Source organism: Pseudomonas flexibilis (assembly GCF_000806415.1).
GTDB classification, from domain to species: Bacteria; Pseudomonadota; Gammaproteobacteria; order Pseudomonadales; family Pseudomonadaceae; genus Serpens; species Serpens flexibilis.
Genome location: NZ_JTAK01000004.1, coordinates 342,889 through 397,997, shown reverse-complemented (window position 1 = coordinate 397,997; position 55,109 = coordinate 342,889). Strand labels below are relative to the sequence as shown.

The window sequence follows — 55,109 nt, the reverse complement described above, 5'->3', positions numbered from 1 at the left end:
GTGCCGTTGCCGTTGGGGTTGGCGTTGATCAGCGCGATGGCCTCATCGAGGCTGGCGGCCTGCATCACGCAGAGCACCGGGCCGAAAATTTCCTCGCGGTAGATGTCCATCGTGGCGGTGACCCCGGAGAAGATCGTCGGCGCAATGAAATTGCCCTGCGGGTAGCCGGCGACCTGCGGCTGGCGGCCATCGAGCACCAGTTCGGCGCCTTCGCCGATGCCGCGCTCGATCAGCGCGCCGATGCGCTCCAGCGCCGCGCGGGACACCACCGGGCCGACGTCGGTGCCGCCCTCGACACCGGCATTCACCTTCAGGGTCCTGGCCTTGGCCACCAGCTCCGGCAACCAGCCCTGCGCCTCGCCGACCAGGATCACCACCGACAGCGCCATGCAGCGCTGGCCGGCCGCGCCGAAGGCCGCGCCGACCAGGTTGTTGAGCGTCTGCTCCTTGTGCGCATCGGGCAGCACGATGCCGTGGTTCTTCGCGCCCATCATGCACTGCACGCGCTTGCCGGCCTGGCTGGCGCGGTTGTAGACGTGGGTGCCGACCCTGGTCGAGCCGACGAACGAGACGGCCTTGATATCCGGGTGATCGCAGATCAGGTTCACCGCGTCGGCGCCGCCGTGGATGACGTTGAGCACGCCCGGCGGCACGCCGGCCTCCAGGGCCAGCTCGGCGAGGCGCATGGTGACCATCGGGTCCTGCTCGGACGGCTTGAGCACGAAGGTGTTGCCGGTGGCGATGGCCATCGGAAACATCCACAGCGGAATCATCGCCGGGAAGTTGAACGGCGTGATGCCGGCGCACACGCCGAGCGGCTGCTGCAGGGTGTAGGTATCCACGCCGCCGGCCACGTTGTTGGCCAGCTCGCCCAGCTGCAGATTGCCGATGCCGGCAGCATGCTCGACCACCTCCAGGCCGCGGAACACATCGCCCTCGGCATCCGGCAGGGTCTTGCCCTGCTCGGCGGTGAGGATCGCCGCCAGCTCCCGCATGTGCTCGCGGATCAGTTGCTGGTACTTGAGGAAGATCCGTGCCCGCGCGCCGATCGGCGTCTTGCGCCAGGTCTTGAAGGCTTCCTTGGCGCTGGCGACCGCCGCGTTCATCTCCGCCTCGGTGGCGAACGGCACCCGCGCCAGCACTTCCTGCGTGGCCGGATTGACGACATCGCGCCAGTGGCTGGTGGACGACTCGACCAGCTTGCCGCCGATCAGGAGTTTGACGGTTGGAATGACACTGGGCTGGGGCATGGGCTGTCCGTCCTGAAGATTTTGTTATGGGATGGGTGTGAGCCTTTGACTTGATCCTAGGGTGCAGAATTGCCGACATCAATGTGGGTTGGCGCATAGGGGGTGTGCGGAAATGCACGATGGGCGATAGAGCGATGCCTCTGGTGGGGGGATCGCAGCTCAACCGCACGTCGCCCTTTACCCGTACATGAAGACACGCATAAGGTGGCGATCTCATGGCAGATCGTGGCACCCAAGGGATGGTTTCTACCGCTGCAGCCTTCCAATGCTCTGCCTCCCTATCCAAGCTGCGGGCTGAAGCCTGGCAGTCAGCTTTTTCGGAGTGTTTAGGTGAGCAGTACCGAGGCCTATTACAACCGCCACGCCCAGCAATTCGTCGACGACACGCTGCACGTCGACATGCGCAGCCTTTACGTGCCCTTCCTTGCCGGGTTGCCGGTTAATGCCCGTATTCTCGATGCTGGTTGCGGCTCCGGCCGCGATGCCCGGGCGTTTCAGAAGCAGGGCTATCAGGTCAGCGCCTTCGATGCCAGCGAACAATTGGCCAGCCGTGCCAGCCAACTGCTGGGCTTCACCGTTCCGGTAAAGCGCTTCGATGAGGTTGAGGAGATCGAACGCTATGACGGCATCTGGGCCTGCGCCAGCTTGCTGCACGTGCCCGAACGCCAATTGCCAGAGGCCTTTGCGCGCCTGTGGCGGGCGCTCAAGCCTGGCGGATTGCTGTATTGCAGCTTCAAATGGGGGCAGGGCGAACGCCAACACCATGGCCGCCACTTCACCGATGCGGATGAAACACGCATTGGCGTCTGGACCCGGACGCTTCCCAGCCTGAGTCGCACGACCTGTTGGCTGACTCCGGACCAGCGGCCGGGCCGGGATGAACAGTGGCTGAACGTCCTGCTGCATAAGGCCGCCAGCAAACTGGTGACCGGCGGCGACGACAATCCCTTCCTGCCGTACCTGTGCGCCGCCATTCACCAAGCGCACCGGGTCGACATGGCGGTGGCCTTCATCAAGACCACCGGCCTGCGTCTGTTATTGCCCGACCTGCTGGAATCGCTGCAGCGCAACGAGGCGGCGCTGCCTTCCGCGCAGGTGCGCATCCTGACTAGCGATTATCTGGACGTCACCGACCCGGAGGCCTTGCGCCTACTAATGCTGCTGGCCGAGCAGGGCGCGCAGGTGCGCATCTACCAGAGCGCTGGCAGCAGTTTTCATCTCAAGGCCTACCTGTTCAGCGGGCTGGACTGGGGGCGCGCGTTTATTGGCTCCAGCAATATCAGCCGGCAGGCGCTGCAGCAGGGACTGGAGTGGAACTATCGAATCAATTACCCCGGTGACGATGGCTATCTGGAGGCCTGCCGGCGTTTCGATGAACTGTTCGAACACCCGCGTTGCATCACGCTGAGCGATGCGTGGATCGACGCCTATGAGCGGCGGCGCATCAAGCCTGTGCAGCAGATCGAGCCGGGCAGCACCGAACATGAACCCCCGCCGGTGCCTAGCAAGGTGCAGCAGGAAGCGCTGCACGCGCTACGCGCTACCCGTGAGCAAGGCTATATGCGTGGGCTGGTGGTGTTGGCTACGGGCTTAGGTAAAACCTGGCTGGCCGCCTTCGACGTCAAGCAAATGGGCGCGCGTCGCGTGCTGTTCGTTGCCCACCGCGAGGAAATCCTCAATCAGGCGGCGGCGACCTTCACGCGCATTCAGCCCTCGGCGCGGGTCGGCTTCTATCGCGGCCAGCAGCGCGACAGTCAGGTCGACGTCCTGTGCGCGTCGGTGCAAACGCTCGGCAAGCTCGAGCACTTGGAGCGCTTCAGGCCTCAACACTTCGATTACATCGTGGTCGACGAATTTCACCACGCCTCGGCGCCGACCTATCACCGCCTGCTGCAGCATTTCGTACCTGCATTCCTGCTTGGCCTGACCGCGACGCCAGATCGCACCGACAACGCCAATATTCTTGCGCTGTGCGATGACAACCTGGTCTACGAAAGCGATCTGTTTAGCGGCGTGAGCGAGAGGCTGCTGGTGCCGTTCCACTACTACGGCATCTTCGACAGTGACGTGGATTACCAGGGCATTCCGTGGCGCAACGGCCGCTTCGATCCCGAGCTTTTGGCCAACAAACTGGCCACCCTCGGCCGCGCCCGGCATGCACTGAGCCAGTGGCGCTTGCATGCGCAAGCGCGCACCTTGGCGTTTTGCGTCTCCACCCGGCACGCCGATTACATGGCCGAGCATTTCCGCAAAGAAGGCATCCGTGCGGCGGCGGTGTACGCGGACTCGCATTTGTCGCGGGGCGAAGCGCTGGAGCAATTACGCGCTGGGGAGTTGCAGGTGCTGTTCTCCGTCGACCTGTTCAACGAAGGCGTCGACTTGCCGGTGATTGATACGGTGATGATGCTGCGTCCCACCGAATCGAAAATCCTCTTTCTGCAACAACTCGGGCGCGGTCTGCGCAAGGCTGAGGGCAAGGACAAACTGGTGGTGCTGGATTTCGTCGCCAACCACCAGAGCTTCCTGCACAAGCCAATGGCGTTGATGAACCAGAGCATGAACCGCCGCCAATTGGCCGAGTTCGCCCGTCAGGCGGAACAGGGTCGACTGGAGTTGCCGGAAGGCTGCTTCGTGAACTACGACCTGCGCTTTATCGATTTCCTCAAGTCGCTGGACAGCGATAGCCTGCAAACCGACTACCGCAGCCTGCGCGATACCTTGGGCCGGCGGCCCAGCCTGACGGAGTTCTATCGTTCGGGCGCCAGCCTACAAGACATGCGCCGCCAGTTTGGACATTGGTTCGCCCTGGTGGCCGCCGAGGAAAGCGAACTGTCGGAAGCAGAGCGCACGATCATCGGCAAGCATGGTGACTTCCTGCGCGAGCTGGAAACCACCGCCATGACCAAGAGCTACAAGATGGTCTTGCTGGAGGCATTTCTGGAACTGGATGGCTGGCGCGAGGCGGTCAGCCTGAAGCGGCTGGCCGAACGTTCCTGGCAGGTGCTGCAGCGCCGTCGCCCGTTGCTCGGCGATCTGCCCGACGACTATCAAGGCATGAGTGGGGCGCCCGGCGATTGGTTGGCCTATTGGAAAAAGAATCCAATCAGCGCCTGGAGCGGTGGCCGCTATTTCAGCGTTGAAGAGGGACTGTTTATCGGCAATGTCCCGGTCGAGGAGGCGGCGATAGCGCCGCTGAGTGAGCTGGTACAAGAACTGGTGGATTATCGCCTGACTACCTATGCGGCCCGCGCCAGCCTGCCGAGCGCCACTGTGCATCCATTGTCGAGCCGCCCGGAACAGGTGGAGCTGGCCTATTTCCCCAGCCTGCAAATCGCCTGCGGCCACTTCCGTACTAGCCGTGCCGATTACGAGGAATACCGCTCGATCGGCAGGGCCTACGGCAACCTGGACCCCTCCCGCCACTTCCTAGCCCGCGCCGCCGGGAATTCCATGAACGGCGGCAAGCAACCGATCAAGGATGGGGATTACCTGCTGCTGGAAGTCATTAGTAGCGAAAGCGCCGGCAAGATCACAGGCGACGTCATGGCCATCGAGCGCCAAGACGAAACCGGCGATAACCAATATCTGCTACGTAAGGTCCTCAAGGACCCCAGCGGCCAATACCGCCTGCGCGCCCATAATCCCGACTACGCCGACATTCTGGTCAGCGATGAACTGCAAGAGCAGTTCCGCACCTTCGCTCGCCTCAAAGCCGTTATCGACCCGTTAGAGATGCAGGTTGGCCAATGCTTTATGCGCGAGGAAATCCCGGCGCTGTTTGGTTCCGAGTTCAATGCTGGAAGCTGGAACAGCGGGCATGTGGTGATTCCGGAGTGCAATGCCCATGTGCTGTTGGTGACGCTGAATAAACAAGGCAAGGCCGATGACCTGCGCTACCAAGACCATTGGATTGACGAGCGACATTTCCATTGGCAAACGCAGAACCAGACGGCGCCGGGCAACAAACGCGGCCAGGAAATCATCAACCACGCAGCGTTGGGCATTGCTCTGCACCTCTTTGTGCGTGAAAACAGGCTAGAGAACGGCAAGGCCGCTCCCTTCCGCTATTACGGGCAGGTGAACTATCAGAGCCACAGCGGGAGTAAGCCGATGAGTGTGCGGTTCGAGCTGCAGCAATAGGTATAAGGTCTACCGCAAGCGCGTGGCGCGCCCATTGGGGCGCAGATTCCAAAAACGAAAAAGGCCCACCCGAAGGTGAGCCTTTTTTGATTTTGATGGTGCCGGCACCAGGAATCGAACCCGGGACCTACTGATTACAAGTCAGTTGCTCTACCAGCTGAGCTATACCGGCGAAAACGTCGGGCATTATACCGACCGGGGCGCGGGAGTAAACCGCTGTGCTGTCGATGGGGTCACGGCCGGCGGGCCTTATGCACAAAGCGAATGAAATCCACACGCTGTGAGATGGAATTTGTGAAGCGTTCGGCCGATTTCGCAACTTATTGTTTTTGCTGGTTATTTTCGGACTGTTCAGAAATGGATCAGTGCGGGCAAAGGCCCGCGCGGCGGGCTTTTGCGGGGCTTACCCCAAACTCGCTCACAGAGTTATCCACAGATTCTGTGGGCATCGTTGCGCTCGGCGAGGAGGAGCAGGTTGCGGGGCGTGAGCCGGTGTTCGCAGAACTGGCCCAGTCGCACTTGGTAGCCCTGTTCCTCCAGAAACAGGGCCCGGTCGAGAACCAGCCAGAGCTCCATTGGGCGGCGGAACAGGTTGCGTAGCAGCTCCAGGTTGCGCACTTCGGCCAGGCGCTGCCAGCCGGCGCTCTCCAGTGCGGCCCAGTCCTGTTTGCCCGGCTTGGGCAGTTGCTTGAGCTCGGCGAGGTCGTGGCAGTACTGGGCGAAGGGCTTGTCCAGCCAGTGGCTCGGGAGCGACGGGGTGGGCAAGTATTCGTCGCGGCCGCGCAGTTGGCGCTGCAGCAGGTCGAAGGCCAGTCGGCGCGCCATGGACTGATCGCGCTGGCGACGTACCCGGGCGCCGGCGGTGGCGGTTTCGCACAGGGGCAGGGCCAGGTCATCGCGGCTGAGCCGCAGCTCGGAATCGCGGGCCGCTGCCGACAGCGGCTGGTATTCGCCGGTGCCGATGCGGTTGTAGCAGCAGGGCGCCACGGCCAGGTGCGCGCAGCCGCGCTGGCTGGCCAGTTGCAGCAGGCGCACATGCAGGTCGCCGCAGGCATGCAGGGCCACCGGGCTGTGTTCGGGCGCTAGCTGCTGGACGGCGTCGGCGGCGAGCACGTCCTGTTGGAGATGTCGGGCCTGCAGCTGCTGGCGCTGGCTGAGCGCGGCGCCGGCTTCCACCAGCGAGGGATCGTATTCCAGGCACGTGAGGCGGGCGCCGTCCTGGGCCAGCAGACGGCCGAGATGGCCCTTGCCGGAGCACCAGTCCAGCCAGTGCCTGGGGCGTTCGGCGAACTGCAGGGTGTCGGCGAAGGCGCGGATCTGCTGCCATTTGCGACCTGGCACATCGACACTCAGGCGTGCGGGCGGCTCCGTGCCGACGCGGCGTGGCAAGTCGTCGATTCGGCCGAGTTCCCAGGCGGTGGCGGCCAGCTCCGGAAATGGGGCTGGGGCGGGCAGGCGCTCCGGGTGGGACTGGTCGGCGTCGGCTTGCTCCAGCGTGCGTGCGCGCAGCCAGGCGGCCAGACGGGGATGCTCCGCTTCCCAAGGCAGGTGCAGGTGGGTAAAGGGCTTGGGGCGCCAGAGCGCCTGGTGGGCGATCAGGAAATCGTCCAGGGCCTGGAAGCGGGCGAGCAGATCGGGACCGGTGAGCATGATGGATTTGGAAAGGCGCGCCCCTCGGGCGAGGGGCGTGCGAAAGGGTCAGCGTCCCTGGCAGGCGTCCACGCGCAGCCAGCGTTCCAGCAGCTTGAATCCCTGCACCAGCACGAAGGCGATGATCAGGTAGATCACCCCGGCGGCGAAGAAGAACTCCACCGGCAGGTAGGTGCGCGCGATGATGGTGCGCGCCGCACCGGTGAGTTCCACCAGGGTGATGGTGCTGGCCAGGGCGCTGGCCTTGAGCATCAGGATCACTTCATTGCTGTAGGCCGGCAGGCCGATGCGGATGGCGCGCGGCAGGGTGACGTGTAGCAGGGTCTGCGTGCGCGACATGCCCAGGGCCCGCGCCGCCTCCACTTCGCCGGGCGGCACCGCCTGGATGGCGCCGCGAATGATTTCGGCGATATAGGCGGCGGTGTGCAGCGTCATGGTGATGATGGCGCACCAGTACGGGTCACGCAGGTACGGCCACAGCGCGCTCTGGCGCACCACATCGAACTGCGCCATGCCGTAATAGACGAGGAACAGCTGCACCAGCAGCGGAGTGCCGCGGAAGAAGAAGATGTAGGCGTAGGGCAGGGCGCGCAGGTAGAGGTTCTGCGAGGCACGGGCGATGCCCATCGGCAGGGCCAGGATCAGCCCGAGCAGCACGGAAATGGCTACCAGCTGCAGGGTCAGCACCGCGCCGTCGAGCAGGCGCGGCAGGTATTGAATGATCACATCCCAGTTCATGCCGCGCTCCTCACGAAGCCGCGGCTGGCGCGCCGCTCAAGGAAATGCAGGCCGATCATCGCGACGACGGTCAGGCCGAGGTAGATCAGCGCCGCCACCATGTAGAAGGTGAACGGCTCCTTGCTGGCGGTCACGGCGATCTGCGAGCGGCGCATCAGCTCTTCCAGACCGATCACCGAGACCAGCGCGGTGTCCTTCATGAGGATCATGAACAGGTTGCCGAGGCCGGGCAGGGCGATGCGCCACATCTGCGGCAGGATCAGCCGCCAGAAGATGCGCGGAGCCGACAGGCCCAGCGCCAGGCCGGCTTCACGGTGACCCTTGGGTATGGCCAGGATGGCGCCCCGGAAGACCTCGGTGGCGTAGGCGCCGAAGCACAGCCCCAGGGCAATGGTGCCGGCGGCGAAGGCGGAAAGCTCCAGGCTTTCCATGCCCAGCAGGTCGGCCAGACTGCGCATCAGGCCCACCGTGCCGAAATAGATCAGCAGCACCCAGAGCAGCTCGGGCACGCCGCGCACCAGGGTGGAGTAGGTGCCGCCCAGCCATTGCAGGGGCTTGAGGGGCGAGGTCTTGGCCAGCGCACCGAGCAGGCCGAGGACCAGGCCCAGCGCCAGGGAGGCCAGGGCGAGCTGGATGGTCATCAGCGTGCCGGCCAGCAGCGCGGGGCCGAATCCGTGGAGGTCGAAGATCATGAGGAAAAGCTAGCGTGAGGCCGGCGCGCCCTAAGGCGCGCCGGGGGTCGATCAATAGATGCTGAACGGGAAGTACTTGGCGTTGATCTTTTCGTAAGTACCGTCCGCGACGATTTCCTTCAGCGCGGTGTTCAGGCGCTCGCGCAGCGGGTCGCCCTTGCGCACGGCAATGCCGATCTTGTCGTTGTCGAACACCGGGTCGCCCTTGAACTCGAAGTCCTTGCCGGCGTCGCTCTTGAGCCATTCCCACTGCACGAAGGTGTCGGCGAGGATGCCGTCCAGGCGGCCGGAGGCCAGGTCCAGGTAGGCGTTCTCCTGGGTGTCGTAGAGCTTCACGTCGACCACCTTGGCCAGGTTGTCCTCCAGCCAGGTGCCGGCTATGGTGGCGCGCTGTGCACCGATCACCTTGCCCTTGAGGCTGTTCTGGTCGGTCTTGAAGTCCACCGACTTGGGCGCCACGAACTGCAGCTTGTTGGTGTAGTAGGGCTCGGTGAAGTCGACGGCGCGCTTGCGCTCTTCGGTGATGGACATGGAGGCGATCAGGAAGTCGAACTTGCGGGCGTTCAGCGCCGGGATGATGCCGTCCCAGTCGGAGGTGACGACTTCGCATTCGACCTTCATCTTGGCGCACAGCGCCTGGCCGATTTCGATGTCGAAGCCGACCACCTGGCCGCTGGCGTCGATCAGGTTGAAGGGAGGGTAGGCGCCTTCGGTGCCGAGCTTGAGCTTCTCTGCCGCGACGGCCTGGCTGCCGATGGCCAGGGTGGCGGCGGCGGCCAGCAGGAACTTCTTGTAGGTCTGCATGCGGTGTTGCTCCGTGTTAGCGATGGCTGGACATGAATTGTTTACAGCGCGCCGATTGCGGGTTGTCAAACACCTGCTCGGGCGACCCCTGTTCCTCGACCAGACCCTGGTGCAGGAAGACCACTTCACTGGACACCTGGCGGGCGAAGTTCAATTCATGGGTCACCAGTAGCATGGTGCGTCCCTCATCGGCGAGCGCACGGATCACGTTAAGCACTTCTTGTACCATCTCCGGGTCCAGCGCCGAGGTGGGCTCGTCGAAGAGGATCACCTTGGGCTGCATCGCCAGGGTGCGGGCGATGGCGGCGCGCTGCTGCTGGCCGCCGGACAGCTGGTTCGGATAGGCGTGGCGCTTGTCGGCGATGCCGACCTTGGCCAGCAGGGCCTCGGCCACGTCGATCGCCTCGGCCTTGCTCTGCCCCAGTACGCGGCGCGGGGCCTCGATGATGTTGTCCAGCACGCTCATGTGTGGCCAGAGGTTGAAGTTCTGGAACACGAAGCCGACCTGGCTGCGCAAGCGGTTGATCTGCCGGCTGTCCGCCGCGACCAGTTCGCCAGCCTTGCCGGGCTTGAGCTTGAGCTGTTCGCCGGCGACGAGGATTTCCCCTTCGTTGGGGTTTTCCAGAAGGTTGATGCAGCGCAGGAAGGTGGACTTGCCCGAGCCAGACGAGCCGAGGATGGAGATCACGTCACCGTCACGGGCGGTGAGGGAAATGCCCTTGAGCACCTCCAGGTCGCCGTAACGCTTGTGCAGGTTGCGGATTTCCAGTGCAGGCGTGGCCTGAACCATACGTTGTCCTCTTGTATGACTCCGCTGCAGACGGCGACGGGGGACGTTGCCTGCAAGCTAGCACAGGGGCGAGAGGCGGCCAACACGGCCAACCGCCGGAGCTCGCCTGGCCCTGCGAGCCGTGCGGATGAAGAATCGTGCAGCTCCCGGAAACGGGGCTCGAAAACGCGGCATTCTACGGGATGTCGTCGAGCCGTTCCACGTTGTGCGATGTCGTGCCGGCGCCTTGTTGCGATGCCAGAAACGACAAACCCCTGAAGTCTTGCGACATCAGGGGTCTGGAATATGGTGCCCAGGGACGGAATCGAACCGCCGACACGGGGATTTTCAATCCCCTGCTCTACCAACTGAGCTACCTGGGCGAATCAGGGCGTGAAGAGAAAGGCACCTGAATAAGTGGTGCCCAGGGACGGAATCGAACCGCCGACACGGGGATTTTCAATCCCCTGCTCTACCAACTGAGCTACCTGGGCAACAACGGGCGGCATTAAACCGGTTTTACCGCCGGCGAGTCAACCGCACGCGACGGAAAAATCAGTTTTTTTAAGCACTTGCCGGCTTAGGGGCTCGGCGGCACGTAACCTTCGGCCTGGGCGTAATCCTCGCCGGCGAGGAATTTGTCCATCTCGGCCTGGATGAACTTGCGGTCATCGGCGTTCATCATGTTCAGCCGGCGCTCGTTGATCAGCATGGTCTGGTGCTTCTGCCATTCTTCCCAGGCTTTCCTGGACACGTTGTTGAAGATGTCCTCGCCCTTGGCGCCGGGATACGGCGGGCGATCCAGGCCGGGCAGGTCCTCGTTGTACTTGCGGCAGTGCACGGTACGGGTCATGGCAGTTCTCCAATCGAATCTTCAGCGACGCGCCTGAGCAGCTTCTTCACCGGGGCGGCCAGGCCCAGGCGCGGCGGGGCGGTCAGGTTATACCAGAGCCAGTCGCCCTCGGCCACGACGCTCACCCTGGGGCTGGCCGGCACCAGCCAGGGCTCGATGCTCAGCTGGAAGTGGCTGAAGGTGTGGGTGAAGGCCGGCAGCGCGCGGGGTTCGCCCAGCTGCAGGCCGTGGCGTTCGGCCAGCGCGTGCAGGTCGGGCAGCGCGTCCATTTCCGGCAGGCTCCACAGACCGCCCCACAGCCCGGTGGACGGGCGTCGGTAGAGCAGCACGTTGCCCTGTGTGTCGGTGAGCAGCGGCATCAGCGTGCGCTTTTGCGGCAGCGCCTTGCGTGGCTTGGGTTCGGGGTAGGCGGTTTCGCGGCCCAGCAGGTGTGCGCGACAGCCGTTGCGCAACGGGCAGATCAGGCAACTGGGCTTGCTGCGCGTGCACAGGGTGGCGCCCAGGTCCATCATCGCCTGGGTGTAATGGTTGCAGCGCTCGTGCGGCATCAGGCGTTCGGCGGCGGCCCACAGCTGGCGGGCCACCTGAGGGTCGCCGGGGTAGCCGTCCTGCGCCAGGTAGCGGGCCAGCACGCGCTTGACGTTGCCGTCGAGGATCGGTGCACGCAGGCCCATGCTCAGGCTGGCGATGGCGCCGGCGGTGGAGCGGCCGATGCCGGGCAGCTCGCAGAGCTGCTCCACGTCGCGGGGAAACTCGCCGCCATGCCGCGCCACGACGATCTGCGCCGCCTTGTGCAGGTTGCGCGCGCGGCTGTAGTAGCCGAGCCCGGTCCACAGGTGCAGTACCTCGTCCTCGGGCGCGGCCGCCAGGGCCTGCACGGTCGGCAGGGCCGACATGAAGCGGTCGAAGTAGCCGAGCACGGTGGCGACCTGGGTCTGCTGCAGCATGATCTCCGAGACCCACACCCGGTACGGGGTGATGCCCTGTTGCCAGGGCAGGTCCTTGCGGCCGTGCTGGTCATACCACGCCAGCACGGCCGGACCGAACTGCGGATCGGTCATCGCTTGAACAGGCCCTTGAGGGCGTCCTTGAGTTCCGGGCTGACCTTGTCGCCAAGCTTCTCGTCGAGCTTCTCGGTGAGCTTCTCGCCGGCCAGCTTGGCGGTGATCTTGCCCAGGCCGTCCTGGTCGATGCGGCAGGTCTTGGCGCCCAGCTCCAGCGGGCCACGGCAGCGCAGCGGCCATTCCAGGCCAACGTAGCGCTCGTTGACCTGGCAGGCCGGGTCGGGCATGGCGCGCTTGTCGCCTTCGATGATGATGCCGATCAGGTAGTCCAGGCCGAGCACGCGCAGGTCCAGGGTGCCGTTGCCGTTGACCGTCAGGCCGGGAACGCTGGCCTTGAAGTCCGGATTGCGCGCCACGCCGTTGGTGATCTGCAGGCTGCCGCGCAGTGCCTCGAAGGGCGTGTCCTTGGTGGAGGTGCGGGTCAGCGACTTGCGGTTGAGGGTGGCCACCGCGCGGCACAGGTAATGCTCCAGATCGGCGCCGACCAGCAGGCCGTCGCTGAGCAGGAAGTTGGCCTTGCCGTTCAGGTTGTCCACCCAGGTCTTCTGGCTGTTGCCTCGGGTGGTCAGCGTAGCCGTCAGGTCGAGCAGGCCCTGCACCGGGGATTCCTGCTTTTCCAGCTTGACGAATTTCTCGATCGGCAGCTTGCCGAGCTGCGCTTCGATGCTCAGCTGCGGCAGCGCCTGCCGCACGTCGACCTTGCCGTTGGCCTCGAAGCGCGCGTCGTAGACGTTGCCGCGCAGGGTCTGCAGGGCGAGCAGGCCCTCGCGGCTCTGGGCGTTCAGGTCCAGGTTGGTGAAGGGGTGGTCATCGAACAGCAGCTCGTCGAAGCCGACCGTGGCCTGCACATCCAGCAGGCGCAGGGCGTCCATCGGCAGCACCGGGGCGTCGCTCCAGGCATGCCGTGTCGGGGCGGCCGGCAGCGGCGAGTCGCCGGCCGAGGCGGCCTGGGCGGTTTCCTGTACTTCGCTCTGGCGCGCGGCGCTGGCGCCGTCGGTGGCCTTGGGCGGCAGGTAGCGGCTGATATCCAGGCGGTCGCCCTTGAGCTGCAGGCGCAGGGCCTGACGGGCGAAGTCCTCCACGGCGATTCGGCCGGTGAGGATGGTGTCGTCCACCTTCAGCGTGAGCTCTTCCAGCGCGAAGCTGGTCGGCGAGCCATTCAGGCGGGTGGCCATCTCCACACGGGACAGCGCGTTGGCGTCGGCCGTGGTCGGCAGCTCGCGGCCCAGGCCGGCGAGGAAGTCGCGCAGGTTGAAGCTGGCCACCGACAGGCCGCCGCTGATGCGCGGTTCGCGGTCCAGCTCGCGCACCTTGATGTCGCCCAGGCCGCGCAGCTGGTTGGCGGAGAATTTCAGTCCGGTCCATTCGGCGATCTGCGCATCCAGGTCGGCGAGCAGCTCGCCCTGGGCGCTGAAGTTCAGGGTCTTGCCGGCCAGGGGCTCGCCGGAGGCTTCACCGCTGAGGCGGAATTTCTCGAACTGGTAGCGCTTCTGGCCCAGGTCGAAGCGCAGCTCGCCGAGGATCTCGCTGCGCGCGCGCATCAGCGGCTGGTTGCTGCCGAAGAAGGCGGTGAGCTTCACCGGAATGGCGCTGCCTTCGCGGATGGCGCCGGTTTCCAGCTGGATGCTCTCGGCGCTGAACTGCTGGCCGGACTGGGCATCCTGGTAGGTGATGCGGGCGTCATTGACGGTGAGGCTGTCGATGTCCAGCTTGATGGGCATGCCGGAACGGGCGCCGGTGCTGTCCGCCTCGTTGCCGCGGGGCTCGGCGGCGGGTTCGGTCGCCGGTGCGCCGGCGGGCTTGCCGATGTTTTCCCAGTTGCCGCGTCCTTGTTCGTCGCGGCGCAGGATCAGCGCCAGGCCGTCGATGCGGATGTCGCTCATCTGCACTTCGCGGCGCAGCAACGGCAGCACGCGCACCGACAGGCCGAGCATGCGCAGGTCGGCAAACGGCTGCTCGGGCGTGGCGGCGCTGGCCAGGCTGGTCTGGTGCAGTTCCAGGCCGAGCCAGGGGAACAGGCTCCAGCCGATTTCCCCGTTGATGGCCAGCTCAAGATTGGCCTTGTCGCGGGCCAGCTGGCGAATCTCTTCCTTGTAGTCGTTGGGGTCGAAGAAGTGCGTGAGCGCGAACCCCAGGCCGATGACAAGCAGCAAGAGTCCGAGCAGTACCAGGCCCAGGATTTTGCCGAACGCTTTCATGGACAGTCCCTAAATGGCGGTTGGTCTGAATGGCGAAGGAGTATACGCATTTGCCGGCCCGGCAGCAGTCGGGACGCTGCTCTCGATGCTGTCGGGCTTCGGGGTCCGCGCCAGGCAATAGACATCCACCCGCGCCGCTCCGGCGGTGACCAGCAAGCGGGCCAGTGCCTCGCAGGTGGCGCCGGTGGTCAGTACGTCGTCCACCAGCGCCAGGTGGCGGCCGCGCACATCGGCCCTGGACGCAAGCTCGAAGGCGTGGCGCAGGTTGCGCCGGCGGGCGCGGGCGTCCAGCGTCTGCTGGGCATCGGTTTCGCGGGGGCGCAGCAGCCAGTGCTCCTGCACCGGCAGGCGCAGGGGGGTAGCCAGCCAGCGGGCCAGCAGGGCCGCCTGGTTGAACCCGCGCTGCCGCTGGCGCCTGCGGGCCAGCGGCACTGGCAGCAAGAGTTCGGGGCGGGGCAGGCCCTCCAGGTAGGCGTGGCGCAGGTGGCGGGCGAGCAGTTCGCCCAACAGCCGGCCGAGCGGCCAGCGGGCCTGGTGCTTGAAGCGGGTGATCAGGCTGTCGATGGGGAACGCGTAGCGCCAGGGGGTCTCGACCCGGCTGAAGCTCGGCGCCTGCTTCAGGCATTCGCCACACAGCAGGTTGGCATCGCTCAGGGGCAGTGCGCAGATCCGGCAGGCCGCCGACAGCCACGGCAGCTCGCGTTCGCAGGGGATGCACAGCGCCTGCGGGCCGTCGGCGCGCTCGTCGCACAGCAGGCAGGATTGCTTGCTGGTCAGCCAGTTGTAAACCAGTTTTCTTGAGTTCGGTTGACAGCTCATGGCGCCTTCCCTAGCGTATGCCGCACCGTGTCGCGCCAACTCTAGCAGGCGCCATAACCACAAAAGGGAAGCCCCGATGAGTGCCACCGTCCGTCACGACTGGACCCTCGACGAAGTGCGCGCGCTGTTCGCGCAGCCGTTCAATGACCTGCTGTTCCAGGCGCAGCAGGTGCATCGCCAGCACTTCGATGCCAACCGGGTGCAGGTCTCGACCCTGCTGTCCATCAAGACCGGCGCCTGCCCGGAAGACTGCAAGTACTGCCCGCAGTCCGGTCACTACAACACCGGTCTGGACAAGGAAAAGCTGATGGAGGTGCAGAAGGTGCTGGAGGCGGCGGCCGAGGCCAAGGCCATCGGCTCGACGCGCTTCTGCATGGGTGCCGCCTGGAAGCACCCTTCGGCCAAGGACATGCCGTACGTGCTGAAGATGGTCGAGGGCGTGAAGGCCATGGGGCTGGAAACCTGCATGACCCTCGGCCGGCTCGATCAGGAGCAGACCCGGGCGCTGGCCGCCGCCGGCCTGGACTACTACAACCACAACCTGGATACCTCGCCGGAGTTCTACGGCAACATCATCACCACCCGCACCTATGCCGAGCGCCTGCAGACCCTGGCGTATGTGCGCGAGGCGGGGATGAAGATCTGCTCGGGCGGCATCCTCGGCATGGGCGAGTCGCTGGACGACCGCGCCGGCCTGCTGATCCAGCTGGCCAATCTGCCGGAGCATCCGGAAAGCGTGCCGATCAACATGCTGGTCAAGGTCCAGGGCACGCCGCTGGCCGAAGAGCAGGACGTCGATCCCTTCGACTTCATCCGCATGCTGGCCGTGGCGCGCATCATGATGCCCAGATCCCACGTGCGCCTGTCCGCCGGTCGTGAGCAGATGAACGAGCAAATGCAGGCCCTGGCCTTCCTGGCCGGCGCCAACTCGATCTTTTACGGCGAGAAGCTGCTGACCACCGCCAATCCTCAGGCCGACAAGGACATGCAGCTGTTCCAGCGCCTGGGCATCCAGCCGGAGGCCCGCGAGGAGCACGCCGACGAAGTGCACCAGGCAGCCATCGAGCAGGCGCTGGTCGAGCAGCGCGATTCCAGGCTGTTCTACAACGCGGCCGTTTGATGATTGGTGGTCCGGGCGTGCGGGGTGGCCAACGCGGGGCGTTGACCACCATACACAGGCCCAACGCTTCGGTTTTCGGGGTTGCCCATGAGTTTCGATCTCGCTTCGCGTCTTGCCTCCCGCCGTGCCGAGGATCTGTATCGCCTTCGCCCGCTGCTCGACAGCCCACAAGGCCCTGAGGTGGTGGTGGACGGTCAGCGCCTGCTGGCCTTCTGTTCCAACGACTATCTGGGGCTGGCCAGCCACCCCGAAGTGATCCGCGCGCTGCGCGAAGGCGCGGAGCGCTGGGGCGTGGGTGGCGGCGCTTCGCACCTGGTGATCGGCCACAGCGCGCCTCACCACCAACTGGAGGAGGCGCTGGCCGCGTTCACCCGCCGGCCGCGCGCGCTGCTGTTTTCCACCGGCTACATGGCCAACCTGGCGGTGGTGACGGCGCTGATCGGGCGCGGCGACACGGTGCTGCAGGATCGCCTTAACCACGCCTCGCTGCTGGATGCCGGGCTGCTCAGCGGGGCGCGCTTCTCCCGCTACCTGCACAACGACACGGCCAGCCTGGCCGCGCGCCTGGACAAGGCCGAGGGCGACACCCTGGTGATCAGCGACGGCGTGTTCAGCATGGAGGGCGACCTCGCCGACCTGCCGGGCCTGAGCGCCGCCGCGCGGGCCCGCGGCGCCTGGCTGATGGTCGATGATGCCCATGGCTTCGGCGTGCTCGGCGCCGGGGGCGGGGGTTGCGTGGAGCACTTCGCGCTGGGCCTGGAGGAGGTGCCGGTGCTGGTCGGTACGCTGGGCAAGGCCTTCGGCACCGCTGGCGCATTCGTGGCCGGCAGCGAGGAACTGATCGAGACGCTGATCCAGTTCGCCCGGCCCTATATCTACACCACCAGCCAGCCCCCGGCCGTGGCTTGCGCGACCCTGAAAAGCCTGCAGCTGCTGCGGGATGAAGGCTGGCGCCGTCAGCACCTGCGCAACCTGATCGTCCGGTTCAGACGTGGAGCGCAGGAACTGGGATTGACCCTGATGGACAGCCCGACACCGATCCAGCCGCTGCTGGTCGGCGACAGCGGGCGGGCCATGCGCCTGTCGGCGCGGCTGCGGGAGCGGGGGCTGCTGGTCGGCGCCATCCGTCCGCCGACGGTGCCGGCCGGCACGGCGCGGCTGCGCATCACCCTGACGGCGGCGCACGACGAGGCACAGGTGGATCGCCTGCTGGACGGGCTGGCGCTGGCCTGGCGGGAGCTGGGCGATGACTGAACGACTGGTGCTGCTGCCCGGTTGGTCCTATCCCGCCGCAGTGCTGCAGCCGTTGGCCCAGGCGCTGCACGGCGATGCGCTGCGCGTGGAGCTGGCCGAACTGCCTGTGCTGGACGATCCGCAGGGTTGGCTGGACGAGCTGGATGCGCGCCTGCCCGGCGACTGCTGGCTCGGTGGCTGGTCGCTGGGCGGCATGCTGGCTACTGCGCTGACGGCGCGGCGCGCAAAGGCCTGTCGTGGTCTGATCACCCTGGCCAGCAATGCCTGCTTCGTGCAGCGCGACGACTGGCCGGCCGCCATGCCGGCGGCACAGTTCGCCGATTTCCGCGAAGGCGTGGTTGCTGCGCCGGCCGCTACGCTCAAACGCTTCGATCTGCTTGCGGTGCGCGATGCCGACGAGCCCCGTGCGCTGGTCCGCCGCCTGGCGGTTCGCGCCGAGGCGCCGGCCGGCCTGCTGGCCGGACTGGATTGCCTGGCCTCGCTCGATCTTCGACCCGCGTTGGGTGAATGGCGGGGGCCACGCTTGCATCTGTTCGGCGACCGCGACGCCCTGGTCCCCGTGCAGGCGGCGCAGGCGCTGCGCGAGCAGTATCCCGACTTGTCCGTCGCACAACTGGACGCCAGTCATGCTCTGCCGCTCAGCCATGCCGATCAGGCGGCGGCGGCGATCCTCTCCTTTATAAAGGAAGCCTCCCGATGAACGCGCAGCATACGTTGCCCGACAAGGGCCTGGTCGCGGCCTCCTTCTCCCGCGCGGCCAGCAGCTATGACGCGGTGGCCGGGTTGCAGCGCCAGGTCGGCCGGCAGTTGCTGGACGTGCTGCCAGCCAGCCTGGCGCCGGAGCGCTGGCTCGACGTGGGTTGCGGCACCGGGCACTTCGCCCGTCAGTTGGCCGCGCGCTATTCGCAGGCCGACGGACTGGCGCTGGACATTGCCGAGGGCATGTTGCGCCACGCCCGGCCGCTGGGGGGCGCGCGGCATTTCCTGGCCGGCGATGCCGAGGCGCTGCCCCTGCGTGACGCCAGCTGCGAGCTGATCTTCTCCAGCCTGGCGCTGCAGTGGTGCGCGGACCTGTCGGCGGTGCTCGGTGAGGCGCGGCGTGTGCTGCGCCCGGGTGGTGTGTTGGCCTTCTCCAGTCTCGTCGAAGGCACGCTGGGCGAACTGCGCGAGAGCTGGCGGCAGGTGGATGAGCGGGTGCATGTCAATCGCTTCCGACATTTTGCGGACTACCAGGTGCTGTGCGCCGCCAGTGGCCTGCGTGTGGTGCACCTGGAGCAGCGCCCGTTGGTGCTGCATTTCGCCGATCTGTTCGCGCTGACCCACGAACTCAAGGCGCTCGGCGCGCAGAACCTCAATCAGGGCCGGTCGACGGGGCTCACGGGGCGGGCGCGTCTGCGCGCATTGGCCGAGGCCTACGAGCGCTTCCGTCAGCCGCAGGGACTGCCGGCCACCTACCAGGTGATTCATGCCGTGCTGGAGAAGTGCTGATGGGCCACGCCTTCTTCGTTACCGGCACCGACACCGACATCGGCAAGACCACGGTTGCTGCTGGCCTGCTGCACGTCGCGCGCCGGCAGGGCCTGAGCACGGCGGCCGCCAAGCCGCTGGCCTCCGGCTGCCAGGCGAGCGCGGAAGGGCTGCGCAACGCCGACGCCCTGGCACTGCAGGCCGAGTGCGATCCGCCGCTGCCCTATGCACTGATCAATCCCTACGCCTTCGAGCCGGCCATCGCGCCCCATGTGGCCGCGCGCGAGGCGGGCGTGGACCTGGACGTTACGCAGCTGGCCGCCGCCGTGCAGCGGGTGCTGGCGCACGGCGCCGACTTCACCCTGGTGGAAGGCGCCGGTGGCTGGCGCGTGCCGCTGTCCGGCGAGGTCTACTTGTCCGATCTCGCTGTGGCGCTGCGGCTGCCGGTGATTCTGGTGGTGGGAATGCGCCTGGGATGCCTCAATCACGCGCTGTTGACGGCCCAGGCCATTCGGGCGGATGGTCTGCATCTGGCAGGCTGGGTGGCCAATCAGGTCGACCCGCACATGCCGCGTCAGGCCGAAAATCTGCAGGACCTGCGGGCGCGCCTGGATGCCCCGTGCCTTGGATGGGTGCCGCACCTGGCGCCTGCCGACGCCGCGCAGGTGGCGCAACACCTGCGATTGGAGGGGTTGGTGGAGCGCTGAGCGCACATTGGTCCTTGTGGGAGCAGGCTTGACAAGCCAGGGAGCTAAACGTAAGTTTCAAACAACTGTTTGAGCGTGCGTGGTTGTGTCGCAGCTCGCCACCCCAAAGACCTACTGCAGAGGTTTACCGCAATGCCCGACTACAAGGCCCCCTTGCGTGATATCCGTTTCGTTCGCGACGAGCTGCTCGGCTACGAAGCCCACTACCAGAGCCTGCCCGGTTGCGAAGATGCGACCCCGGATATGGTCAACGCCATTCTCGAGGAAGGCGCCAAGTTCTGTGAGCAGGTCATCGCTCCGCTGAACCGCGTCGGTGACCAGGAAGGCTGCAAGTGGTCGCCCGAAGGCGTGACCACGCCCACCGGTTTCAAGGAAGCCTACCAGCAGTTCGTCGAAGGTGGCTGGCCGAGCCTGGCCCATGACGTCGAGCACGGCGGTCAGGGTCTGCCGGAATCCCTTGGCATGGCGGTCAGCGAAATGATCGGCGAGGCCAACTGGTCCTGGGGCATGTACCCGGGCCTGTCCCATGGCGCCATGAACACCCTGAGCGCCCATGGCACCCCCGAGCAGCAGCACACCTACCTGACCAAGCTGGTGTCCGGCCAGTGGACCGGCACCATGTGCCTGACCGAGCCGCATTGCGGCACCGACCTGGGCATCCTGCGCACCAAGGCCGAGCCCCAGGCCGACGGCACCTACAAGGTGACCGGCACCAAGATCTTCATCTCCGCAGGCGACCACGACATGGCCGAGAACATCGTCCACATCGTGCTGGCCCGCCTGCCCGATGCCCCCGCGGGCACCAAGGGTATCTCGCTGTTCATCGTGCCGAAGTTCCTGCCTAACGCCGAAGGCGAGGTGGGCGAACGCAACGCCGTGTCCTGTGGCTCGCTGGAGCACAAGATGGGCATCCACGGCAACGCCACCTGCGTGATGAACTTCGACGGCGCCACCGGCTTCCTGATCGGCCCGCCGAACAAGGGCCTGAACTGCATGTTCACCTTCATGAACACTGCGCGCCTGGGTACCGCCCTGCAGGGTATCGCCCACGCCGAGATCGGCTTCCAGGGCGGCATCGCCTATGCCCGCGAGCGTCTGCAGATGCGCGCGCTGACCGGTCCGAAGGCGCCGGAGAAGGCCGCCGACCCGATCATCGTGCATCCGGACGTGCGCCGCATGCTGCTGACCATGAAGGCGTTCGCCGAAGGCAACCGTGCGATGCTGTACTTCGCCGCCAAGCAGGTCGACATCGTGCAGCGCAGCCAGGACGAGGAGCAGCGCAAGGCCGCCGACTCCCTGCTGGCCTTCCTGACCCCGATCGCCAAGGCGTTCATGACCGAAACCGGTTTCGAAGCAGCCAACCATGGCGTGCAGATCTACGGTGGCCACGGCTTCATCGCCGAGCACGGCATGGAGCAGAACGTGCGCGACAGCCGGATCTCCTGCCTGTACGAAGGCACCACCGGTGTCCAGGCCCTCGACCTGCTGGGTCGCAAGGTGCTGATGACCCAGGGCGAAGCGCTGAAGGGCTTCACCAAGATCGTCCACAAGTTCTGCCAGGCCAACGAAGGCAACGACGCCATCAAGCACCTGGTCGGCCCGCTGGCGCAGATCAACAAGGAGTGGGGCGAGATCACCATGAAGGTCGGCATGGCTGCCATGAAGGATCGCGAGGAAGTCGGCGCCGCGTCGGTGGACTACGTCATGTACTCCGGCTACGCCTGCCTGGCTTACTTCTGGGCCGACATGGCTCGCGTGGCCGCCGAGAAGCTGGCCGCCGGCACCGACGAGGAAGGCTTCTACAAGGCGAAGCTGCAGACCGCGCGCTTCTACTTCGAGCGCATCCTGCCGCGTACCCGCGCGCTGGTGGCCACCATGCTGTCCGGGGCCAACAACCTGATGGAGATGGCTGACGAGGACTTCGCACTGGGCTACTGATCGCTCAGCGCGTGACCCTTGTGACTGAAGCCGCCGGGCCTGTGCCCGGCGGCTTTTTTCTGGCGCCGGAAAAAATGACAGACTGGCCACCAGTGAAAAAAAGCCATCATAATGGCAGCTATTTTTCTGGGTCTTTGCGAGGCCGTTTTGCCGAACTTCTCTGCCTATCGGGCAAGTCATTTCCTGCCATCCGTGCTGATCCTTCTGGCTGGCCTGGCGCTGGGCTTCTGGCTGGAGGGGGAGGGTTTTCTCACCGTTCTGCTGGAAGTCCTGCCCACGTTGCTGGCGGTGCTCGGCGGCGCGCTGTGCCTGTTCTACGGGCGTATGCGCCAGGCCATGCTGCTGGTGGTGGTCTATCTGGCCTATCTGGCGCTGAATGGGGAAGTCGAGCACTTTCGCGAGCACCGCGCGGTCAGCGACTACACCGAGGCCCAGCTGTCCTTCCACCTGACCAGCCTGCTGTTGCCGTTGCTCTATGGCCTGTATGGCGTGTGGTCCGAACGCGCGCAGCTGCTTCAGGACCTGGTCGCACGCAGTGCCGTGCTGCTGGCGCTGCTCGGCGTGGCCGGCGGCATGGCGTTGCGCTACCCCGATCCGCTGTTGCAGTGGCTGAGCCTGGTGCACTGGCCCGCGCTGCACGCCCAGTGGATGAAAATGGTGCAGTTGGCCTATCCGCTCTTCGCGCTGGCCTTTGTCGGTCTGCTCATCCAGTACCTGCGTCAACCGCGTGTGCTGCATGCGGCCCAGCTGGTGGGCGTGCTAGGCCTGTTCTGGATGGTGCCGGAGATCTATGTGCGGCCTTACGCACTGGCCGCCATGAGCAGCATGGTGCTGCTGGCGCTGGTGGTGGCGGTGGCCCACGAGGCCTACCAGATGGCCTTCCTGGACGAGCTCACCGGGCTGCCGGGCCGACGGGCGCTGAATGAGCGCCTGGGTCGGCTGGGCCGCAATTACGTGATCGCCATGACCGACGTCGATCACTTCAAGAAATTCAACGATACCTACGGCCATGACGTGGGTGACGACGTGCTGCGCATGGTGGCCAGCCAGCTGCGCAAGGTAACCGGCGGCGGTACCGCCTACCGGTACGGTGGCGAGGAGTTCACCGTGCTCTTTCCGGGCAAGAGCCTGGCGCACTGCCTGCCACACCTTGAGGTGCTGCGTCGCAACATCGAAAACTACCAGATGGCGCTGCGCGACAAGCAGAACCGCCCGGAGGATCCGGCAAAGGGCCGCCAGCAACGGGGCAGGGCAAGCAAGAGTCCGTTCGTCTCGGTCACCATCAGCATCGGCGTCGCCGAACGCGATACGGAGCGCCGCGAGCCGGAGGAGGTGATCAAGGCGGCGGACGAAGCGCTCTACAAGGCCAAGGGCGCCGGACGCAACTGTGTGGTCTCCTACGAACAGAAACCGGCGCGCGCCACGCGCGGTCGCAAGACGGCGGCGCGCTCGTGAGTGACTGGGATTGACTTGATGGTCACCAACTGACGCTACATGTCTTTAGAGTTGTTCGGCTAGACTCGCGTTTTCTTCGTTCCCGGCCTTTGCGGTCATCGTTGAATCGAGGTTTACATGGCTGATTACCAAGCGCCCCTGCGTGACATGCGTTTCGTCCTCAATGAGGTTTTCGACGTTGCCAACCTGTGGAGTGAACTGCCCGGCCTGGCCGAGGTGATCGATGGCGAGACCGCCATCGCCGTGCTGGAAGAAGCCGGCAAGGTGATCGCGGGCAGCATCGCGCCACTGAACCGCAGCGGTGACGAAGAAGGCTGCACCTGGAACGAAGGCGCCGTGAAGACGCCCGCCGGCTTCATCGACGCCTACAAAACCTATGCCGAGGGCGGCTGGGTCGGCGTGGGTGGCGATCCGGCGTTCGGCGGCATGGGGATGCCGAAGGTGATCGGCGCCCAGGTCGAGGAAATGGTCAACTCCGCCAACCTGTCCTTCGGCCTGTACCCGATGCTTACCGCCGGCGCCTGCCTGGCGCTCAATTCCCACGCCAGCGAAGAGCTGAAGCAGACCTACCTGCCGAACATGTACGCCGGCGTATGGGCGGGTTCCATGTGCCTGACCGAGCCGCACGCCGGCACCGACCTGGGCCTGATCCGCACCAAGGCCGAGCCGCAGGCCGACGGCAGCTACAAGGTCACCGGCACCAAGATATTCATCACCGGCGGCGAACACGACCTGACCGAGAACATCATCCACCTGGTGCTGGCCAAGCTGCCGGATGCGCCGGCCGGCTCCAAGGGCATCTCGCTGTTCCTGGTGCCCAAGGTGATGGTCAACGCCGATGGCAGCCTGGGTGCGCGCAACAGCGTCAGCTGCGGCTCCATCGAGCACAAGATGGGCATCAAGGCCTCGGCCACCTGCGTGATGAACTTCGATGGCGCCACCGGCTGGCTGGTAGGCGAGGTCAACAAGGGCCTGGCGGCGATGTTCACCATGATGAACTACGAGCGCCTGGGCGTCGGTATCCAGGGCCTGGCGCTGGGTGAGCGCTCCTACCAGAGCGCCGTGGAGTATGCCCGCGAGCGCCTGCAGAGCCGCGCGGCCACTGGCCCGGCGGCGCAGGACAAGGCCGCTGACCCGATCATCGTGCATCCGGACGTGCGCCGCATGCTGCTGACCATGAAGGCATTGAACGAAGGTGGCCGCGCCTTCTCCAGCTACGTGGCTGTGCAGCTGGACATCGCCAAGTACAGCGAAGACCCTACGGCTCGCAAGCGTGCCGAGGATTTGGTCGCGCTGCTGACACCGGTGGCCAAGGCGTTCCTCACCGACATGGGCCTGGAAACCACCGTGCATGGCCAGCAGATCTTCGGTGGCCATGGTTTCATCCGTGAATGGGGCCAGGAGCAGCTGGTGCGCGACTGCCGCATCACCCAGATCTACGAAGGCACCAACGGCATCCAGTCGCTCGATCTGGTGGGCCGCAAGGTGGTGGGCAACGGCGGCATCTTCTATGCGCTGTTCGCAGACGAGATCAAGGCATTCATCGCTGGGGCCGATGCCTCGCTGGGCGAGTTCACCGCGCCGCTGAAGGTCGCCGTCAATCAGCTCGATGAACTGACCGCCTGGGTGCTGGATCGCGCCAAGTCCAATCCCAACGAGATCGGCGCCGCGTCGGTTGAATACCTGCAGGCCTTCGGCTACGTCGCCTACGGCTACATGTGGGCGCTGATGGCCAAGGCCGCGCAGGGCAAGGAAGGCGAAGAGAGCTTCTACGCCAGCAAGCTGGGCACCGCGCGCTTCTTCTTCGCACGCCTGCTGCCGCGCGTGCAGTCGCTGAGCGCGGCGGTACGTGCCGGCAGCGAGCCACTCTTCCTGCTCGACGCCGAGCAGTTCTGAGCTGGCGGCAAAGGCTGAATGAAAATGCCCGTATCGTGAGATACGGGCATTTTTGTTTGCCCCCGTAGGTAACCGTGGGGCTCAGGGCTTGGCCAATCGCTCGGCCTGTGCGGGGTCGTCGATGAACCGATTGCGGGTGCCTTGCAGCATGGCGATGCGGTCATTGCGGATGCGTTCTGTCTGGTCGGCCGGATCTTCCCGGTGCCAGCGCTGCAGCACATCCAGCGCCAGCGGCAGAGGCAGATCGTACTCGGCATGCATGTGGAAGAGTGCGCGCGCCACATTGCCCTTGGCCGAGGCGGGCGGTTCGAGCAGCTTGAAGCCTGTGCGCAACCCGCATTCGCCGGGCGGTCCATCGCTGGTGACCTCGCCGAAGCGGTCATTGCGCCGCTGCTCCTCCAGCCGCGCCTCGTTCGGGTAGAGGTTGTGCAGGTCGGCGACCATGTTCAGGTAGCGTGGCGTCTGTACTGCACACTGGTTGGTGGTGGTGCAGCGCAGCGCCTGGCGGATCTCGCGGACGCCGTAGATCGCGCTGATGGCCAGGCCCTCGTTGCGGGCGAACGTCTGGCCGCAGAACAGGGTTTCGCCGCCACTGGCATAGAGCTCGGCCCAGAAGGCCTGCTCGGCCTCATCCTGGCCGTGATAGCGGGTCTGTATGGCCGCCACCTGGCCGTAGGCAGGCAAGCCTGTGGCGATTACCAGCAGGGACAGAACGAGGTTGCGCATGTGTCGACCCTTTGATCCTCTTGGCGGGGATCTGTTGTTGTTATGGGGTGTCTCGATTCTGCGCCCCTGTAACGCCGCTGCCCATTGGTAAAGACGGACGCTGCCGTAGGAAAAGGCTTACAAAGTCTGCCGGCATTTGGCGCTGTCGTCCTCGGCTGCGCCTGCGTAGTCTTGCCACCAACGGAAAGCGCGCAGGAAGCGCCAAGAACAAAAAAGGAATTTCCGGACCCCCAGGATGGCGGGTCGAACATGGATGTAAGGATTCAATCTGCAAGCCCCGCGATGCGGGGTTTTCTTTTTTGTGCCATCTGCAGACTCGCCCAGCGCTTTGCGCACTGTGCGTCCCTCTCCCGAAGCGTAGAAATTGCCGGTGGCTTCTGCGATAGTTAGCCGCCTAAGCGCATCCGCTGACCCTGTCGCGAGCTCAAAAAGCCCCAGCGACGCCCCAACGCCTTGTGCGTTACCTTCCCAAGCGTCTACCCGGCGCGCCCAGACGACCTATCCGGTTGTCATCGGATCTGCCATGCCTCTGTAGGCAATGGCTGTTCGCATTCCAACAAAGATCACGATCCCAAGGACGCTCCCATGAAGCTCAGCCGTTGTTTTACGGCGCTGGCCGCTGCCGCCGCGCTGACCGCCGCCTTTAGTGCGCACGCTCGCGAATACTCCGTTTCCACCGTATTGTCCGATGCCTTCCCCTGGGGCCAGGCGGCCAGCAAGTGGGCCGAACTGGTCAAGGAACGCTCCGAAGGCCGCATCACCCTGCGCGTGTATGACAACGCCCAACTGGTCGCCGGCGACCAGACCAAGGAATTTTCCGCCATGCGCTCCGGCCTGATCGACATGGCTGTAGGCTCGACCATCAACTGGTCGCCCCAGGTGCCGGAGCTGAACCTGTTCTCGCTGCCGTTCCTGGTGGCCGACACCGCCGATACCGACGCCATCACCCAGGGTGCGGCAGGCGAGACCGTGTTCAAGGCCATCGAGAAGCGCGGCGTGGTGCCGCTGGCCTGGGGCGAGAACGGTTTCCGTGAACTCTCCAACTCCAAGAAGCCGATCCGCAGCCCGGAGGACCTCAAGGGCATGAAGATCCGTGTGGTCGGCTCGCCGCTGTTCCAGGACACCTTCAGCATCCTGGGCGCCAACCCGACGCAGATGAGCTGGGCCGACGCCAAGCCGGCGCTCACCACCGGCGCCGTGGACGGTCAGGAGAACCCGCTGTCGGTGTTTGACGTGGCGCGCATCGACCAGGTTGACCAGAAGTACCTGACCCTGTGGGGCTACATGGCCGATCCGCTGATCTTTGCGGTCAGCCCGAGTGTCTGGAAGAGCTTCTCCGCCGAGGACCAGGCACTGCTCAAGCAAGCCGCCATCGATGCCGGCAAGTGGGAGATCGAGAAGTCCCGTGCCGAGGAAGCTCAGCGTCTGGCCGCCATCCGTGAGCGCGGCGTACAGGTGATCGAGCTGAGCGCCACCGAGCGTCAGGCGTTCGTCGAAGCCACCGCGCCCCTGTATGCCAAGTGGGAGAAGCGCATCGGCGCCGACCTGCTCAAGGCCGCCCGCGACGCCGTCGCCGGTAACTGAGTAGCGAAGGCGCCCGCCTTCGGTTGTACGTGCCGGCACCCCAGGTGCCGGCCCTTGAGGTTCTAGCTATGAGTCATCGACCGGATGCCAGGCCCGAACGCTGGCTGGCCACCCTCGCCCTGATGGTGATCAGCCTGATCAGCCTGGCCAACGTGGTGGTGCGCTACGTCACCGACGCCTCGTTCGCCTTCACCGAGGAAATCTCCATCTTCATGCTGGTGGTGCTGACCTTCGCCGGCGCCGCCGTGGCCATGCGCCGCAACGGCCACATCCGCATCGCGCTGCTCGAGCGCAAGTTCCCACGTCTGCGTGTGCCGTTGATCCTGCTCCAGTGGCTGTGCGGCATGCTCGTGCTCGGCCTGGTGGTCTGGTACGGCGGCGTGTTCGCCTGGCAGGAATACCAGTGGGAATCCGAATCGCCAGGCCTGGGGCTGCCCAACTGGTGGTACGTGGTCTGGCTGCCGTTGCTGGCGCTGGCCGTGGCCTGGCGCCTGACCCAGATGACCCTGGACCGCCTGCGCGGGAGGCTGAAGGATGAGCCCTGATCTCTGGATGCTGCTGAGCTTCATCGCCTTCCTGGCCTTCGGCGTGCCGGTGGCCTTCGCCCTCGGCCTGGCCGGCGCGGTGGGCATTCTCACCGGGCTGTCGCCGGACATGCTGGCCACCCTGGGCACCAACACCTACAACGGCATCGCCAAATACCCGCTGATCGCCATTCCGCTGTTCATCCTCACTGGGCTGATCTTCGAGAAATCCGGCGTGGCGCTGCGACTGGTGCAGTTCGCTCAGGCGCTGATCGGTCAGCGGCATGGCGGCCTGGCCGCGGTGGCGGTGCTGGTCTGCCTTATCATGGGCGGCATGAGCGGCTCGGGCCCGGCGGATGCCGCGGCGGTGGCCATGGTGATGCTGCCGAGCATGACCAAGGCGGGCTACCCCAAGCCGTTCTCGGCGACGCTGATCGCCGCGTCGGCATCGACGGCGATCCTGATTCCGCCGTCAATTGCCCTGATCCTGTACTCGATCATCGTGCCGGGCGTCGACCTGCGCGCGCTGTTCGCCGCCGGCCTGTTCCCCGGCATCCTCGCCGGCCTGGTGCTGCTGCTGCCCGCCTGGTGGCTGGCACGCCGCAACGGCTGGGAACCGCCGACCGGCGAGCCCCGCCCGCCGCTGTGGCCGGCCTTCCGGCAGGCGCTGCCGGCGCTGTTCGCCCCGGTGCTGATCCTTGGCGGGCTGCGCAGTGGTCTGTTCACCCCCACCGAAGCGGCGGTGGTGGCTGTGGCCTATGGCATCGTGGTCGGCCTGTGGGTGACCCGCGAGCTGCAGTGGAAGCACTTGTGGGAACTGATCGGCGAGGCGGCGGTGATTTCCGCCGTGGTCATGCTGATCATCGCCCTGGCCGGCATATTCGCCTGGTCCGGCACGCTGCTCGGCACCTTCCGCCATCTGGCCGAGTGGCTGATCTCGCTGTCCGACAACGGCACCGTGCTGTTGCTGCTGGTGATGATCGCCGTACTGCTGGCCGGCATGCTGCTGGACGCCATCTCGATCTACATGATCCTGATGCCGGTGCTGATCCCGGTGATGCAGCATTTCGGCTGGAACCCGGTGTGGTTCGGCATCCTGCTGGCGATGAACATCGCCATCGGCCAGTTCACCCCACCGGTGGCGGTCAACCTGCTGGTCACCACCGAGGCGGCGAAGATCCGCCTGGAACAGACCGTCGGCTGGGCAATGCTGTTCGTGGCCACCATGGGCCTGGCGCTGCTGATGGTCGCGGTGTTCCCGGAAATCGCCCTGTGGTTGCCGCGCGTGCTGGGTTACGAGCTGGGCTGATGCGGGCTGCGGCGGGGCCGCCGCCGCTTCTGTGGGAGCGGACTTGTCCGCGAGTTTTTCGTGCCGATTGCGGCCAACTGCTCGCGAATAAACTCGCCCCCACAGGGTCTCCCGCCAGGACGTTGCGCAGCCCCCTCAGGCCTTGCGTGCGCCCCAGCCGTCGCTACGCGGTTCGGCCGCCTGGAGGCTGAAGCCGTAACGGCGGCAGGCGGGGCTGTAGAGGCGCAGGTAATGGCCGAACACCCGCCACAGGTAGATGGAGCCGAACTGCCGATAGCCGAGGCGGAAGCAGGACTTCAGCGAATCGACGTTGGTCGATTCCACATAGGAAACCAGTCCCTTGGCGCCCTGCTCCAGGTAGTGCTGCAGCGCTCGGTTCATGCCAATGGCGTGCAGGCGCTGGCCGCGGTACTCGTGGCGGGTCAGCCCCTTGTACATGTACACGTAGCCCGCATCGAAGCCGAGCAGCAGCTCAGGTGGATCGATGCGCGTGGGCTGGCGGGAGTACCAGCCGTAGGCCGCCAGGCGCTCACCGTCGAGGATGGCATAGCAGCGGTCGCCCTTGGCCAGGGCCTCGTTAAGGAAACTGGCGTCCAGGGCATTCTCCGGGTCGCGGGCCAGCTGCCAGAGACGGGATTCGTCGAGAAAGCCGGGCGTCAGGTGCGGCGGGCAGTCGAGGAAGGCGGGGTCCACCTTCACCAGCAACACGCCACGCAGGATCTTGAACAGGCTGAAGCGGTCGAGCAGGCGCACCAGCATGAGATGAGCCGTCTGGCTCGGCCCCAGTTTTTCCAGCTTGCGGCGAAAACGGCCGATCAGGTGGCGGGGGGATGAACGTTCCATGTGCAGCCTCGCTAGCGGGGGAGGTTTGTGAAGTTGACTTCACAAAGGCCGTTCCGTTCCGAAGGAAACCGGAACGGTGGTTTACCCCGGAAACGCTAGCCCGGTTGCGGCGGAAAACAACATTCCTCGACGAATGTATAGGCGCAGGACGCTTTGCCTACCGTGGCCGGTAGGCGCAGTAGCCGGGTCGCGGGCCGATCTGCGGATGGTTGCGACAGGTGTCCGGGCGCTTGTCATACACCGTGCAGCGGCGGGTCTTGCGGTCCAGGTACAGGCAGTCGCCATTGGACATCTGCTGCAGGGTGAACAGCTCGCGCTTCTGGTTGAAGTGCTGGATCACGCCGTCCTTCATCAGGCGCTTGGCCAACTGTCGCGGCGGCTCGCCGGCGTCGAACTCGTCCAGCACGCCGAGGCGCACCAGATCCGCGATGCGCACCTCGGCTGGCATTGTGCAGCACACGGCCTGGCAGCTGTCGCACAGGCCCTTGTGGTACTTGGCCCAGGTTTCCAGGCGGTCGAGTTCGGCGGCGGCAATCAGGGTGGGTTTCATGGGGATGTACAGCGAGAGGCCCGCAGCGGGGCGGAGAGGGCGCGGATTTTAAAGGGCGCCGGCGGGCGCGGAACAGTATTTTTTGTCGGGGCGGCGCTGACAGCAGAGCCGTGGGGCGGTCAGCGCTTTTCCGGCCGCCGGCTGTTGGATTCTGGCGGCCTAGGCTGCGCCTTGGCCGTCCTACGGAGAACTCACTCAAAACGAAACAGCCCCGCAGGGCGGGGCTGTTTTGTTACAGCGGCAAGGCTCAGTTGACCTTGGCGTTCAGCTCGCCCTTGGCATAGCGCTGGAACATGCCTTCCAGGGAGATCGGCTTGATCTTCGAGGCGTGGCCGGCGGTGCCGAAGGCTTCGTAGCGGGCGATGCAGATGTCGCGCATGGCGTCGATGGTCTTGGCGAAGAACTTGCGCGGGTCGAACTCGCTCGGGTTCTGGGCCATGAAGCGGCGCATGGCGCCGGTGGAGGCCAGGCGCAGGTCGGTGTCGATGTTCACCTTGCGCACGCCGTGCTTGATGCCCTCGACGATTTCCTCGACCGGCACGCCGTAGGTTTCCTTGATATCACCGCCGAACTCGTTGATGACCTTCAGCCACTCCTGCGGCACGCTGCTTGATCCGTGCATAACCAGGTGGGTGTTGGGGATGCGCTTGTGGATTTCTTTGATGCGCTCGATGGCCAGGATGTCCCCGGTCGGCGGCTTGGTGAACTTGTAGGCGCCGTGGCTTGTGCCGATGGCGATGGCCAGGGCATCCACCTGGGTTTCGCGCACGAACTGGGCGGCTTCTTCCGGGTCGGTCAGCATCTGGCTGTGGTCCAGCACGCCTTCGGCGCCGATGCCATCTTCTTCACCGGCGGTGCCGGTTTCCAGGCTGCCCAGGCAGCCCAGCTCGCCTTCCACGGACACGCCGCAGGCGTGGGCGAAGGCGACGGTCTGCTTAGTGACGCGCACGTTGTAGTCGTAGTCGGCCGGGGTCTTGCCGTCTTCCTTCAGCGAGCCGTCCATCATCACCGAGGAAAAGCCCAGCTGGATGGAGCGCTGGCAGACGTCCGGGCTGGTGCCGTGGTCCTGGTGCATGCACACCGGGATGTGCGGGAATTCTTCGATCGCGGCGAGGATCAGGTGGCGCAGGAAGGGCGCGCCGGCGTACTTGCGGGCACCGGCCGAGGCCTGGACGATCACCGGGGAGTCGGTCTTGTCGGCCGCTTCCATGATGGCGCGCATCTGTTCGAGGTTGTTGACGTTGAATGCCGGCACGCCGTAGCCGAATTCGGCGGCGTGGTCCAGCAGCTGACGCATGCTGATAAGGGCCATCGGTATAGCTCCAGTGGAGAAAGGTCATTCGGGGCGTAGGGTGGACAACGCGTGTAGCGCTTGTCCACCTGCCGTGTCGCTGTCGTGGTGGACAAGGCTGCGCCGTTGTCCACCCTACGGTCGTTATTTCGCGCGCTGTTCCAGCACTTCCACGGCCGGCAGCACCTTGCCTTCCACGAATTCCAGGAAGGCGCCGCCACCGGTGGAGATGTAGCCGATCTGCTCGGCCACGCCGTACTTGTCGATGGCCGCCAGGGTGTCGCCGCCGCCGGCGATGGAGAACGCCGGGCTCTGGGCGATGGCCTGGGCCAGCACCTGGGTGCCGTTGCCGAACTGATCGAACTCGAACACGCCGACCGGGCCGTTCCACAGGATGGTCTGCGAGGCCTTGAGCATCTCGGCGAACAGGCGCGCGGTCTGCGGGCCGATGTCGAGGATCATGTCGTCGTCGGCCACGTCGGCGACCGCCTTGACGGTGGCTTCGGCGCTTTCCGCAAATTCCTTGGCGACCACCACATCGACCGGCAGCGGTACGGAGACCTTGGCAGCGATGGCCTTGGCGGTGTCGACCAGGTCGGCCTCGTACAGCGACTTGCCGACCTTGTAGCCGGCCGCGGCCAGGAAGGTGTTGGCGATGCCGCCGCCGACGATCAGCGAGTCGCAGATCTGGCTCAGCGAGTTCAGCACGTCCAGCTTGGTGGACACCTTGGAACCGGCGACGATGGCCACCATCGGACGGGCCGGCTTGTCCAGCGCCTTGCCCAGGGCCTCCAGCTCGGCGGCCAGCAGCGGGCCGGCGCAGGCGACCTTGGCGAACTTGGCCACGCCGTGGGTCGAGCCCTCGGCGCGGTGTGCAGTGCCGAAGGCGTCCATCACGAACACGTCGCACAGCGCGGCGTACTTCTGCGCCAGCTCATCGGCGTTCTTCTTCTCGCCCTTGTTGAAGCGCACGTTCTCGAACAGCACGATCTGGCCGGGCTGCACATCCACGCCATCCAGGTAGTCCTTGACCAGCGGCACCTCGCGACCGAGCGCCTTGCTCAGGTAGGCGGCTACCGGCGCCAGGCTGTTCTCGGCGCTGAACTCGCCCTCGGTGGGGCGGCCCAGGTGCGAGCAGACCATCACGGCCGCGCCTTTTTCCAGGGCCAGCTTGATGGTCGGCAGGGACGCCACGATGCGAGCGTCGCTGGTGACCACACCGTCCTTCACGGGGACGTTGAGGTCCTCGCGGATCAGCACGCGCTTCCCGGCGAGATCGAGGTCGGTCATCTTCAAAACGGTCATGGATATCAGTCCTTGCTGGGCTGTTGGCTGTGAACGACGCGCAGGTAATGTTCCGCCACGTCGAGCATCCGGTTGGCGAAGCCCCACTCGTTGTCGAACCAGGCCAGCAGGTTGACCAGGCGCGGGCCGGACACACGGGTCTGGCTGCCATCGACGATGGCCGAGTGGGGATCGTGGTTGAAATCGCAGCTGGCATGCGGCAGTTCAGTGTAGGCCAGCAGGTTCTTCAGCGGCCCCGCTGTGGCGGCGTCGCGCAGAATGCCGTTGACCTCGGCGGCGCTGGTGTCGCGGCGGGTCTGCAGGGTGATGTCCAGGCAAGAGACGTTCACCGTCGGCACGCGAATGGCCTTGGCCTGCACCCGCCCGGCCAGTTCCGGCAGCAGGCGCTCGATGCCGCGCGCCAGGCCGGTGGACACCGGGATCATCGACTGGAACGCCGAGCGGGTGCGGCGCAGATCGGTGTGGTGGTAGGCGTCGATCACCGGCTGGTCGTTCATCGCCGAGTGCAGGGTGGTGATCGACACCTGCTCCAGGCCGATGGCCTCGTGCAGCAGCTTGAGCAGCGGCACCCCGCAGTTGGTGGTGCAGGAGGCGTTGGACAGCAGGCGCTCATCGCCGCGGAGCGCCTGGTGGTTGATGCCGTAGACCAGGGTGGCGTCGATATCCGCCTCGCTGTTCATCGGCTGGGAGAACAGCACGCGCGGCGCGCCGGCGGCGAGGAAACGCTGGCCGTCGGTGCGGGTGTGATAGACGCCGGAGCATTCCAGCACCAGGTCGATGCCGTGGGCCGCCCAGTCGATGGCTTCCGGGGTGCTCTCGCGCCACACTGGCAGGCGCCGGCCATCGATCAGCAGGGCGTCGCCATCCAGGCCCACCTCGCCGGGAAAGCGGCCGTGGGTGGAATCGAAGCGGGTCAGGTATTCGATGCTGGCCAGGTCGGCCGGATCGTTGATCAGCACCACCTGCAGTCCCGCCTGGGCACCGCGCTCGTGCAGCGCGCGCAGCACGCAGCGACCGATACGGCCGTAACCGTTGAGCGCGATGTTGTAGGGGCGGTTGGGCATGGTGTTCGGGGCCTGATGGTGGAAAACCGCTGCGCGGGCTTCCACCCTACATGGGATTAGCCGTCCGCGGGGTGGATGGCCGTGGCCATCCGCCCCGCGCGACATCAGTCTTCCAGCAGCTCTTCGGCGGTGGCGACGATGTTGTCGACGGTGAAGCCGAATTCCTCGAGCAGCTGGGCGGCCGGAGCCGATTCGCCGTAGGTGGTCATGCCGATGATGCGTCCTTCCAGGCCGACGTACTTGTACCAGAAGTCCGCGTGGGCGGCCTCGATGGCGATGCGCGCACCGACTTCCACCGGCAGCACGCGCTGCTTGTAGGCGGCGTCCTGGGCGTCGAACACGCTGGTGCAGGGCATGGACACCACGCGCACCTTGCGGCCCTGGACGGTCAGCTTGTCGGCCGCCTGCATGGCCAGGCCGACTTCCGAACCGGTGGCGATCAGGATCAGTTCCGGCTCGCCGGCGCAGTCTTTGAGGATGTAGCCGCCGCGGGCGATGGCCGCCTCGGTTTCCGCGTCGCGCAGCTGGTGCGGCAGGTTCTGGCGGCTGAAGATCAGCGCGCTCGGACCGTCCTGGCGCTCGATGGCGTACTTCCAGGCCACGGCGGACTCCACCGCGTCGGCCGGGCGCCAGGTGTCCAGGTTCGGGGTGCTGCGCAGGCTGGTCAGCTGCTCGACCGGCTGGTGGGTCGGACCGTCCTCGCCCAGGCCGATGGAGTCATGGGTGAACACGTACAGCACGCGCTGCTTCATCAGGGCGGACATGCGCACCGCGTTGCGGGCGTACTCCATGAACATCAGGAAGGTGGCGCCGTAGGGGATGAAGCCGCCGTGCAGGGCCACGCCGTTCATGATCGCGGCCATGCCGAACTCGCGCACGCCGTAGTGCACGTAGTTGCCGGACAGGTCGGTGTGGGTCAGCGACTGGCAGCCCTTCCACAGGGTCAGGTTGGAGCCGGCCAGGTCGGCGGAGCCGCCGAGCAGTTCCGGCAGCAGCGGGCCGTAGGCGTTCAGGGCGTTCTGGCTGGCCTTGCGGCTGGCGATGGTTTCGCCCTTGGCGGCCACGTCGCGGATGTAGGCCGAGGCCTTGGCGGCGAAGTCGGCGGGCAGCTTGCCGGCCATGCGGCGCTTGAGCTCGGCGGCCAGTTCCGGGTACTCGGCGGCGTAGGCGGCGAAACGTTGGTTCCAGTCGTTTTCGCGGCTGGCGCCGGTGGCCTTGGCGTCCCATTCGGCATAGATGTCGGCAGGGATTTCGAACGGCCCGTGATTCCAGCCCAGCGCGGCGCGGGTCAGGGCGATTTCGTCGTTGCCCAGCGGGGCGCCGTGGCACTCTTCCTTGCCCTGCTTGTTGGGCGAGCCGAAGCCGATGGTGGTCTTGCAGCAGATCAGGGTCGGCTGTTCGGCGTTCTTGCGCGCGGTCTCGATGGCTTGCTTGATCTCGTCGGCGTCATGACCGTCGACGTTGCGGATCACCTGCCAGCCGTAGGCTTCGAAACGCTTCGGAGTGTCGTCGGTGAACCAGCCTTCCACTTCGCCGTCGATGGAAATGCCGTTGTCGTCGTAGAAGGCGATCAGCTTGCCCAGCCCCAGGGTGCCGGCCAGCGAGCAGACTTCATGGCTGATGCCTTCCATCATGCATCCGTCGCCGAGGAACACGTAGGTGTGGTGGTCGACGATGCTGTGGCCCGGGCGGTTGAACTGCGCGGCCAGCACCTTCTCGGCCAGCGCGAAGCCGACACCGTTGGCGATGCCCTGGCCCAGCGGGCCGGTGGTGGTTTCAACGCCGGCGGTGTAGCCGAACTCCGGGTGGCCCGGGGTCTTGCTGTGCAGCTGGCGGAAGTTCTTCAGGTCGTCGATGGACAGGTCGTAGCCGGTCAGGTGCAGCAGCGAGTAGATCAGCATCGAGCCATGGCCGTTGGACAGCACGAAGCGGTCGCGATCGGCCCACAGCGGGTTACTCGGGTTGTGCTTGAGGTAGTCGCGCCACAGGACTTCGGCGATGTCCGCCATGCCCATCGGGGCACCCGGGTGGCCGCTGTTGGCTTTCTGCACGGCATCCATGCTGAGGGCACGAATGGCATTGGCTCGCTCACGACGGCTGGGCATCGCTAATCTCCTGCGGGGGCTGAAACGAAGGGGCATGAAAAAGGCGGGCATTTTCGCCCAGCGCAGCCTTCGGAGCAACGAGAGAAGACAGCTGGAGCCGGAAGCGTGGCGCGGTCAGCGCTGTTCTGGCCGCCGATGGTCCCGGTGTTGACGCAGTGGTGGCCAAGGAAAACGGTGTCCATCCTGCGTCGGGGTGGGCACTTGCGTAGGACGGTCGGCGCTTTTCCGGCCGTCGATGGCGCGGCACGGGCGCAAGGGTGGACACGAAAACGTATCCACCCTACGGCGGGGGCCTAGCGCCCCGAGCAGTGACCGCCGGAGGCGGCTTGGCCGCTGCCGAAGGCGAATGGCGGCGGCTCCACGCGCACGGTGGCGGTGGCGACGGTGTCGAGGATCACCAGACCCACGGCCACCAGCCAGAACAGCAGGGTGCAGGTCAGAAAGGCTTGCTTGCTCATGTCAGGTCGCTCCGCTTACTGGGCCAGGCGCTTGCGCAGGCGCACGCCGTAGATCGAGCCGATGAAGGCCAGGGCGAACCATACCCAGCCGTGCAGGCTGGCTGAGGCGATGCCGCCCAGGTAGGCACCGACGTTGCAACCGAAGGCCATGCGCGAGCTGTAGCCCAGCACCAGGCCGGCGATGGAGGCGATGATCAGGCGCCGGGCCGACGGCGAGCTGATGCTCGGCGTGCCGTTCCAGCGCGAGGCCGCCAGCGCGCCATAGATCAGACCGATGTTGGTCACCGAGGTCACGTCCGCCAGCAGCGGCTCGGCCAGGCGCAGCGCATGCGGATCGACACCCCAGAAGGCATCACCGACCGGGCTCCAGCCGATGGCGCTGGCGATCTTCGCGCCCCACAGGCCGATGCCGTAGACGATGCCCCACGGCTGGCCGGCGACCAGCAGGTGCAGCACGTACAGGCCGGCGAGCAGCAGGGCGCCCAGCCACCAGCGGCGCGCCCAGACCGCGGGCGGCGTGGGGGTACTGACCGAAGCCGCGCCGACCGACCAGGTCACGTTCAGGGTGCCGGAGACGGGCGCGGCCGTGCGCTTGGACATCAGACCGGCCACCAGCGCGACGGCGGCACAACCAGCCACAGTGACCAGCACCGCCGTCGGCACGCCGAACTTCAGCAGATCCACCGCCGGCAGGCCGCCGAGGGCGATCCACGCGGGCTGGTGCGAGGCGCCCAGGAAGCTGCCAAGCATGAAGGTCGGCAGCACCGCGAAGGACAGCGGCGCACCGGCGCCGGCCTTGTACAGGGTGCCGGAGCCGCAGCCATCGGTGATCTGCATGGCCAGCCCGAACAGGAAGGCGCCGAGGACCAGGCTGATGGTCAGCGGCGACACCGCGCCGACCAGCTCGCCGCCGCTGCCGGCGATCAGCGGCAGGGTCAGCGCGGCGGCGAGGCCGAGCAGCAGCATCTGCGCCCACAGGCCCTGGGGGTTGCGCGACTCGATGAAATCGCGCCAGCCGGTGGTGAAGCCGAAGCGCGCGCCCTGCAGCACGGCACCGAAGCCGATGCCCAGCAGCACCAGCAGGCCCTGGCGCACCCCAGCGGCGTAGGCAACGGCCAGCGCGCCGGTCAGGCCGCCGAGAACGAATAACAAACGGGAGAGAGACAGCATGGGAAAGGGCTTCCGCAATTACTTGTTGAGGGCGTTGGACAGGTCCTGCAGCAGCGCGCCGAAGCGCGACGGCTGGTTCTCCATCGGCAGCTCGCTGCGGCTCCACTCCACCATGGACGCCGGGTACATGCGCGCCGCCTTGTTGCCGGCGATCTCGGAGATGACGAACCAGTTGGTGGCGGCCCAGTGGCCGGTGTTGCAGAAGGAGACGGTGTCGCCCTGGTCGGCGCCGGTCTGTTGCACCAGCGCTAGCAGCTCGGCGCGGGGCTTCAGGCGAAAGCCGTCGGCGGCGAAGAATTGCGCGTTGTCGAAGGAGTCGGCGCCCGGCAGGGTGCCATAGCGGGCGGCGGTGGCCGGCTTCACCTCACCCTTGAAGAACGGAGCGGGACGGGCATCCAGCAGGCGCGCCGTATCACCGTTGCCTAAGGTCTGCGCCAACTGCTCGCGGGTGACGATCTGGCGCTCGTCGTAGACGTAGGTGAAGTCACTGGGCTCGACCTGCTGCGCCTCGGTGGCCAGCTCGCCGCCGGCTTCCTTCCAGGCGCGAAGGCCGCCGTCGACCACGGACAGACGAGTCAGGCCGCCGACCTTGAGCGTCCAGTACACCCGGGCGGCGGCGCCGAAGTCGGTGTGGTTGCTGCCGCCGTGAATCACGATCACATGCTGGTTGGCGCGGATGCCGGCGCGTTGCACCACCTGGGTCAGGTGCTCGGCGGTGGGCAGCTTGCCGGGATTGTCGGCCGGGCCGCGGTACTGGCCGTAGGGCGTGTTCACCGCGCCGGGAATGTGGCCTGCGGCGAAATCCTGCGGTGCGCGGATGTCCAGAAGACGCACCTCTGGCCGGCTCAGCACTGCGCGAAGATCGTTGACGTCGAGCAGCGGCGCAGGGGCGGTGCGAGGTGCGACGAGGCGGCTGGCCTGCGCAGTGGGTTCGGCCAGGGCGGGCCCGGTTAGGAGCAGGCAGATGCCGGCAAAGGCAAGCGAAGAAAGACGTCGGGTCGGCATTATGATTCCGCGGGTCGAAGGCTGTCCGCCTGGCGGCGGCAACGAGGGGCTTTTCAAAGGCGCGCAGGATACGGCAAAGCCGCTGATGACGCGAAAGAGCTAACTGCGCTTTGCTTATAACCAAACCTTCATAGGCGCCGCAGCCGTTCGTACTCAGACCGCAGGGCATCCAGCGGAAAATTCGCCAGTTGGCGGCGCTGCAGGGCCTGCTCCAGATGCCGGAAATTGCGGCGGATGTGCCAGGCGGATAGCGGCAACGGCTTGAGGTGCAGGTCGAGCAGGTCGATGAGTCCGAATCCCCCACTCTCCAGCAGCAGAATGTTGCCTGGGTGCAGCGAGCGGAAATAGATATGCCGCGCATGCAGCTGGAGTATGAAGCGGGCTAACGCCGGTATCAGTGCGGCCAGGCGCTCGGGATGCTCGGCAAGCAGCTCTTCCAGCGATTGGCCGGCCAGCGGTTCATAGCGGCAACCGCTAAGCCCGTGTGGGCGATCCAGCCAGAACGCTTCCCTGACGTGCGGTGCCGGAAAGCCGAGTCGCAACAGGCATTCGGCGTTGCGAGTGAACCGCCCGGCTGCGGGAAACAGGCGAGCCAATGCTATGTGACGGCGCGGCCTGAGAATTTTCAGTAACAGCCCATCCCTGCAGCGGACCACCTTTGGGCCGCGGCCATCGGCAACAAGCACCTCGCCCGTCGCGATCCAGCTCGCCAGTTGTTCCGTGGGGAGGGTGTCCATGGTGGTGAGTTCCCAAGGCGCCTGGAAGTCAAGTAAAGGCCACCCCTGCGCTCGAGTCGTGCCTCCCGTCGCCCCCGAGGAAGCAGGCGTACCTGAGGCAATATCAATTAATTTTGATATTGGTCATTGCCCGGCAAAATGTGACCGACTAGACTGCCGCCCTCATGAACCTGCCGCTTTGCGCGTCCGCGACGCCTGCCAGTGACACCCTCGCCGCCCTGTGCAAGGCCGGTGGTGATGCCCTGCGGCTGAACATCCTGCGCGCGCTGGCCAACGATTCGTTCGGCGTGCTGGAGCTGGCGCAGATCTTCGCCGTCGGTCAGTCGGGCATGAGCCACCACCTCAAGGTGCTGGCGCAGGCTGGTCTGGTGGCTACCCGTCGTGAAGGCAACGCCATCTTCTACCGCCGCGCGCTGGCGCCGGCGGGCGAACTGGGCGGCGCGCTGCAGAGCGCGCTGCTGGAGGAAGTGGACCGCCTCGAACTGCCTCTGGACGCACAGGCGCGCATCGCCCAGGTGCATGCCCGGCGCGCCGAGGCCAGCCGCGACTTCTTCGCGCGCATGGCCGGCAGCTTCCAGGCGCGCCAGGACCTGATCGCCAGCATCGGCCAGTACCGCGACAGCCTGCTGGCGCTGATCGACGCGCTGGGTTTTGCCGGCGATGCGAGTGCCATCGAAGTCGGCCCCGGCGACGGCGCCTTCCTGCCGGAACTGGCGCGGCGCTTCGCCCGGGTCACCGCGCTGGAAAACAGCCCGGAAATGCTCGAGCTGGCCCGCGAGCGTTGCCTGCGGGACGGCTTGGCTAATGTGGAGCTGCGCCTGGCCGATGCCCTGGCATCGCCCCTGGTACAGGCCGACTGCGTGGTGATGAACATGGTGCTACACCACTTTGCCGCACCGGCCGAGGCGCTGCGAGCGCTGGCCGGCCTGGTGAAGCCGGGCGGCAGTTTGCTGATCACCGAGTTGTGCAGCCACGACCAGAGCTGGGCCCGCGACGCCTGCGGGGATGTCTGGCTGGGGTTCGAACAGGAAGACCTGGCCCGTTGGGCCACCGCCGCCGGCCTGGCCTGCGGCGAAAGCGTGTACATAGGCTTGAAAAACGGCTTTCAGATTCAGCTGCGGCATTTCGCCCGGACGGATGCACGAAGCCCCTCACAGGAATGAACCGATGAGCGAATACTCGATTTTCACCTCCGAATCCGTCTCCGAAGGGCACCCGGACAAGATCGCCGACCAGATCTCCGATGCCGTGCTGGACGCCATCATCGCCCAGGACAAGCATGCCCGCGTGGCCTGCGAAACCCTGGTGAAGACCGGTGTGGCCATCGTCGCAGGCGAAGTGACCACCAGCGCCTGGGTCGACCTGGAGCAGATCGTCCGCGACGTGATCTGCGACATCGGCTACACCAGCTCCGAAGTCGGCTTCGACGGCGCTACCTGCGGCGTGATCAACATCATCGGCAAGCAGTCCGTGGACATCGCCCAGGGCGTCGACCGCGCCAAGCCGGAAGACCAGGGTGCCGGCGACCAGGGCCTGATGTTCGGCTATGCCAGCAACGACACCGACGTGCTGATGCCCGCGCCCATCGTGTTCAGCCACCGTCTGGTCGAGCGCCAGGCCGAAGCGCGCAAGTCCGGCCTGCTGCCGTGGCTGCGCCCGGACGCCAAGAGCCAGGTCACCTGCCGCTATGAGAACGGCAAGGTGGTCGGTATCGACGCCGTGGTGCTGTCCACCCAGCACAACCCGGAGATCAGCCAGGCCGACCTGAAGGAAGCGGTCATGGAGCTGATCGTCAAGCACACCCTGCCGGCCGAGCTGCTGCACAAGGACACCCAGTACCACATCAACCCGACCGGCAAGTTCGTCATCGGCGGCCCGGTGGGCGACTGCGGCCTGACCGGCCGCAAGATCATCGTCGACTCCTACGGCGGCATGGCCCGCCACGGCGGCGGCGCCTTCTCCGGCAAGGACCCGTCCAAGGTCGACCGCAGCGCCGCCTACGCCGGCCGCTACGTGGCCAAGAACATCGTCGCCGCGGGCCTGGCCGAGCGCTGCGAGATCCAGGTGTCCTACGCCATCGGCGTGGCCCAGCCCACCTCCATCTCGCTGAACACCTTCGGCACCAACAAGGTGCCGGAAGCCACCATCGTCAACCTGGTGCGCGAAGTGTTCGACCTGCGCCCGTACGCCATCACCCGCATGCTCGACCTGCTGCACCCGATGTACCAGGCCACCGCGGCCTACGGCCACTTCGGCCGCACCCCGCAACAGAAGACCGTCGGCAACGACACCTTCACCACCTTCAGCTGGGAACAGACCGACAAGGTCGAAGCCCTGCGCGCGGCGGCGGGGCTGTAAGGCGTACTGCCTCACGGCTGTTAGTTCGCGATAAAGAAAACCCCGCGCGGCGCAGGCCGGGCGGGGTTTTTTGCTGGGCGACGTGAGGCCGGACAGCGGTGATGGCTGGCCGGTGGCTCAGGCTGTGGGGAGCTGAAACGCGCGAGGGGTCGCACGAGACATTGGTTGAGTTCCGCAGGGATTAGTTCTGCTGCGCGTTTCTGTTTTTCGCGGTCTTCGGGGGTAGGCAGTGAGTAGGAAAGGGTTCTGGCGAATCGACCTGGGCAGGTTGATTCTGCTGACGGCGTTGGCCAGCACGGTGGTGATGCTGGTGAACAGCTTCTATGCCAGCTATCGGGTGCAGGAGCAGATGCTGATCGACGCCTCCCTGGAGGCCAACAAGGTCTATGCCAGGAAGCTGGCGGACAGCACTGAGCGGCATCTGGCCGATGCCCTGCGGCAGCTGGCCTACGGGGCGGGCGAGCTGGCCGGGCAGATGGGGAGCGTGGAAAAGATCGGCGAGGTGGCCAGGCGCCTGCGACTGCAGACGAACAGTTTCAACTCGGTCGTGGTCGTCGATCAGGACGGCAGGGTGCTGGGCGTTTCGCCGGAAACGCTGCAGTTGCTGGGCGTGCAGCTGGAGTCCGAGGGCGCGGTGGCGGCGCTCGAGGCGCGGCGGCCCATGGTGTCCGAGGCGTACGTTTCGGCGGCCGACAATCTGCTGATTTCCCTTTCCCATCCGATCCACGACGTGTCGGGAGAATACCGGGGCTATGTCAGCGGGACGATCTACCTGAAGAAGGGCAGCATCCTGCACGACCTGCTGGGCGAGCATTTCTACCGGGACGGCTCCTACCTGTACGTGGTGGGCAAGGAACGCCGCCTGCTGTACCACCCGGAGGCGAAGCGGATCGGGACGCAGGTCGGTGCGAACGCGCTGCTGGACGAGCTGCTGGAGCGGGGCGACGGCGCGCGGCGGACGGTGAACTCCAAGGGCGTGGACATGCTGGCCGGCTATGCGATCGTGCCCAGCACCGGCTGGGGCATCGTTTCCCAGCGGCCGACGCAGGCCACGCTGGAGCCGCTCGACGAGCTGGTCAAGAGCGTGGCGTTGAAGACGGTGCCGCTGGCCCTGGTGACCATCCTGATGATCTTCTGGCTCGCCAGGGTCATCTCCCGACCGCTCTGGAAGCTGGCCGACAATGCGCGCGAGATCGGCGCGTCGGACACGGCCAAGCGGATCGAAGGCGTGCGCTCGTGGTACTTCGAGGCCCAGGAACTGAAGCGGGCCATGCTGGTGGGCGTGAACCTGCTGCAGGAACACCTGGGCCGGCTGACCCACGACGTGCATACCGATTCGCTCACCGGGCTGAGCAACCGGCGTGGGCTGGAGCGGATGGTCGATCGCTGGGAGGCGGAGAAAAGGCCGTTCTCGGTTCTGGCGTTGGATATCGACCATTTCAAGCGGGTCAACGACACCTATGGCCACGATGCGGGCGATGAGGTCCTGAGGCGCCTGGCGGAGCTGATGCGCCTGTGCTGCCGCAGCGAGGACCTGCTGTGCCGCAGCGGCGGCGAGGAGTTTCTGATCCTGCTGCCGGGCTCCAGCCAGGCGGCGGTGCGGATCGCCGAGCGGTTGCGGCAACTGGTCGAGCAGACAGCGATCGAGCCGGTGGGCCACATCACCCTCTCGATCGGCGTCGCGCACTGGCCCCATGGCGGCGACAGCATCGCCCGCGTGTTCAAGCTGGCCGACGAGCAGCTGTACGCTGCCAAGGGCGGCGGGCGCAACCGGGTGGCGGTCGCTCAGTGCCGGGCGGAATCGAACCGGGCGCCGTCAACCGGCACGGCGTAACCAATCTGTGCGCGGGATCGGAGTTTTCAGCCCATTGCGCCAGGGGGCATAACCAGCGAAAGAGGAGAGGACGCATGCAGACCATCCACGATCCCGCCGAGCTGGAGCGGCGCAAGCAAGGCGCGGCCCTGCTGCTGTTCGGCGGCGAAGGCTGCGGTGTTTGCCGCGCGCTGAAGCCGCAGCTTGAAGCGATGCTGGCGAACGAGTTTCCTGCGCTCGAGGGTTGCTACCTGGACTGTCAGGGGCAGGCCTCGGCGCTTTGTGCGCAGGAGGGGGTGTTCTCGTTGCCTGTCGTGCAGGTCTGGTTCGATGGGCGCAAGTTCGCCGAGTTCGGACGCGTATTCTCTCTGGGGCAGGTGCGCGAGGCTATCGCGCGGCCCTACCGGATGGCGTTTGGTTCTGAGTGAAGAGATTCAGCTTGCGCAGCAACCAGAACGAAAACTAGCGTCCCTGCCAGCGCCGGGGACTGCGGCTCCCATGTAGCTGGCTACGAATCGCGGCCAGCACTTCATCGGCGGGTTTTCCGGCATTGCCATCGGTTGCATAGGCAGCCAGTCGAGCGTCCAGTTCGGCCCGCTGTTCATCGGTGAGCTGTAGCGCGCGCTGGTCTGCAGCGATGCTGTCCCACAAGTCCTCGACCAGGCGTATGCGTTGCTCGATAGGCAAGTCATGGAGCGGTGTACTCATGATGGTCTCCCAGTTGATTCGTACCTTAACCCTGCTCGGACTCGCTGGACATCACCCTGCGTCGGCCGTACGCGGCAGGCCCGCTCACAGTGGTCACATCCCAACAGCCCGTGCCGCCAACAGCTGCCGCGCCAGCGGCAGCACCTGGTCGCGGGTCAGGGGCGCCAGCGGCAGCTGTTCGGCGTCGTGCAGGTCAACCCAGCGCGCCTCGGCGATTTCGGCGCGGGCGGTGATGGTCTGGTCGAGGGGCAGGGCGAACAGTTCGGCGACCACCTCCAGGCCGGGCTCGTTGGCCGCCGGGGCGCTGAAGTTGCCCAGGTAGGTGGCCTGCGCCGCATCGATCCGCAGGCCGAGCTCTTCGTGCAGTTCGCGGCACAGGGTGTCGACCGGGCGCTCATCCGCCTCCAGCTTGCCACCGGCCTGCATGAAGGCCGTGGTGCCGGCCTTGCGCACCAGCAACAGCTGGTGCCGGGCGTTGTAGATCAGGGCGGCGGCGATGGAGAGGTGGGGTGCTTGCATGGCGTTTCCTTGAGCGGGGGCTGGCGGTGTGGTCGGTGCTTCGTATACTGTTTGCATATACAGTATTCGTGGAGAGCCCATCGTGCAACTCATCGACAAGCTGAGCATCCTCGCCGATGCCGCCAAGTACGATGTGTCCTGCGCCAGTAGCGGCGCGCCCCGGCGCGGTTCGAAGGGGCAGTCGGGCATCGGTTCCGCCGGCCCGGGCATCTGCCACAGCTTCACGCCGGATGGCCGCTGCGTGTCGCTGTTGAAGATCCTGCTTACCAACTTCTGCCTGTACGACTGCCAGTACTGCGTCAACCGCCGCTCCAGCGACGTGCCGCGCGCCCGTTTCAGCCCCGAGGAAGTGGTGGCGTTGACCCTGGACCTGTATCGGCGCAACTGCGTCAGCGGGCTGTTTCTCAGCTCGGGGATCATCCGCTCGGCGGACTACACCATGGAGCAACTCGTAGAGGTGGCGCGCCTGCTGCGCGAGGTGCACGAATTCCGTGGCTACATCCACCTAAAGACCATTCCCGACGCCGATCCGGCGCTGATCGAGCAGGCCGGCCAGTACGCCGACCGCTTGAGCGTGAACATCGAACTGCCCGGCGACGCCAGCCTGGTGCGCCTGGCGCCGGAAAAGACCGTCGCGGGCATCCAGCGCGCCATGGGCACTATCCGCTATCGCCAGCAGGCGGTGGAAGGCGAGGCGCGGGCACCCGCGTTCGCGCCGGCCGGGCAGAGCACGCAGATGATCGTCGGCGCCGACGACAGCGACGACCACCGCATCCTGCACACCTCGCAATCGCTGTACCGGCGCTTTCGCCTCAAGCGCGTCTACTACTCGGCCTTCAGCCCGATTCCCCACAGCCCGGCCACGGTGCCGCAGGCGGCGCCGCCGCTGCTGCGCGAGCACCGGCTGTACCAGGCGGACTTCCTGATGCGTGGCTACGGCTTTCGCGCCGAGGAGCTGCTCGGCAAGCCGGGCAACCTGGCGCTGGACATCGACCCCAAGCTGGCCTGGGCGCTGGAGCATCGCGAGCAGTTCCCGGTCGATCTCAACCGCGCCGAGCCGAGCCTGATCGCCCGTGTGCCGGGCATCGGCGTGCTCAGCGCGCAGCGTATCGAGCAGCTGCGCCGCCAGCGCAAGATCCGCTACGAGGACCTGCGCCGGCTGCGCTGCGCGCTGGACAAGGCCGGCCCGTTCATCGTCACCGCCGACTACCGCCCGCGGCAGGACAGCAGCGAGTCCCTGCGCCTGCGCCAGCAACTGGCCGAGCGGCCGGCACAGCAGATGGCGCTCTGGTGATGCGCTGCGTACGGGTTGATGGCGGCTTCGCCGACTGGCGCGACAAGGCGCGCACGCTGCTGCACGAGGGCGTGCCGCCAGCGTTGGTCAGCTGGCGCGACGAGTTGATGCCGGCCGACCTGTTCGCCGAGGAGGCGCTGGCCCGCTACGCGCCCGGGTCGCAGGTCACCGTGCCGCGCCAGGTGCTGGAACTGCTCGAACGGGCCGCGCGCTTTCGGGTGGCGGAGCGCTGGGCGTTGCTCTATCGCATCCTCTGGCGCGTGGCGCAGGGCGATGCGGCCGCCGCGCTGCCGGGCGACCCGGACGGCAGCGAGCTGCACCTGCGCATCAAGGCGGTGGGCCGGGAGATTCATCAGCTGCATGCGCTGCTGCGTTTCGTGCCGCTGGGCGGCGCGGGGCTGCCCGACTACGTGGCCTGGTTCGAGCCGGAGCACGAGGTGCTGGACGTCGCCTGCGGGCATTTCGCCGAACGCATGGGGCGGCACAGCTGGTTGATCGCCACGTCGCGCGACGGCGTGTGGTACGACGGCGAGCGCTTCGACTACCGCGCCGAGGCGCCGGACGAATGGCAAACGCTGGCGCGCACGCCCGACCCCGAGGGGCAGGCACTGTGGCTGGCCTACTACCGCAGCACCTTCAACCCCACACGGGTGAATCCGCAGGCGCTGCGCCAGCACCTGCCGCAGCGCCTGTGGCAGCAGGTGCCGGAGGGGCGGCTGATTCCCGCGCTATTGGTGCAGGCGCGCATGGGTGCGCAGCGCGCTGGGCAGGCGCCTGAGGTGAGCGTGCGACCCGGCAAGCGCATCCGCCTGCGACAGCAGGACTGAGAAAAGGCGTGCGCACGGTGGGCGCTGGGGGGACAACACAGGCTAAAATGCTGCACTTTAACTCTCGCCCTCCCGGAGCCCCTTCATGTCCAGCATCACCCTGAGTCGCTACCTGATCGAGCAGACTCGCAACTTCAACACCCCGGCCGACCTGCGTTTCCTGATCGAAGTGGTGGCACGCGCTTGCCGGCAGATCAGCCACGAGGTGTCGCTGGGCGCGCTGGGCGGGGTGCTGGGCAGCATGGGCACCGAGAACGTGCAGGGCGAAGTGCAGAAGAAGCTGGACGTGCTGTCCAACGACATCCTCCTGGAAGCCAACGAGTGGGGCGGCCACCTGGCCGGCATGGCCTCCGAGGAAATGGAGCAGGCCTACCAGATTCCCGGCAAGTACCCGAAGGGCGCCTACCTGCTGGTGTTCGACCCGCTGGACGGCTCCTCGAACATCGACGTGAACGTCTCGGTGGGTACCATCTTCTCGGTGCTGCGCTGCCCGAACGGCCACAACGGCAAGGGTGATCTGTCCGAGGAGGCCTTCCTGCAGAAGGGCACCGAGCAGGTGTGCGCCGGCTACGCCATCTACGGCCCGCAGACCATGCTGGTGCTGACCCTGGGCAACGGCGTGAAGGGCTTTACCCTCGACCCGCACATGGGCAACTGGGTGCTGACCCACGACAACATCCGCGTGCCGGAACAGACCGCCGAGTTCGCCATCAACATGTCCAACCAGCGCCACTGGGAAGCCCCGGTCAAGCGCTACGTCAGCGAACTGCTGGCCGGCAAGGAAGGCCCGCTGGGCAAGAACTACAACATGCGCTGGATCGCCTCGATGGTGGCCGACGTGCACCGCATCCTCACCCGTGGCGGCATCTTCATGTACCCGCGCGACGCCCGCGAGCCGGAAAAGCCCGGCAAGCTGCGCCTGATGTACGAAGCCAACCCGATGTCGATGATCATCGAGCAGGCCGGCGGTGCCGCCACCAACGGTACCCAGCGCATCCTCGACATCCAGCCCGACTCCCTGCACCAGCGCGTGGCGGTGTTCCTCGGCTCGAAGGAAGAGGTCGAGCGCATCACCGCCTACCACAACCAGGCCTGACGCCATGCAACCCTGGCAGCCGCTGCTCGACTGGTGGTTCGGCGCCCCCGCCGCGCCGGGCGAGCAGGCGGCGCGCCAGAACGGGTTGTGGTTTGGCTACCGGCCCGAGCAGGATGCCGAGGCGCGCGAGCGCTTCGGCGGGTGGGTCGAGCAGGCCCTGCGCGGCGAGCTGCACTGGGCAACGGAGCCGCACGGCTGGCTGGCCGAGCTGATCTGCCTGGACCAGCTGACTCGCATGATTCACCGGGGCACGCCCGCCGCGTTTGCCGGTGATGCCCGGGCCCAGGCGCTGCTCGATGTCGGGCTGCGCCAGGACTGGGATCGCCAGCTGTCCGACCTGGAACGGGTGTTCTGCTACCTGGTGCTGGAGCATGCCGAAGACTTGCTCCTCCAGGAGCGCGCCGTGGCGGCCTTCGCCGAGTTGCTGGCGCGCCAGGCCGAGGCCGACCGCGCGGCCTTCCAGTCCTTCCACGACTACGCCGAGGCGCATCGCCGGGTGATTGCCCGCTTTGGGCGCTTTCCGCACCGCAACGCCATCCTCGGCCGACCGAGTAGCGGCGCCGAGCGGTCCTTTCTCGCCGAGCCCGGTTCGTCGTTCTGAGCGCGACCCTTCATCGCCGCGCCACCTCCCCAGGCTCGCCGCTCGCGGGCTTTCCCGTTAGGCTGCCGTCCATCGTTTTATCGAGGAGCTGCGCCATGTTGTCACGTCTCGCCATCCTGCCGCTGTGCCTGCTGCTGGCCGCCTGCAGCAAGCTGACCCAGGAAAACTACGCCCGGCTCGAAGCCGGTATGCCGCGGGCCGAGGTCGAGGCGCTGCTGGGCAAGCCGACGCAGTGTTCCGGCGCGCTGGGCCTGTCCAGCTGCACCTGGGGCGACAGCGAGCGCTACGTGAGCGTGCAGTTCGCCGGCGACCAGGTGCTGCTGTTCTCCGGCAAGGGACTGCGCTGACGTTTCCTCGCTATCATCCCGTGATCCGCAGCCACGCCTCGGGAGCAACCCATGCAACCCCTCTACCCGGACATCAAGCCCTACGCCTGCCATGCGCTGGCGGTCGATGACACCCACACCCTGCACGTCGAGGAGAGCGGCACGCCGGACGGCCTGCCGGCGCTGTTCGTGCACGGCGGGCCCGGCGCTGGCTGCGATGCCAGTTCGCGCTGCTACTTCGATCCGACCCTGTACCGCATCGTCACCTTCGACCAGCGCGGCTGCGGCCGCTCCACGCCGTTCGCCAGCCTGGAGAACAACAGCACCTGGCACCTGGTGGAGGACATGGAGCGCATCCGCGAACAGCTGGGCATCGACAAGTGGCTGCTGTTCGGCGGCTCCTGGGGTTCGACCCTGGCGCTGGCCTATGCGCAGAAACACCCGGATCGGGTGCTGGGGCTGGTGTTGCGCGGCATCTTCCTGTGCCGTCCGCAGGAGTTTCACTGGTTCTATCAGGAAGGCGCCAGCCGCCTGTTCCCGGACTACTGGCAGGATTACCTGGCGCCGATCCCGCCGGCCGAGCGCGGCGAGCTGATGCAGGCCTACTACCGGCGCCTGACCGGCGAGGACCAGATCGCCCAGATGCAGGCCGCCAAGGCCTGGGCGGGCTGGGAAGGCCGCACCGCCACGCTGCGTCCCAACCACGAGGTGGTGGAACGTTTCCACGAGCGCGCGCTGTCCATCGCCCGCATCGAATGCCACTACTTCGTCAACGATGCCTTCCTGGAGCCCAACCAGCTGCTGCGCGACATGGAACGCATCGCCCACCTGCCGGGGATCATCGTGCACGGCCGCTACGACGTGATCTGCCCGCTGGACAACGCCTGGGCGCTGCACCAGGCCTGGCCGAACAGCGAGCTGCAGATCATCCGCGACGCCGGCCATTCGGCGGGCGAGCCGGGCATCGTCGATGCGCTGGTGCGCGCCACCGACGCCATGGCCCGCCGCCTGCTGCGCCTGCCCAACGGTGGTGACGCATGAAGGCCCTGATCCAGCGGGTGCGCGCCGCGCGGGTGGAAGTGGCCGGCGAGGTGGTCGGCGCCATCGACCAGGGACTGCTGGCGCTGGTCGGCGTCGAGCCGCACGACACTCCGGCCAGCGCCGACAAGCTGCTGCACAAGCTGCTCAACTACCGGGTGTTCGCCGATGCCGACGGCAAGATGAACCGTTCGCTGACGGATGTGGACGGCGGGCTGCTGCTGGTCTCGCAGTTCACCCTGGCGGCGGACACCAAGAGCGGCCTGCGCCCGAGCTTCTCCACCGCCGCGCCGCCGGCGCTGGGCGAGCAGCTGTTCGATGACCTGCTGGCCAAGGCTCGCGCCCGCCACGGCCAGGTGGCCAGCGGCCGCTTCGGCGCCGACATGCAGGTGCACCTGATCAACGACGGGCCGGTGACCTTCCTGCTGGAAACCTGACGGGCTGCACGGGCGGAACGGCGGCCAGAAAGGTGCTGACCGCGGCTGCGTAGGGTGGATGTCGTATTTCACATCCACCGTGGCCCCGCTCGGTGGATCGATGAAGCGCGATCCACCCTACATCCCTGGCGGTCAGGCGCCGCGCTAATACAGCCGCGCCAGCAGCGCGGTGACGGCGGTTTCCACGCGCAGGATGCGTTCGCCCAGCTGCACCGGCTGCAGGCCGGCCTCGCGCAGCTTGTCCACCTCGTAGGGAATCCAGCCGCCTTCCGGGCCGATGGCCAGGGTTACCGGCTGATCCAGGGGCAGGCCGCGCGGGCAGGCGGGGAAGTCGCCGGGGTGGCCGACCAGGCCGAGGGTGCGGTCCGCCAGGGCTGGCAGGCGGTCTTCCACGAACGGCTTGAAGCGCTTTTCGATGCTGACTTCGGGCAATACGGTGTCGCGGGCCTGTTCCAGGCCTAGGATCAGCTGTTCGCGGATCGCCGCAGGCTCCAGGAATGGCGTCTGCCAGAAGCTTTTCTCCACCCGGTAGCTGTTGAGCAACACCAGCCGCGCCACGCCCAGGGTGGCCACGGTCTGGAGGGTGCGCTTGAGCATCTTCGGGCGGGGCAGGGCGAGCAGCAGGGTGATGGGCAGCTTGGGTGGCGGCGGCTGGTCGAAGGTCACCTGCAGCTCGGCTTCCTGCGGACCAAGACGCAGGATGCGACCTTTGCCCATCAGGCCCGCCAGGCGGCCGACGCGCAGGCTGTCGCCTTCGTCGGCGCGGTGGACTTCATGCAGATGGACCAGCCGCCGATCGCGCAGGATCACACGGTCGGCGGCAATGAAGTCGGCCTCTTCGAGCAGCAGCAGGTTCACGGCTGGGCGCTGGGTGGCTGATCGTTGTGCTCGGTCGTTTCGACCTCGGTCGAGGTTTCGCTGGCCTCTTCGGCCTGCTCCTTCTGGCGACGGACCATTGCGCCGAAGAACACGCCCACTTCAAACAGCAGCCACATCGGCACGGCCAGCAGGGTCTGCGAGAACACGTCCGGTGGCGTGAGCAGCATGCCCACCGCGAAGCAGCCGACCACCACGTGCGGCCGGCTCTTGCGCAGGGTCGCCACGTCGACGATGCCGACCCAGATGAGCAGGAAGGTGGCGATGGGAATCTCGAAGGCCACGCCGAAGGCGAAGAACAGCGTGAGCACGAAATCCAGGTACTGGCCGATGTCGGTCATCATCGCCACCCCTTCCGGGGTCACGCTGGCGAAGAAGCCGAACATGATCGGGAACACCACGAAGTAGGCGAAGGCCATGCCGGCGTAGAACAGCAGGATGCTGGACACCAGCAGCGGCACGGCGATGCGTTTCTCGTGGGTATACAGGCCCGGCGCGATGAAGCCCCAGGCCTGTTGCAGCACCACCGGCATGCCCAGGAACAGCGACACCACCAGGGTCAGCTTGAACGGCGTGAGGAACGGCGAGGCCACCCCGGTGGCGATCATCGTCGCGCCCTCAGGCAGGTAGGCGCGCAGCGGCGCGGCCACCAGCGCGTAGATGTCCTGGGCGAAGTAGAACAGGCTGACGAAGATCACCAGCACGGCGATCACGCAGCGCAGCAGGCGCGTGCGCAGTTCGGTGAGGTGCGAGACCAGCGGCATTTCCTGGTCGCCGGGTTGGCGCGTACTCATGATTGCTGCGGTTTGTCCGGGGTGGTGGAGGCGGAGGTGCCGGTCGGCGCCGGCTCGGTGGGCGCCACCGGGGTCGGCTGGGGCCCAGCGGCTGCCGTCGCCTCGGCGGCGGGCGCCGCAGGCGTGTCGGCAGGCTTGTCCGCCGGTTGCAGGCCCAGGTTTTCCTTCATCTTGCGCTCCATATCGAGAATGTTCTCGTTATGCAGCTGGCGACGAATCTCGTCGGCGCCGATCTCACGCTCCACTTCCGTCTTGATGGACAGGAAGCTGCGCTTGATACGCCCGATCCACAGCCCGGCAGTGCGCGCGGCTCCCGGCAGGCGCTCGGGGCCGAGCACCAGCAGGGCCACAAGGCCGACCAGTAGCAGTTCGCTGAAGCCGATATCGAACATGAGCGGACCTTGGCTGGGGCTTAGTCTTTCTTGACCGGGTCTTCGACCTTGCGGGCTTCGCCATTGATGACGGTGCCCTGTTGTGCCTGCTGGTTCGGAACCTGCTGGTTGTGCTTCTGCTCTTCGCTGGCCTTTTCTTCGTCAGCGCCCACCGATTTGCGGAAGCCCTTGATCGCGTCACCCAGGTCGGAACCGAGGCTCTTCAGGCGCTTGGTGCCGAACAGCATGACGACGATGAGCAGGATGATGAGCAGTTGCCAGATGCTGATGCCGCCGAATCCCATGATGGAATCTCCCAAGTGAATGTCAGGATTGCGGGCGCGCGGCCTTTTCCGCGTGCCCGGAGAGGCCGAAACGGCGCTCCAGTTCGTCGAGTACCGCCTGCGGGTGCTGGCCGAGGGCGGCAAGCATCACCAGGCTGTGGAACCACAGGTCGGCGGTCTCGTAGATCACATCGCTGCAGTCGCCACTCTGCGCGGCGTCCTTGGCGGCCAGGATGGTTTCCACCGACTCCTCGCCGACCTTTTCCAGAATCTTGTTCAGGCCCTTGTGGTACAGGCTGGCCACATAGGAGCTGTCAGGCGCCGCGTTCTTGCGCGACTCCAGCACCTCGGCCAGACGGTTCAGGGTGTCACTCATGGCTGTGTGCCTTGTGATAGATGGCGTCGGGGTTCTTCAACTGGGCGTCCACCGTGTGCCAGGCGCCGTCGCGATAGACGCGGTAGAAGCAGCTTTCCCGGCCGGTGTGGCAGGCGATGCCGCCCAGCTGCTCCACCTGAAGAACGAGCACGTCGGCGTCGCAGTCTAGGCGCAGCTCGTGCAGCTTCTGCACGTGACCCGATTCCTCACCCTTGCGCCACAGCTTGCCGCGCGACCGGGACCAGTAGATGGCACGACCTTCCTGGACGCTCAGGCGCAGGGATTCGCGGTTCATCCAGGCCATCATCAGGATGCGGCCCGTCGTGTGGTCCTGGGCGATCGCCGGCACCAGGCCGTCGTCGTTCCAGTTGATCTCTTCCAGCCAATCGGTCATTGCGTGTTCGCTACTGCTTTCGGTGAGGCCGGTGGTCCGACCGGGTGTTGAGTGTGCCACCGCCAGCGCGCTGCTGGCTATCGGCGGATGATCAGATAAAGGCCGGCGGTCGCCATCAGCCAGATCGGCCAGGCCTCCAGGTTGTCCAGGGTCTGGCTGTTAGCTACAGCAAAAAGCGCGCCACCTACCAACAATGCGGCGCCGGTCAGGCGCAGCACCCAGCTGTCGCGACGCCGCCAGGGCTCGGGCGGATCGTTCAGGTGCGGGCGCGACAGGCGCTCCAGCAGGTCGCGGGTCATGTTGGCCAGGTGCGGCAGCTGTTCGAGCTGCGACTTGGCCTGCATGGCCAGGTTCAGCGGGCTCATGCGCTCGCGCATCCAGCGCTCCAGGAACGGCTTGGCGGTGGTCCACAGGTCCAGGTCAGGGTACAGCTGGCGGCCGAGGCCCTCGATGTTCAGCAAGGTCTTCTGCAGCAGCACCAGCTGCGGCTGGATTTCCATGTTGAAGCGCCGGGCGGTCTGGAACAGGCGCAGCAGCAGCTGGCCGAAGGAAATGTCCTTGAGCGGCTTCTCAAAGATCGGCTCGCACACGGTGCGGATCGCCGCCTCGAACTCGTTCACCTTGGTGTCGGCCGGCACCCAGCCGGAGTCGATGTGCAACTGCGCCACCTTGCGGTAGTCGCGCTTGAAGAAGGCCACCAGGTTGCGTGCCAGGTAGTCCTGGTCCTCTGGGGTCAGGCTGCCGACGATGCCGCAGTCGATGGCGATGTACTGCGGATTGCGCGGCTGACGGGTGCTGACGAAGATGTTGCCCGGGTGCATGTCGGCGTGGAAGAAGCTGTCGCGGAACACCTGGGTGAAGAAAATCTCCACGCCGCGTTCGGCCAGCAGCTTCATGTCGGTGTTCTGCGCGCGCAGGGCGGCGATGTCGGTCACCGGCACGCCGTAGATGCGCTCCATGACCAGCACCTTGGGCCGGCAGTAGTCCCAGTGGATCTGCGGCACGTAGATCAGCGGCGAGCCTTCGAAGTTGCGCTTGAGCTGGCTGGCGTTGGCCGCTTCGCGCAGCAGGTCGAGCTCGTCGTAGATGACCTTCTCGTAGTCGCTGACCACTTCCACCGGGTGCAGTCGGCGCGCCTCGCTGGACACGCCTTCGGCGATACGTGCGAGCAGGAACAGCCAGGCCAGGTCCTGGGCGATGATCGGCCGCAGCCCCGGGCGGATCACCTTGACCACCACGTCTTCGCCGCTGTGCAGGCGCGCGGCGTGCACCTGGGCGACCGAGGCCGAGGCCAGCGGCTGCTGCTCGAAGCTGGCGAACACCTTGGCAATGGGCGCGCCCAACTGTTCCTCGATCAGCGCCACGGCCCTGGCCGGCTCGAACGGCGGCACCTGGTCCTGCAGCAGCGCCAGTTCGTCGGCGATGTCCTCGGGCAGCAGGTCGCGGCGGGTGGAGAGAATCTGCCCGAACTTTATGAACACCGGGCCCAGGTCCTGCAGCGCCAGGCGCAGC

53 protein-coding genes and 3 tRNA genes (2 of these 56 only partly in view) are annotated in these 55,109 nt (G+C 66.3%); 23 read left to right on the top strand and 33 right to left on the bottom strand.

Going from position 1 to position 55,109, the window contains the following annotated elements; genetic code table 11:
• Nucleotides 1-1,250 carry the 5' portion of a CoA-acylating methylmalonate-semialdehyde dehydrogenase gene (locus PT85_RS11020; protein ID WP_039606659.1) on the bottom strand. 262 nt of this gene lie to the left of the window's left edge, so 1,250 of the gene's 1,512 nt are visible here — the first part of the coding sequence; its start codon is at nucleotides 1,248-1,250; its stop codon lies off the left edge, out of view.
• 330 nt (nucleotides 1,251-1,580) lie between these two features.
• Between PT85_RS11020 and PT85_RS11015 the strand changes: the two genes are divergently transcribed.
• Nucleotides 1,581-5,390 carry a DUF3427 domain-containing protein gene (locus PT85_RS11015; protein ID WP_039606658.1) on the top strand — a complete coding sequence of 1,270 codons (3,810 nt, stop codon included), beginning with the start codon at nucleotides 1,581-1,583 and terminating at the stop codon, nucleotides 5,388-5,390.
• A 96-nt stretch (nucleotides 5,391-5,486) separates the two neighbouring features.
• On the opposite strand, the gene PT85_RS11010 is transcribed toward PT85_RS11015, so the two are convergent.
• From PT85_RS11010 to PT85_RS10955, 12 genes are all read right to left on the bottom strand, one after another.
• Nucleotides 5,487-5,562, bottom strand: a tRNA-Thr gene (locus PT85_RS11010).
• A 254-nt stretch (nucleotides 5,563-5,816) separates the two neighbouring features.
• Nucleotides 5,817-7,040 carry a methyltransferase gene (locus PT85_RS11005; protein ID WP_039606657.1) on the bottom strand — a complete coding sequence of 408 codons (1,224 nt, stop codon included), beginning with the start codon at nucleotides 7,038-7,040 and terminating at the stop codon, nucleotides 5,817-5,819.
• Between the two features lie 48 nt (nucleotides 7,041-7,088).
• Nucleotides 7,089-7,778, bottom strand: coding sequence for an ABC transporter permease (locus PT85_RS11000; protein ID WP_039606656.1), 690 nt, complete (start codon nucleotides 7,776-7,778; stop codon nucleotides 7,089-7,091).
• Nucleotides 7,775-8,470: an ABC transporter permease gene (locus PT85_RS10995; protein ID WP_027591507.1), complete on the bottom strand. Its 696-nt coding sequence runs from the start codon at nucleotides 8,468-8,470 to the stop codon at nucleotides 7,775-7,777. Before PT85_RS10995 ends, PT85_RS11000 begins: the two co-directional genes overlap by 4 nt.
• Before the next feature lie 51 nt (nucleotides 8,471-8,521).
• On the bottom strand, nucleotides 8,522-9,274 hold the full coding sequence (locus tag PT85_RS10990) for an ABC transporter substrate-binding protein (protein WP_027591506.1): 753 nt from the start codon (nucleotides 9,272-9,274) through the stop codon (nucleotides 8,522-8,524).
• Between the two features lie 16 nt (nucleotides 9,275-9,290).
• Nucleotides 9,291-10,064: an ABC transporter ATP-binding protein gene (locus PT85_RS10985; protein WP_027591505.1), complete on the bottom strand. Its 774-nt coding sequence runs from the start codon at nucleotides 10,062-10,064 to the stop codon at nucleotides 9,291-9,293.
• Between the two features lie 286 nt (nucleotides 10,065-10,350).
• Nucleotides 10,351-10,426 (bottom strand) — tRNA-Phe (locus PT85_RS10980).
• A 35-nt stretch (nucleotides 10,427-10,461) separates the two neighbouring features.
• Nucleotides 10,462-10,537 (bottom strand) — tRNA-Phe (locus PT85_RS10975).
• A gap of 86 nt (nucleotides 10,538-10,623) precedes the next feature.
• Nucleotides 10,624-10,896, bottom strand: coding sequence for an oxidative damage protection protein (locus PT85_RS10970; protein ID WP_027591774.1), 273 nt, complete (start codon nucleotides 10,894-10,896; stop codon nucleotides 10,624-10,626).
• Nucleotides 10,893-11,957, bottom strand: a complete 1,065-nt coding sequence (mutY, locus tag PT85_RS10965) for an A/G-specific adenine glycosylase (RefSeq protein WP_039606655.1) — start codon at nucleotides 11,955-11,957, stop codon at nucleotides 10,893-10,895. Before mutY ends, PT85_RS10970 begins: the two co-directional genes overlap by 4 nt.
• On the bottom strand, nucleotides 11,954-14,158 hold the full coding sequence (locus PT85_RS10960; RefSeq protein ID WP_039606654.1) for an AsmA family protein: 2,205 nt from the start codon (nucleotides 14,156-14,158) through the stop codon (nucleotides 11,954-11,956). The genes mutY and PT85_RS10960 overlap by 4 nt, the downstream gene beginning before the upstream one ends.
• Nucleotides 14,159-14,167: 9 nt before the next feature.
• On the bottom strand, nucleotides 14,168-14,977 hold the full coding sequence (locus PT85_RS10955) for a ComF family protein (RefSeq protein ID WP_139182015.1): 810 nt from the start codon (nucleotides 14,975-14,977) through the stop codon (nucleotides 14,168-14,170).
• Nucleotides 14,978-15,053: 76 nt separating this feature from the next.
• On the opposite strand from PT85_RS10955, the gene bioB reads away from it, so the two are divergent.
• From bioB to PT85_RS10915, 8 genes are all read left to right on the top strand, one after another.
• Complete coding sequence (bioB, locus tag PT85_RS10950) at nucleotides 15,054-16,097, top strand: biotin synthase BioB (RefSeq protein WP_039606653.1); 1,044 nt, start codon at nucleotides 15,054-15,056, stop codon at nucleotides 16,095-16,097.
• A gap of 87 nt (nucleotides 16,098-16,184) precedes the next feature.
• Entirely contained in the window at nucleotides 16,185-17,351 is a 1,167-nt protein-coding gene (gene bioF / locus PT85_RS10945) for an 8-amino-7-oxononanoate synthase (protein ID WP_039606652.1), read from the top strand.
• Nucleotides 17,344-18,051, top strand: coding sequence for an alpha/beta fold hydrolase (locus tag PT85_RS10940; RefSeq protein WP_039606651.1), 708 nt, complete (start codon nucleotides 17,344-17,346; stop codon nucleotides 18,049-18,051). The genes bioF and PT85_RS10940 overlap by 8 nt, the downstream gene beginning before the upstream one ends.
• Nucleotides 18,048-18,839 (top strand): malonyl-ACP O-methyltransferase BioC, encoded by a 792-nt coding sequence (gene bioC, locus PT85_RS10935; protein WP_039606650.1) that lies wholly within the window; start codon nucleotides 18,048-18,050, stop codon nucleotides 18,837-18,839. Before PT85_RS10940 ends, bioC begins: the two co-directional genes overlap by 4 nt.
• The gene (gene bioD, locus PT85_RS10930) at nucleotides 18,839-19,525 is read left to right on the top strand and encodes a dethiobiotin synthase (protein ID WP_039606649.1); all 687 of its coding nucleotides are present in this window, start codon (nucleotides 18,839-18,841) and stop codon (nucleotides 19,523-19,525) included. The genes bioC and bioD overlap by 1 nt, the downstream gene beginning before the upstream one ends.
• A 132-nt stretch (nucleotides 19,526-19,657) precedes the next feature.
• Nucleotides 19,658-21,463, top strand: coding sequence for a phenylacyl-CoA dehydrogenase (locus tag PT85_RS10925; protein WP_027591019.1), 1,806 nt, complete (start codon nucleotides 19,658-19,660; stop codon nucleotides 21,461-21,463).
• A gap of 147 nt (nucleotides 21,464-21,610) precedes the next feature.
• The gene (locus PT85_RS10920) at nucleotides 21,611-22,918 is read left to right on the top strand and encodes a GGDEF domain-containing protein (protein WP_039606648.1); all 1,308 of its coding nucleotides are present in this window, start codon (nucleotides 21,611-21,613) and stop codon (nucleotides 22,916-22,918) included.
• 117 nt (nucleotides 22,919-23,035) lie between these two features.
• Entirely contained in the window at nucleotides 23,036-24,814 is a 1,779-nt protein-coding gene (locus PT85_RS10915) for an acyl-CoA dehydrogenase C-terminal domain-containing protein (protein ID WP_039606647.1), read from the top strand.
• Between the two features lie 81 nt (nucleotides 24,815-24,895).
• Here the strand turns inward: PT85_RS10915 and PT85_RS10910 are convergent, their stop codons facing one another.
• The gene (locus PT85_RS10910) at nucleotides 24,896-25,540 is read right to left on the bottom strand and encodes an endonuclease (RefSeq protein WP_037009234.1); all 645 of its coding nucleotides are present in this window, start codon (nucleotides 25,538-25,540) and stop codon (nucleotides 24,896-24,898) included.
• Between the two features lie 585 nt (nucleotides 25,541-26,125).
• Here PT85_RS10910 and PT85_RS10905 point away from each other — a divergent pair.
• The 3 genes from PT85_RS10905 (at nucleotide 26,126) to PT85_RS10895 (ending at nucleotide 28,957) form a co-directional block, all read left to right on the top strand.
• Nucleotides 26,126-27,124 carry a DctP family TRAP transporter solute-binding subunit gene (locus PT85_RS10905; RefSeq protein WP_027591023.1) on the top strand — a complete coding sequence of 333 codons (999 nt, stop codon included), beginning with the start codon at nucleotides 26,126-26,128 and terminating at the stop codon, nucleotides 27,122-27,124.
• A 68-nt stretch (nucleotides 27,125-27,192) separates the two neighbouring features.
• Nucleotides 27,193-27,669 (top strand): TRAP transporter small permease, encoded by a 477-nt coding sequence (locus PT85_RS10900; RefSeq protein WP_039606646.1) that lies wholly within the window; start codon nucleotides 27,193-27,195, stop codon nucleotides 27,667-27,669.
• On the top strand, nucleotides 27,659-28,957 hold the full coding sequence (locus PT85_RS10895) for a TRAP transporter large permease (protein WP_039606645.1): 1,299 nt from the start codon (nucleotides 27,659-27,661) through the stop codon (nucleotides 28,955-28,957). Before PT85_RS10900 ends, PT85_RS10895 begins: the two co-directional genes overlap by 11 nt.
• A gap of 135 nt (nucleotides 28,958-29,092) precedes the next feature.
• Here PT85_RS10895 and PT85_RS10890 read toward each other — a convergent pair whose 3' ends face one another.
• The 10 genes from PT85_RS10890 to PT85_RS10850 form a co-directional block, all read right to left on the bottom strand.
• The gene (locus PT85_RS10890; RefSeq protein ID WP_039606644.1) at nucleotides 29,093-29,800 is read right to left on the bottom strand and encodes a hypothetical protein; all 708 of its coding nucleotides are present in this window, start codon (nucleotides 29,798-29,800) and stop codon (nucleotides 29,093-29,095) included.
• A 157-nt stretch (nucleotides 29,801-29,957) separates the two neighbouring features.
• Nucleotides 29,958-30,350 (bottom strand): YkgJ family cysteine cluster protein, encoded by a 393-nt coding sequence (locus PT85_RS10885; RefSeq protein WP_039561040.1) that lies wholly within the window; start codon nucleotides 30,348-30,350, stop codon nucleotides 29,958-29,960.
• Between the two features lie 247 nt (nucleotides 30,351-30,597).
• Nucleotides 30,598-31,662: a class II fructose-bisphosphate aldolase gene (gene fba, locus PT85_RS10880; RefSeq protein ID WP_039606643.1), complete on the bottom strand. Its 1,065-nt coding sequence runs from the start codon at nucleotides 31,660-31,662 to the stop codon at nucleotides 30,598-30,600.
• Between the two features lie 123 nt (nucleotides 31,663-31,785).
• Complete coding sequence (locus PT85_RS10875; protein WP_039606642.1) at nucleotides 31,786-32,946, bottom strand: phosphoglycerate kinase; 1,161 nt, start codon at nucleotides 32,944-32,946, stop codon at nucleotides 31,786-31,788.
• A gap of 5 nt (nucleotides 32,947-32,951) precedes the next feature.
• A complete protein-coding gene (gene epd / locus PT85_RS10870) occupies nucleotides 32,952-34,010 on the bottom strand; it encodes an erythrose-4-phosphate dehydrogenase (protein WP_027591839.1) in 1,059 nt (352 codons plus the stop codon).
• Nucleotides 34,011-34,114: 104 nt separating this feature from the next.
• Entirely contained in the window at nucleotides 34,115-36,115 is a 2,001-nt protein-coding gene (tkt, locus tag PT85_RS10865; protein WP_039606641.1) for a transketolase, read from the bottom strand.
• 293 nt (nucleotides 36,116-36,408) lie between these two features.
• Nucleotides 36,409-36,573: a hypothetical protein gene (locus PT85_RS18185; RefSeq protein WP_169745301.1), complete on the bottom strand. Its 165-nt coding sequence runs from the start codon at nucleotides 36,571-36,573 to the stop codon at nucleotides 36,409-36,411.
• Between the two features lie 15 nt (nucleotides 36,574-36,588).
• Entirely contained in the window at nucleotides 36,589-37,743 is a 1,155-nt protein-coding gene (locus PT85_RS10860) for a YeeE/YedE thiosulfate transporter family protein (protein ID WP_027589992.1), read from the bottom strand.
• Nucleotides 37,744-37,761: 18 nt separating this feature from the next.
• Nucleotides 37,762-38,748, bottom strand: coding sequence for a sulfurtransferase (locus PT85_RS10855; RefSeq protein WP_039606640.1), 987 nt, complete (start codon nucleotides 38,746-38,748; stop codon nucleotides 37,762-37,764).
• A gap of 128 nt (nucleotides 38,749-38,876) precedes the next feature.
• Nucleotides 38,877-39,485 (bottom strand): lipopolysaccharide kinase InaA family protein, encoded by a 609-nt coding sequence (locus PT85_RS10850; protein WP_027589994.1) that lies wholly within the window; start codon nucleotides 39,483-39,485, stop codon nucleotides 38,877-38,879.
• Nucleotides 39,486-39,649: 164 nt separating this feature from the next.
• Between PT85_RS10850 and PT85_RS10845 the strand changes: the two genes are divergently transcribed.
• The 4 genes from PT85_RS10845 to PT85_RS10830 all read left to right on the top strand — a co-directional run bounded on the left by PT85_RS10845 (nucleotide 39,650) and on the right by PT85_RS10830 (nucleotide 44,084).
• On the top strand, nucleotides 39,650-40,648 hold the full coding sequence (locus tag PT85_RS10845) for an ArsR/SmtB family transcription factor (RefSeq protein ID WP_027589995.1): 999 nt from the start codon (nucleotides 39,650-39,652) through the stop codon (nucleotides 40,646-40,648).
• A 4-nt stretch (nucleotides 40,649-40,652) separates the two neighbouring features.
• The gene (gene metK / locus PT85_RS10840) at nucleotides 40,653-41,843 is read left to right on the top strand and encodes a methionine adenosyltransferase (RefSeq protein WP_027589996.1); all 1,191 of its coding nucleotides are present in this window, start codon (nucleotides 40,653-40,655) and stop codon (nucleotides 41,841-41,843) included.
• 304 nt (nucleotides 41,844-42,147) lie between these two features.
• Nucleotides 42,148-43,677, top strand: a complete 1,530-nt coding sequence (locus PT85_RS10835) for a sensor domain-containing diguanylate cyclase (RefSeq protein WP_082013063.1) — start codon at nucleotides 42,148-42,150, stop codon at nucleotides 43,675-43,677.
• Nucleotides 43,678-43,751: 74 nt separating this feature from the next.
• Complete coding sequence (locus PT85_RS10830) at nucleotides 43,752-44,084, top strand: thioredoxin family protein (RefSeq protein ID WP_039606638.1); 333 nt, start codon at nucleotides 43,752-43,754, stop codon at nucleotides 44,082-44,084.
• Between the two features lie 34 nt (nucleotides 44,085-44,118).
• Here PT85_RS10830 and PT85_RS10825 read toward each other — a convergent pair whose 3' ends face one another.
• Nucleotides 44,119-44,364 carry an addiction module protein gene (locus PT85_RS10825; protein WP_039606637.1) on the bottom strand — a complete coding sequence of 82 codons (246 nt, stop codon included), beginning with the start codon at nucleotides 44,362-44,364 and terminating at the stop codon, nucleotides 44,119-44,121.
• 93 nt (nucleotides 44,365-44,457) lie between these two features.
• Complete coding sequence (locus PT85_RS10820) at nucleotides 44,458-44,883, bottom strand: NUDIX hydrolase (protein ID WP_039606636.1); 426 nt, start codon at nucleotides 44,881-44,883, stop codon at nucleotides 44,458-44,460.
• A gap of 82 nt (nucleotides 44,884-44,965) precedes the next feature.
• Here PT85_RS10820 and PT85_RS10815 point away from each other — a divergent pair, with 82 nt between their 5' ends.
• From PT85_RS10815 to dtd, 7 genes are all read left to right on the top strand, one after another.
• Nucleotides 44,966-46,177 (top strand): putative DNA modification/repair radical SAM protein, encoded by a 1,212-nt coding sequence (locus PT85_RS10815; RefSeq protein WP_039606635.1) that lies wholly within the window; start codon nucleotides 44,966-44,968, stop codon nucleotides 46,175-46,177.
• Complete coding sequence (locus tag PT85_RS10810; RefSeq protein ID WP_039606634.1) at nucleotides 46,177-47,004, top strand: TIGR03915 family putative DNA repair protein; 828 nt, start codon at nucleotides 46,177-46,179, stop codon at nucleotides 47,002-47,004. The genes PT85_RS10815 and PT85_RS10810 overlap by 1 nt, the downstream gene beginning before the upstream one ends.
• A gap of 85 nt (nucleotides 47,005-47,089) precedes the next feature.
• Nucleotides 47,090-48,100, top strand: a complete 1,011-nt coding sequence (locus tag PT85_RS10805) for a class 1 fructose-bisphosphatase (RefSeq protein WP_027590004.1) — start codon at nucleotides 47,090-47,092, stop codon at nucleotides 48,098-48,100.
• Between the two features lie 4 nt (nucleotides 48,101-48,104).
• The gene (locus tag PT85_RS10800) at nucleotides 48,105-48,701 is read left to right on the top strand and encodes a DUF924 family protein (protein ID WP_039606633.1); all 597 of its coding nucleotides are present in this window, start codon (nucleotides 48,105-48,107) and stop codon (nucleotides 48,699-48,701) included.
• A gap of 95 nt (nucleotides 48,702-48,796) precedes the next feature.
• A complete protein-coding gene (locus PT85_RS10795; RefSeq protein WP_027590006.1) occupies nucleotides 48,797-49,048 on the top strand; it encodes a hypothetical protein in 252 nt (83 codons plus the stop codon).
• A 51-nt stretch (nucleotides 49,049-49,099) separates the two neighbouring features.
• Entirely contained in the window at nucleotides 49,100-50,068 is a 969-nt protein-coding gene (pip, locus tag PT85_RS10790; protein ID WP_027590007.1) for a prolyl aminopeptidase, read from the top strand.
• Nucleotides 50,065-50,502 (top strand): D-aminoacyl-tRNA deacylase, encoded by a 438-nt coding sequence (gene dtd / locus PT85_RS10785; RefSeq protein WP_027590008.1) that lies wholly within the window; start codon nucleotides 50,065-50,067, stop codon nucleotides 50,500-50,502. The genes pip and dtd overlap by 4 nt, the downstream gene beginning before the upstream one ends.
• Before the next feature lie 144 nt (nucleotides 50,503-50,646).
• On the opposite strand, the gene PT85_RS10780 is transcribed toward dtd, so the two are convergent.
• The 7 genes in view from PT85_RS10780 to ubiB are tightly spaced (at most 22 nt apart) and all read right to left on the bottom strand, a layout consistent with a single transcriptional unit that may run on beyond the window.
• Nucleotides 50,647-51,360 carry a 16S rRNA (uracil(1498)-N(3))-methyltransferase gene (locus PT85_RS10780; protein ID WP_039606632.1) on the bottom strand — a complete coding sequence of 238 codons (714 nt, stop codon included), beginning with the start codon at nucleotides 51,358-51,360 and terminating at the stop codon, nucleotides 50,647-50,649.
• Entirely contained in the window at nucleotides 51,357-52,172 is an 816-nt protein-coding gene (gene tatC / locus PT85_RS10775; protein ID WP_039606631.1) for a twin-arginine translocase subunit TatC, read from the bottom strand. The genes PT85_RS10780 and tatC overlap by 4 nt, the downstream gene beginning before the upstream one ends.
• Nucleotides 52,169-52,564 (bottom strand): Sec-independent protein translocase protein TatB, encoded by a 396-nt coding sequence (tatB, locus tag PT85_RS10770; protein WP_027590011.1) that lies wholly within the window; start codon nucleotides 52,562-52,564, stop codon nucleotides 52,169-52,171. Before tatB ends, tatC begins: the two co-directional genes overlap by 4 nt.
• 20 nt (nucleotides 52,565-52,584) lie before the next feature.
• Entirely contained in the window at nucleotides 52,585-52,848 is a 264-nt protein-coding gene (tatA, locus tag PT85_RS10765; RefSeq protein WP_027590012.1) for a twin-arginine translocase TatA/TatE family subunit, read from the bottom strand.
• Nucleotides 52,849-52,870: 22 nt separating this feature from the next.
• Complete coding sequence (locus PT85_RS10760; RefSeq protein WP_027590013.1) at nucleotides 52,871-53,203, bottom strand: phosphoribosyl-ATP diphosphatase; 333 nt, start codon at nucleotides 53,201-53,203, stop codon at nucleotides 52,871-52,873.
• Nucleotides 53,196-53,657, bottom strand: coding sequence for a phosphoribosyl-AMP cyclohydrolase (gene hisI / locus PT85_RS10755; RefSeq protein WP_256214717.1), 462 nt, complete (start codon nucleotides 53,655-53,657; stop codon nucleotides 53,196-53,198). The genes PT85_RS10760 and hisI overlap by 8 nt, the downstream gene beginning before the upstream one ends.
• Before the next feature lie 17 nt (nucleotides 53,658-53,674).
• Nucleotides 53,675-55,109 carry the 3' portion of a ubiquinone biosynthesis regulatory protein kinase UbiB gene (gene ubiB / locus PT85_RS10750; protein WP_027590015.1) on the bottom strand. 176 nt of this gene lie beyond the right edge of the window, so 1,435 of the gene's 1,611 nt are visible here — the last part of the coding sequence; the start codon falls outside the window, past its right edge; it ends in the stop codon at nucleotides 53,675-53,677.

Excerpts from the sequence above, each read along its gene's own strand:
- PT85_RS11005 (WP_039606657.1), bottom strand. The coding sequence starts at position 7,040 with ATGCTCACCGGTCCCGATCTGCTCGCCCGCTTCCAGGCCCTGGACGAT.
- PT85_RS11000 (WP_039606656.1), bottom strand. The coding sequence starts at position 7,778 with ATGAACTGGGATGTGATCATTCAATACCTGCCGCGCCTGCTCGACGGC.
- PT85_RS10995 (WP_027591507.1), bottom strand. The coding sequence starts at position 8,470 with ATGATCTTCGACCTCCACGGATTCGGCCCCGCGCTGCTGGCCGGCACG.
- PT85_RS10990 (WP_027591506.1), bottom strand. The coding sequence starts at position 9,274 with ATGCAGACCTACAAGAAGTTCCTGCTGGCCGCCGCCGCCACCCTGGCC.
- PT85_RS10985 (WP_027591505.1), bottom strand. The coding sequence starts at position 10,064 with ATGGTTCAGGCCACGCCTGCACTGGAAATCCGCAACCTGCACAAGCGT.
- PT85_RS10970 (WP_027591774.1), bottom strand. The coding sequence starts at position 10,896 with ATGACCCGTACCGTGCACTGCCGCAAGTACAACGAGGACCTGCCCGGC.
- mutY (WP_039606655.1), bottom strand. The coding sequence starts at position 11,957 with ATGACCGATCCGCAGTTCGGTCCGGCCGTGCTGGCGTGGTATGACCAG.
- PT85_RS10960 (WP_039606654.1), bottom strand. The coding sequence starts at position 14,158 with ATGAAAGCGTTCGGCAAAATCCTGGGCCTGGTACTGCTCGGACTCTTG.
- PT85_RS10955 (WP_139182015.1), bottom strand. The coding sequence starts at position 14,977 with ATGAGCTGTCAACCGAACTCAAGAAAACTGGTTTACAACTGGCTGACC.
- bioB (WP_039606653.1), top strand. The coding sequence starts at position 15,054 with ATGAGTGCCACCGTCCGTCACGACTGGACCCTCGACGAAGTGCGCGCG.
- bioF (WP_039606652.1), top strand. The coding sequence starts at position 16,185 with ATGAGTTTCGATCTCGCTTCGCGTCTTGCCTCCCGCCGTGCCGAGGAT.
- PT85_RS10940 (WP_039606651.1), top strand. The coding sequence starts at position 17,344 with ATGACTGAACGACTGGTGCTGCTGCCCGGTTGGTCCTATCCCGCCGCA.
- bioC (WP_039606650.1), top strand. The coding sequence starts at position 18,048 with ATGAACGCGCAGCATACGTTGCCCGACAAGGGCCTGGTCGCGGCCTCC.
- bioD (WP_039606649.1), top strand. The coding sequence starts at position 18,839 with ATGGGCCACGCCTTCTTCGTTACCGGCACCGACACCGACATCGGCAAG.
- PT85_RS10925 (WP_027591019.1), top strand. The coding sequence starts at position 19,658 with ATGCCCGACTACAAGGCCCCCTTGCGTGATATCCGTTTCGTTCGCGAC.
- PT85_RS10915 (WP_039606647.1), top strand. The coding sequence starts at position 23,036 with ATGGCTGATTACCAAGCGCCCCTGCGTGACATGCGTTTCGTCCTCAAT.
- PT85_RS10910 (WP_037009234.1), bottom strand. The coding sequence starts at position 25,540 with ATGCGCAACCTCGTTCTGTCCCTGCTGGTAATCGCCACAGGCTTGCCT.
- PT85_RS10905 (WP_027591023.1), top strand. The coding sequence starts at position 26,126 with ATGAAGCTCAGCCGTTGTTTTACGGCGCTGGCCGCTGCCGCCGCGCTG.
- PT85_RS10900 (WP_039606646.1), top strand. The coding sequence starts at position 27,193 with ATGAGTCATCGACCGGATGCCAGGCCCGAACGCTGGCTGGCCACCCTC.
- PT85_RS10895 (WP_039606645.1), top strand. The coding sequence starts at position 27,659 with ATGAGCCCTGATCTCTGGATGCTGCTGAGCTTCATCGCCTTCCTGGCC.
- PT85_RS10890 (WP_039606644.1), bottom strand. The coding sequence starts at position 29,800 with ATGGAACGTTCATCCCCCCGCCACCTGATCGGCCGTTTTCGCCGCAAG.
- PT85_RS10885 (WP_039561040.1), bottom strand. The coding sequence starts at position 30,350 with ATGAAACCCACCCTGATTGCCGCCGCCGAACTCGACCGCCTGGAAACC.
- fba (WP_039606643.1), bottom strand. The coding sequence starts at position 31,662 with ATGGCCCTTATCAGCATGCGTCAGCTGCTGGACCACGCCGCCGAATTC.
- PT85_RS10875 (WP_039606642.1), bottom strand. The coding sequence starts at position 32,946 with ATGACCGTTTTGAAGATGACCGACCTCGATCTCGCCGGGAAGCGCGTG.
- epd (WP_027591839.1), bottom strand. The coding sequence starts at position 34,010 with ATGCCCAACCGCCCCTACAACATCGCGCTCAACGGTTACGGCCGTATC.
- tkt (WP_039606641.1), bottom strand. The coding sequence starts at position 36,115 with ATGCCCAGCCGTCGTGAGCGAGCCAATGCCATTCGTGCCCTCAGCATG.
- PT85_RS18185 (WP_169745301.1), bottom strand. The coding sequence starts at position 36,573 with ATGAGCAAGCAAGCCTTTCTGACCTGCACCCTGCTGTTCTGGCTGGTG.
- PT85_RS10860 (WP_027589992.1), bottom strand. The coding sequence starts at position 37,743 with ATGCTGTCTCTCTCCCGTTTGTTATTCGTTCTCGGCGGCCTGACCGGC.
- PT85_RS10855 (WP_039606640.1), bottom strand. The coding sequence starts at position 38,748 with ATGCCGACCCGACGTCTTTCTTCGCTTGCCTTTGCCGGCATCTGCCTG.
- PT85_RS10850 (WP_027589994.1), bottom strand. The coding sequence starts at position 39,485 with ATGGACACCCTCCCCACGGAACAACTGGCGAGCTGGATCGCGACGGGC.
- PT85_RS10845 (WP_027589995.1), top strand. The coding sequence starts at position 39,650 with ATGAACCTGCCGCTTTGCGCGTCCGCGACGCCTGCCAGTGACACCCTC.
- metK (WP_027589996.1), top strand. The coding sequence starts at position 40,653 with ATGAGCGAATACTCGATTTTCACCTCCGAATCCGTCTCCGAAGGGCAC.
- PT85_RS10835 (WP_082013063.1), top strand. The coding sequence starts at position 42,148 with ATGCTGGTGAACAGCTTCTATGCCAGCTATCGGGTGCAGGAGCAGATG.
- PT85_RS10830 (WP_039606638.1), top strand. The coding sequence starts at position 43,752 with ATGCAGACCATCCACGATCCCGCCGAGCTGGAGCGGCGCAAGCAAGGC.
- PT85_RS10825 (WP_039606637.1), bottom strand. The coding sequence starts at position 44,364 with ATGAGTACACCGCTCCATGACTTGCCTATCGAGCAACGCATACGCCTG.
- PT85_RS10820 (WP_039606636.1), bottom strand. The coding sequence starts at position 44,883 with ATGCAAGCACCCCACCTCTCCATCGCCGCCGCCCTGATCTACAACGCC.
- PT85_RS10810 (WP_039606634.1), top strand. The coding sequence starts at position 46,177 with ATGCGCTGCGTACGGGTTGATGGCGGCTTCGCCGACTGGCGCGACAAG.
- PT85_RS10805 (WP_027590004.1), top strand. The coding sequence starts at position 47,090 with ATGTCCAGCATCACCCTGAGTCGCTACCTGATCGAGCAGACTCGCAAC.
- PT85_RS10800 (WP_039606633.1), top strand. The coding sequence starts at position 48,105 with ATGCAACCCTGGCAGCCGCTGCTCGACTGGTGGTTCGGCGCCCCCGCC.
- PT85_RS10795 (WP_027590006.1), top strand. The coding sequence starts at position 48,797 with ATGTTGTCACGTCTCGCCATCCTGCCGCTGTGCCTGCTGCTGGCCGCC.
- pip (WP_027590007.1), top strand. The coding sequence starts at position 49,100 with ATGCAACCCCTCTACCCGGACATCAAGCCCTACGCCTGCCATGCGCTG.
- dtd (WP_027590008.1), top strand. The coding sequence starts at position 50,065 with ATGAAGGCCCTGATCCAGCGGGTGCGCGCCGCGCGGGTGGAAGTGGCC.
- tatC (WP_039606631.1), bottom strand. The coding sequence starts at position 52,172 with ATGAGTACGCGCCAACCCGGCGACCAGGAAATGCCGCTGGTCTCGCAC.
- tatB (WP_027590011.1), bottom strand. The coding sequence starts at position 52,564 with ATGTTCGATATCGGCTTCAGCGAACTGCTACTGGTCGGCCTTGTGGCC.
- tatA (WP_027590012.1), bottom strand. The coding sequence starts at position 52,848 with ATGGGATTCGGCGGCATCAGCATCTGGCAACTGCTCATCATCCTGCTC.
- PT85_RS10760 (WP_027590013.1), bottom strand. The coding sequence starts at position 53,203 with ATGAGTGACACCCTGAACCGTCTGGCCGAGGTGCTGGAGTCGCGCAAG.